This window comes from Streptomyces sp. NPDC001513 (genome assembly GCF_042894695.1).
GTDB lineage: Bacteria > Actinomycetota > Actinomycetes > Streptomycetales > Streptomycetaceae > Streptomyces.
Window position 1 is genome coordinate 402,261 of record NZ_JBIAVU010000007.1, and the last position, 55,602, is coordinate 457,862.

49 protein-coding genes and 1 tRNA gene (2 of these 50 running past the window's edge) are annotated in these 55,602 nt (G+C 74.0%); 26 read left to right on the forward strand and 24 right to left on the reverse strand.

Translation table 11 applies throughout. The features are described 5' to 3' along the window. A protein-coding gene (locus ACFYZ4_RS18315) for an FAD-dependent oxidoreductase (RefSeq protein ID WP_351287492.1) crosses the window boundary here: on the reverse strand, nucleotides 1-1,272 show its 5' portion. It extends 111 nt beyond the left edge of the window; 1,272 of the gene's 1,383 nt are visible here — the first part of the coding sequence; it begins with the start codon at nucleotides 1,270-1,272; its stop codon lies beyond the left edge, outside the window. A gap of 60 nt (nucleotides 1,273-1,332) precedes the next feature. Next, on the reverse strand, nucleotides 1,333-2,403 hold the full coding sequence (locus ACFYZ4_RS18320; RefSeq protein WP_390784346.1) for a DUF4349 domain-containing protein: 1,071 nt from the start codon (nucleotides 2,401-2,403) through the stop codon (nucleotides 1,333-1,335). A 138-nt stretch (nucleotides 2,404-2,541) separates the two neighbouring features. Between ACFYZ4_RS18320 and hemG the strand changes: the two genes are divergently transcribed. Then, the gene (gene hemG, locus ACFYZ4_RS18325) at nucleotides 2,542-4,047 is read left to right on the forward strand and encodes a protoporphyrinogen oxidase (RefSeq protein WP_390784347.1); all 1,506 of its coding nucleotides are present in this window, start codon (nucleotides 2,542-2,544) and stop codon (nucleotides 4,045-4,047) included. A 4-nt stretch (nucleotides 4,048-4,051) separates the two neighbouring features. Next, the gene (gene hemQ / locus ACFYZ4_RS18330; RefSeq protein ID WP_351287497.1) at nucleotides 4,052-4,774 is read left to right on the forward strand and encodes a hydrogen peroxide-dependent heme synthase; all 723 of its coding nucleotides are present in this window, start codon (nucleotides 4,052-4,054) and stop codon (nucleotides 4,772-4,774) included. A gap of 113 nt (nucleotides 4,775-4,887) precedes the next feature. Here the strand turns inward: hemQ and ACFYZ4_RS18335 are convergent, their stop codons facing one another. From ACFYZ4_RS18335 to ACFYZ4_RS18350, 4 genes are all read right to left on the reverse strand, one after another. Beyond that, a complete protein-coding gene (locus ACFYZ4_RS18335; protein WP_390784348.1) occupies nucleotides 4,888-6,498 on the reverse strand; it encodes an alpha/beta hydrolase in 1,611 nt (536 codons plus the stop codon). A 101-nt stretch (nucleotides 6,499-6,599) separates the two neighbouring features. Continuing rightward, nucleotides 6,600-7,634 (reverse strand): TIGR04222 domain-containing membrane protein, encoded by a 1,035-nt coding sequence (locus ACFYZ4_RS18340; protein WP_351287501.1) that lies wholly within the window; start codon nucleotides 7,632-7,634, stop codon nucleotides 6,600-6,602. After that, complete coding sequence (locus tag ACFYZ4_RS18345; RefSeq protein WP_390784349.1) at nucleotides 7,631-8,986, reverse strand: DUF692 family multinuclear iron-containing protein; 1,356 nt, start codon at nucleotides 8,984-8,986, stop codon at nucleotides 7,631-7,633. The genes ACFYZ4_RS18340 and ACFYZ4_RS18345 overlap by 4 nt, the downstream gene beginning before the upstream one ends. Before the next feature lie 133 nt (nucleotides 8,987-9,119). Beyond that, a complete protein-coding gene (locus tag ACFYZ4_RS18350; RefSeq protein WP_390784350.1) occupies nucleotides 9,120-9,872 on the reverse strand; it encodes a peptidyl-tRNA hydrolase in 753 nt (250 codons plus the stop codon). 71 nt (nucleotides 9,873-9,943) lie between these two features. Between ACFYZ4_RS18350 and ACFYZ4_RS18355 the strand changes: the two genes are divergently transcribed. Both ACFYZ4_RS18355 and ACFYZ4_RS18360 read left to right on the forward strand, forming a co-directional pair. Next, entirely contained in the window at nucleotides 9,944-10,618 is a 675-nt protein-coding gene (locus tag ACFYZ4_RS18355) for an AIM24 family protein (RefSeq protein WP_351585515.1), read from the forward strand. A 182-nt stretch (nucleotides 10,619-10,800) separates the two neighbouring features. Further along, entirely contained in the window at nucleotides 10,801-11,298 is a 498-nt protein-coding gene (locus tag ACFYZ4_RS18360; RefSeq protein WP_390784351.1) for a hypothetical protein, read from the forward strand. A gap of 46 nt (nucleotides 11,299-11,344) precedes the next feature. Here ACFYZ4_RS18360 and ACFYZ4_RS18365 read toward each other — a convergent pair whose 3' ends face one another. Genes ACFYZ4_RS18365 through ACFYZ4_RS18375 form a run of 3 tightly spaced genes read right to left on the reverse strand, consistent with a single transcriptional unit; the run spans nucleotide 11,345 to nucleotide 14,915 of the window. Further along, the gene (locus tag ACFYZ4_RS18365) at nucleotides 11,345-12,334 is read right to left on the reverse strand and encodes a TolB family protein (RefSeq protein ID WP_390784381.1); all 990 of its coding nucleotides are present in this window, start codon (nucleotides 12,332-12,334) and stop codon (nucleotides 11,345-11,347) included. Beyond that, the gene (locus ACFYZ4_RS18370) at nucleotides 12,328-13,566 is read right to left on the reverse strand and encodes an MFS transporter (protein ID WP_390784352.1); all 1,239 of its coding nucleotides are present in this window, start codon (nucleotides 13,564-13,566) and stop codon (nucleotides 12,328-12,330) included. The genes ACFYZ4_RS18365 and ACFYZ4_RS18370 overlap by 7 nt, the downstream gene beginning before the upstream one ends. After that, nucleotides 13,566-14,915 (reverse strand): discoidin domain-containing protein, encoded by a 1,350-nt coding sequence (locus ACFYZ4_RS18375; RefSeq protein ID WP_390784353.1) that lies wholly within the window; start codon nucleotides 14,913-14,915, stop codon nucleotides 13,566-13,568. Before ACFYZ4_RS18375 ends, ACFYZ4_RS18370 begins: the two co-directional genes overlap by 1 nt. Before the next feature lie 268 nt (nucleotides 14,916-15,183). On the opposite strand from ACFYZ4_RS18375, the gene ACFYZ4_RS18380 reads away from it, so the two are divergent. Further along, a complete protein-coding gene (locus ACFYZ4_RS18380) occupies nucleotides 15,184-15,375 on the forward strand; it encodes a hypothetical protein (RefSeq protein WP_390784354.1) in 192 nt (63 codons plus the stop codon). Nucleotides 15,376-15,399: 24 nt separating this feature from the next. On the opposite strand, the gene ACFYZ4_RS18385 is transcribed toward ACFYZ4_RS18380, so the two are convergent. From ACFYZ4_RS18385 to ACFYZ4_RS18395, 3 genes are all read right to left on the reverse strand, one after another. Beyond that, the gene (locus ACFYZ4_RS18385) at nucleotides 15,400-16,332 is read right to left on the reverse strand and encodes a polysaccharide deacetylase family protein (protein ID WP_351287515.1); all 933 of its coding nucleotides are present in this window, start codon (nucleotides 16,330-16,332) and stop codon (nucleotides 15,400-15,402) included. A gap of 96 nt (nucleotides 16,333-16,428) precedes the next feature. Then, nucleotides 16,429-17,781 carry an alkaline phosphatase PhoX gene (locus ACFYZ4_RS18390; protein ID WP_390784355.1) on the reverse strand — a complete coding sequence of 451 codons (1,353 nt, stop codon included), beginning with the start codon at nucleotides 17,779-17,781 and terminating at the stop codon, nucleotides 16,429-16,431. A gap of 97 nt (nucleotides 17,782-17,878) precedes the next feature. After that, a complete protein-coding gene (locus tag ACFYZ4_RS18395; RefSeq protein WP_351287519.1) occupies nucleotides 17,879-18,460 on the reverse strand; it encodes a hypothetical protein in 582 nt (193 codons plus the stop codon). A 257-nt stretch (nucleotides 18,461-18,717) separates the two neighbouring features. Between ACFYZ4_RS18395 and ACFYZ4_RS18400 the strand changes: the two genes are divergently transcribed. After that, nucleotides 18,718-20,031 carry a cytochrome P450 gene (locus ACFYZ4_RS18400; protein WP_390784356.1) on the forward strand — a complete coding sequence of 438 codons (1,314 nt, stop codon included), beginning with the start codon at nucleotides 18,718-18,720 and terminating at the stop codon, nucleotides 20,029-20,031. 27 nt (nucleotides 20,032-20,058) lie between these two features. Further along, complete coding sequence (locus ACFYZ4_RS18405) at nucleotides 20,059-21,153, forward strand: amidohydrolase family protein (protein ID WP_351287522.1); 1,095 nt, start codon at nucleotides 20,059-20,061, stop codon at nucleotides 21,151-21,153. 80 nt (nucleotides 21,154-21,233) lie between these two features. On the opposite strand, the gene ACFYZ4_RS18410 is transcribed toward ACFYZ4_RS18405, so the two are convergent. Both ACFYZ4_RS18410 and zapE read right to left on the reverse strand, forming a co-directional pair. Further along, the gene (locus tag ACFYZ4_RS18410) at nucleotides 21,234-21,659 is read right to left on the reverse strand and encodes an OsmC family protein (protein ID WP_351593257.1); all 426 of its coding nucleotides are present in this window, start codon (nucleotides 21,657-21,659) and stop codon (nucleotides 21,234-21,236) included. Nucleotides 21,660-21,732: 73 nt separating this feature from the next. Then, a complete protein-coding gene (gene zapE / locus ACFYZ4_RS18415; protein WP_390784357.1) occupies nucleotides 21,733-22,824 on the reverse strand; it encodes a cell division protein ZapE in 1,092 nt (363 codons plus the stop codon). A gap of 36 nt (nucleotides 22,825-22,860) precedes the next feature. Between zapE and ACFYZ4_RS18420 the strand changes: the two genes are divergently transcribed. The 9 genes from ACFYZ4_RS18420 to ACFYZ4_RS18460 all read left to right on the forward strand — a co-directional run bounded on the left by ACFYZ4_RS18420 (nucleotide 22,861) and on the right by ACFYZ4_RS18460 (nucleotide 32,507). Then, a complete protein-coding gene (locus ACFYZ4_RS18420) occupies nucleotides 22,861-23,643 on the forward strand; it encodes a pyrimidine reductase family protein (protein WP_351593250.1) in 783 nt (260 codons plus the stop codon). Between the two features lie 148 nt (nucleotides 23,644-23,791). After that, complete coding sequence (locus ACFYZ4_RS18425; protein WP_037806379.1) at nucleotides 23,792-24,259, forward strand: hypothetical protein; 468 nt, start codon at nucleotides 23,792-23,794, stop codon at nucleotides 24,257-24,259. 53 nt (nucleotides 24,260-24,312) lie between these two features. Beyond that, nucleotides 24,313-25,707 carry a UDP-N-acetylmuramate--L-alanine ligase gene (gene murC, locus ACFYZ4_RS18430; protein WP_351294358.1) on the forward strand — a complete coding sequence of 465 codons (1,395 nt, stop codon included), beginning with the start codon at nucleotides 24,313-24,315 and terminating at the stop codon, nucleotides 25,705-25,707. A 23-nt stretch (nucleotides 25,708-25,730) separates the two neighbouring features. Beyond that, complete coding sequence (msrB, locus tag ACFYZ4_RS18435) at nucleotides 25,731-26,144, forward strand: peptide-methionine (R)-S-oxide reductase MsrB (RefSeq protein ID WP_351294361.1); 414 nt, start codon at nucleotides 25,731-25,733, stop codon at nucleotides 26,142-26,144. A 366-nt stretch (nucleotides 26,145-26,510) separates the two neighbouring features. Continuing rightward, entirely contained in the window at nucleotides 26,511-28,880 is a 2,370-nt protein-coding gene (locus tag ACFYZ4_RS18440; RefSeq protein WP_390784358.1) for a nitrate- and nitrite sensing domain-containing protein, read from the forward strand. After that, nucleotides 28,877-29,296 (forward strand): roadblock/LC7 domain-containing protein, encoded by a 420-nt coding sequence (locus tag ACFYZ4_RS18445; RefSeq protein ID WP_351294367.1) that lies wholly within the window; start codon nucleotides 28,877-28,879, stop codon nucleotides 29,294-29,296. The genes ACFYZ4_RS18440 and ACFYZ4_RS18445 overlap by 4 nt, the downstream gene beginning before the upstream one ends. Continuing rightward, nucleotides 29,296-29,664, forward strand: a complete 369-nt coding sequence (locus tag ACFYZ4_RS18450; protein WP_351294369.1) for a DUF742 domain-containing protein — start codon at nucleotides 29,296-29,298, stop codon at nucleotides 29,662-29,664. Before ACFYZ4_RS18445 ends, ACFYZ4_RS18450 begins: the two co-directional genes overlap by 1 nt. 1 nt (nucleotide 29,665) lies before the next feature. After that, nucleotides 29,666-30,250, forward strand: coding sequence for an ATP/GTP-binding protein (locus ACFYZ4_RS18455; protein ID WP_351294371.1), 585 nt, complete (start codon nucleotides 29,666-29,668; stop codon nucleotides 30,248-30,250). Nucleotides 30,251-30,446: 196 nt separating this feature from the next. Further along, entirely contained in the window at nucleotides 30,447-32,507 is a 2,061-nt protein-coding gene (locus tag ACFYZ4_RS18460) for a phosphocholine-specific phospholipase C (RefSeq protein WP_351294373.1), read from the forward strand. Here the strand turns inward: ACFYZ4_RS18460 and ACFYZ4_RS18465 are convergent. After that, nucleotides 32,494-33,225, reverse strand: a complete 732-nt coding sequence (locus tag ACFYZ4_RS18465) for a hypothetical protein (RefSeq protein ID WP_390784359.1) — start codon at nucleotides 33,223-33,225, stop codon at nucleotides 32,494-32,496. The genes ACFYZ4_RS18460 and ACFYZ4_RS18465 overlap by 14 nt on opposite strands. A 72-nt stretch (nucleotides 33,226-33,297) precedes the next feature. On the opposite strand from ACFYZ4_RS18465, the gene ACFYZ4_RS18470 reads away from it, so the two are divergent. Continuing rightward, nucleotides 33,298-34,053 carry an alpha/beta fold hydrolase gene (locus ACFYZ4_RS18470; protein ID WP_390784360.1) on the forward strand — a complete coding sequence of 252 codons (756 nt, stop codon included), beginning with the start codon at nucleotides 33,298-33,300 and terminating at the stop codon, nucleotides 34,051-34,053. Between the two features lie 74 nt (nucleotides 34,054-34,127). Here ACFYZ4_RS18470 and ACFYZ4_RS18475 read toward each other — a convergent pair. Next, nucleotides 34,128-34,200 (reverse strand) — tRNA-His (locus ACFYZ4_RS18475). Nucleotides 34,201-34,273: 73 nt separating this feature from the next. Next, nucleotides 34,274-35,092 carry a hypothetical protein gene (locus ACFYZ4_RS18480; RefSeq protein WP_390784361.1) on the reverse strand — a complete coding sequence of 273 codons (819 nt, stop codon included), beginning with the start codon at nucleotides 35,090-35,092 and terminating at the stop codon, nucleotides 34,274-34,276. Between the two features lie 77 nt (nucleotides 35,093-35,169). On the opposite strand from ACFYZ4_RS18480, the gene ACFYZ4_RS18485 reads away from it, so the two are divergent. Continuing rightward, nucleotides 35,170-36,018, forward strand: a complete 849-nt coding sequence (locus ACFYZ4_RS18485; protein WP_351294438.1) for a LysR family transcriptional regulator — start codon at nucleotides 35,170-35,172, stop codon at nucleotides 36,016-36,018. Beyond that, the gene (locus tag ACFYZ4_RS18490; RefSeq protein WP_351294382.1) at nucleotides 36,015-37,154 is read left to right on the forward strand and encodes an aminopeptidase P family protein; all 1,140 of its coding nucleotides are present in this window, start codon (nucleotides 36,015-36,017) and stop codon (nucleotides 37,152-37,154) included. Before ACFYZ4_RS18485 ends, ACFYZ4_RS18490 begins: the two co-directional genes overlap by 4 nt. Before the next feature lie 39 nt (nucleotides 37,155-37,193). Here the strand turns inward: ACFYZ4_RS18490 and treZ are convergent, their stop codons facing one another. Beyond that, nucleotides 37,194-38,951, reverse strand: coding sequence for a malto-oligosyltrehalose trehalohydrolase (gene treZ, locus ACFYZ4_RS18495; RefSeq protein WP_390784362.1), 1,758 nt, complete (start codon nucleotides 38,949-38,951; stop codon nucleotides 37,194-37,196). A 111-nt stretch (nucleotides 38,952-39,062) separates the two neighbouring features. Here treZ and ACFYZ4_RS18500 point away from each other — a divergent pair, with 111 nt between their 5' ends. Further along, the gene (locus ACFYZ4_RS18500) at nucleotides 39,063-39,626 is read left to right on the forward strand and encodes a DUF1707 and FHA domain-containing protein (RefSeq protein WP_351294384.1); all 564 of its coding nucleotides are present in this window, start codon (nucleotides 39,063-39,065) and stop codon (nucleotides 39,624-39,626) included. Nucleotides 39,627-39,693: 67 nt separating this feature from the next. Further along, nucleotides 39,694-40,194, forward strand: a complete 501-nt coding sequence (locus ACFYZ4_RS18505) for a GNAT family N-acetyltransferase (protein WP_390784363.1) — start codon at nucleotides 39,694-39,696, stop codon at nucleotides 40,192-40,194. On the opposite strand, the gene ACFYZ4_RS18510 is transcribed toward ACFYZ4_RS18505, so the two are convergent. Continuing rightward, nucleotides 40,191-41,477 carry a M14 family zinc carboxypeptidase gene (locus tag ACFYZ4_RS18510; RefSeq protein ID WP_351294444.1) on the reverse strand — a complete coding sequence of 429 codons (1,287 nt, stop codon included), beginning with the start codon at nucleotides 41,475-41,477 and terminating at the stop codon, nucleotides 40,191-40,193. The genes ACFYZ4_RS18505 and ACFYZ4_RS18510 overlap by 4 nt on opposite strands. A gap of 51 nt (nucleotides 41,478-41,528) precedes the next feature. Next, nucleotides 41,529-42,938, reverse strand: coding sequence for a dihydrolipoyl dehydrogenase (gene lpdA / locus ACFYZ4_RS18515; RefSeq protein ID WP_390784364.1), 1,410 nt, complete (start codon nucleotides 42,936-42,938; stop codon nucleotides 41,529-41,531). An 83-nt stretch (nucleotides 42,939-43,021) separates the two neighbouring features. Between lpdA and ACFYZ4_RS18520 the strand changes: the two genes are divergently transcribed. Beyond that, nucleotides 43,022-43,930 carry a LysR family transcriptional regulator gene (locus tag ACFYZ4_RS18520; protein ID WP_390784365.1) on the forward strand — a complete coding sequence of 303 codons (909 nt, stop codon included), beginning with the start codon at nucleotides 43,022-43,024 and terminating at the stop codon, nucleotides 43,928-43,930. 48 nt (nucleotides 43,931-43,978) lie between these two features. Here the strand turns inward: ACFYZ4_RS18520 and treY are convergent, their stop codons facing one another. Next, entirely contained in the window at nucleotides 43,979-46,249 is a 2,271-nt protein-coding gene (treY, locus tag ACFYZ4_RS18525) for a malto-oligosyltrehalose synthase (protein WP_390784366.1), read from the reverse strand. An 82-nt stretch (nucleotides 46,250-46,331) separates the two neighbouring features. Between treY and ACFYZ4_RS18530 the strand changes: the two genes are divergently transcribed. Beyond that, entirely contained in the window at nucleotides 46,332-47,690 is a 1,359-nt protein-coding gene (locus ACFYZ4_RS18530) for an MFS transporter (protein ID WP_390784367.1), read from the forward strand. Here ACFYZ4_RS18530 and glgX read toward each other — a convergent pair. Then, a complete protein-coding gene (glgX, locus tag ACFYZ4_RS18535) occupies nucleotides 47,675-49,789 on the reverse strand; it encodes a glycogen debranching protein GlgX (protein WP_351294400.1) in 2,115 nt (704 codons plus the stop codon). The genes ACFYZ4_RS18530 and glgX overlap by 16 nt on opposite strands. 284 nt (nucleotides 49,790-50,073) lie before the next feature. On the opposite strand from glgX, the gene ACFYZ4_RS18540 reads away from it, so the two are divergent. Both ACFYZ4_RS18540 and ACFYZ4_RS18545 read left to right on the forward strand, forming a co-directional pair. After that, entirely contained in the window at nucleotides 50,074-51,372 is a 1,299-nt protein-coding gene (locus tag ACFYZ4_RS18540) for an SAV2148 family HEPN domain-containing protein (protein WP_351294403.1), read from the forward strand. Nucleotides 51,373-51,537: 165 nt separating this feature from the next. Further along, the gene (locus tag ACFYZ4_RS18545; protein ID WP_351294406.1) at nucleotides 51,538-52,254 is read left to right on the forward strand and encodes a 3'-5' exonuclease; all 717 of its coding nucleotides are present in this window, start codon (nucleotides 51,538-51,540) and stop codon (nucleotides 52,252-52,254) included. Between the two features lie 57 nt (nucleotides 52,255-52,311). Here the strand turns inward: ACFYZ4_RS18545 and ACFYZ4_RS18550 are convergent, their stop codons facing one another. Continuing rightward, entirely contained in the window at nucleotides 52,312-52,950 is a 639-nt protein-coding gene (locus ACFYZ4_RS18550) for a hypothetical protein (protein WP_390784368.1), read from the reverse strand. Nucleotides 52,951-52,970: 20 nt separating this feature from the next. Then, nucleotides 52,971-53,834: a phosphotransferase enzyme family protein gene (locus ACFYZ4_RS18555; RefSeq protein WP_390784369.1), complete on the reverse strand. Its 864-nt coding sequence runs from the start codon at nucleotides 53,832-53,834 to the stop codon at nucleotides 52,971-52,973. Between the two features lie 203 nt (nucleotides 53,835-54,037). On the opposite strand from ACFYZ4_RS18555, the gene ACFYZ4_RS18560 reads away from it, so the two are divergent. Continuing rightward, on the forward strand, nucleotides 54,038-55,602 hold the 5' portion of the coding sequence (locus tag ACFYZ4_RS18560; RefSeq protein WP_351294416.1) for an FUSC family protein. It continues 607 nt past the right edge of the window; the window shows 1,565 of its 2,172 coding nt (coding positions 1-1,565); its start codon is at nucleotides 54,038-54,040; its stop codon lies off the right edge, out of view.

The window sequence follows — 55,602 nt, forward strand, 5'->3', positions numbered from 1 at the left end:
GTCCACCGTCATGCCCGCCGTCAGGGCGACCGCCGCGACGTCCACCCGCTTCGCGGCCCCGGCGCCGCCGACGATCTGGACGCCCAGCAGGCGGCCCGTACGGCGTTCCGCCAGCATCTTCACCGTCATCTCCGCCGCGCCCGGGTAGTACCCCGCCGTGTTGGTGGAGGTGATCGTGGCCGTCACGAAGCGCAGGCCCGCCTCCAGGGCGTCCCGCTCGCGCAGCCCCGTACGCGCGATCTCCAGGTCGCACACCTTGCTGACCGCCGTGCCGACGACCCCGGGGAAGGTCGCGTAGCCGCCGCCCACGCCCGAGCCGATGACCTGCCCGTGCTTGTTGGCGTGCGTGCCCAGCGGGATGTGCCGGGTACGGCCCGCGACCAGGTCCAGGACCTCCACGCAGTCGCCGCCCGACCAGATGTCCTCGTGGCCCCGCACCCGCATCGAGAGGTCCGTGAGGATGCCGCCCGACGGGCCGAGCGGCAGGCCCGCGGCGCGGGCGAGGGCCGTACGGGGCTCCACGCCGATGCCGAGCACGACCACGTCCGCCTCGTACTCCTCGCCCGCGGCCGTGGCCACCGCCCGGGCCCGGCCCTGCTCGTCCGTGAGGATCTTCGTGACCTCGGCGCCGGCGACCGTACGGATCCCCATGCGGTTCATCGCGGTGTGCACCAGGCCGCCCATGTCCGGGTCCAGCGTGGCCATCGGCTGCGCGCCCCGGTGCAGCACGGTCACCTCGTAGCCCCGCTCCACCAGGGCCTCCGCCATCTCCACGCCGATGTAGCCCGCGCCGACCACGACCGCCCGGCGGCCCTCGGTGCGCCGCAGGGTGTCCATCAGGCGCTGGCCGTCGTCCAGGGTCTGGATCCCGTGGACCCCGTGCGCGCCGATGCCGGGGAGCCGGGGGCGGACGGGGCGGGCGCCCGTGGCCAGGACGAGCTTGTCGTAGCCCGTCCAGGATTCGGATCCGCTGTCCAGATCGCGGGCGCGGACCCGGGATCCGGGCAGGTCCAGCTCCACGACCTCCGTGCGGGTGCGCAGGTCGATGCCCCGCGCCCGGTGCTCCTCGGGGGTGCGGGCGATCAGGTCGTCGCGCTCGGCGACCCGGCCGCCCACCCAGTACGGGATGCCGCACGCGGAGTACGAGGTGAAGTGCCCGCGCTCGAAGGCGACGATCTCCAGCTCCTCCGGGCCCTTGAGCCTGCGGGCCTGTGACGCGGCGGACATCCCCGCCGCGTCACCGCCGACCACCACCAGTCGTTCCGTCGCCATCGTCCGTACCGCCCCTTCACCCCGACATCGGATGTGAACACGCTACGGGCGAACGCGCGTTCAGTCCTGCACGCCGGTACCCGCGTCCGCATCGGTGTCCGGAGCCGGCGTCCGGGGCGCGGGAACCTGGGCCGCGGGGGCCTGTGCCGCGGGCCGCTGCGGGAACGGGAACCGGGCCGCGGCCGTGCCCGGGGCCGTGACCCGGGCCGCCTTCGGGCGGGCCGGGCGCCGCCGCCGGTACAGCCGGACCAGCAGCGCCACGACGGCGGCCGTCAGCGCGAACGGGAGCAGCGCGCCCACCGTCACCGTCAGGTACCGCACGATCTTGGTGAAGACCTCCCAACCGCCGCTCAGGGCGCCCAGGAAGGTGGGCTCCTTCTCCTTCTTCTTCTCCGCGGCCGGCGGCTTCGGCGCGGGCTCCGAGACCTCCAGCGTGATGGTGCCCATCGAGGTCTGGTCCTTCAACGCCGCCTGCTGCGCCTGCAGCGACTCCAGGTCGGACTGGCGCCGGCTCAGCTCGCTCTCCAGCATCACCACCTCGCTCAGCGCCGTGGCCTTGCCCATCATCTCCCGCACCCGGGCCACGCTGGCCTGCTGCGACGCGACGCGGCTGCCGATGTCGGCGACCTTCTCGGTGACGTCCTGCGCGTCGACCTTGCGGTGCAGGAGCTTCCCGCTGCCCTCCATGGCGCCGAGCACCGCGTCGTAGCGATCCCCGGGCACCCGCAGGGTCACCGTCGAGGTCATCCGGCCGTCCTCGCCGCGCCGGGTGGACTCGTTGCCGACGTAGCCGCCCGCCCCGTCGGCCGCGGCGCGGGCCGCCGCGAGGGCCTTCTGGGCGTCCGTCGTCTCGATGCCGAGCGTCGCGGTACGGATCACGTTCGGGCGGACCGCGGCCGCCGGCGGGGCGTTCTTGTCGCCCGGAGCCGCGGACGCGGCCGGAGCAGCCGCCGCGCCCTTCGCCCCCTCCTGGGCCTTGCCATCCTGGGCGGGCGCCGGTGCGACCGCCGCCCGGTCGGCCGAGGACGTCTTGTCCCCGGCGTCCGCGCCGCACCCGGTGAGCGCGAGCGCCCCGGCCAGGGAGAGGGCGGCCAGGGCCGCCGCGGAACGGTGTCTGTCTGGAGCGCGCATCGTGCAAACCCCCGGTGTTCGGCTGGTGTTGCCGTTTCGACGTACAGAGTCCCGTCGCGGGTTTCACCCGCAGGGTCCCGGGCCGGTCCCGATGCGGTCACGGTCCGGCCTCGGAGATCGGTCTGAGACGATGTGTCCATGCACGAAGCGGACATGCGTACGGATCGGCCGGGCCGGCCGGGCTCCCCCGGCCACGTCGTCGTCATCGGCGGCGGCATCGCGGGCCTCGCGGCGGCCCACCGGCTGCTCGCCGAAGGCGCCCGCGTCACGCTGCTGGAGGCCGGACCGCGCCTCGGCGGCAAGCTGTACGCCGGCGAACTCGCCGGGGCCCCCGTCGACCTCGGCGCCGAATCCATGCTCGCCCGCCGCCCCGAAGGCGTGGACCTCGCCCGGGCCGTGGGCCTCGGCGAGGCCGTGCAGCCGCCCGCCACCGCCACCGCCCACCTGTGGACCCGCGGCGCGCTGCGGCCGATGCCGCGCGGGCACGTCATGGGGGTCCCGGGCGACCCGGGGGCGCTCGCCGCCTCCGGGGTGCTGTCCGCGGAGGGCCTGGCCCGCATCGAGGCCGAACGCGAACTGCCGCCCACCGAGATCGGCGAGGACGTCGCCGTCGGCGCGTACGTCGCCGCCCGGCTCGGCCACGAGGTCGTCGACCGGCTGGTGGAGCCGCTGCTCGGCGGGGTCTACGCGGGCAACGCCTACCGCATCTCCATGCGGGCCGCCGTGCCCCAGCTCTTCGAGGCCGCACGCACGCACGCGCTGCTGTCCGACGGCGTACGGGAACTGCAGCGCCGGGCCGCCGCCCAGCCCCAGCAGGCCGGTCCGGTCTTCGCCGGCATCGACGGCGGCATCGGCCGGCTCCCGCTCGCCGTGGCCGAGGCCTGCCGCGCGGCCGGAGCGCGGATCGTCACGGGCGCGCCCGTCACCGAGGTCATGCGTACGGCTGAAGGCTGGCGGATCGTGACCGGCGCCGGGCCCGCAGGGCCCGTCGAGGCGATCGAGGCCGACGGCGTGATCCTGGCCACCCCGGCCGGGCCCGCCGCCCGCCTGCTGGACGGGCTCGCGCCCACCGCCGCGGCCGAGCTGCGCGGCGTCGAATACGCCTCGATGGCCCTGGTCACCATGGCCTTCCGGCGCTCCGACCTGCCCGCCGCCGTCGCCGACGGGGGCGCCAGCGGGTTCCTCGTACCGCCCGTCGACGGCCGGACCATCAAGGCCTCCACCTTCTCCAGCAACAAGTGGGCCTGGGCCGGGGCGGATCCCGAGCTCTTCCTGCTGCGCACCTCGGTGGGCCGGTACGCCGACGAGGCCGACCTGGGGCGCGAGGACGGCGAGCTCGTCGACGTCTCCCTCGCCGACCTCGGCGAGGCCGTGGGCCTCGCCGCCCGCCCGGTCGCCTCCACCGTCACCCGCTGGGACGGCGGGCTGCCCCAGTACCCGGTCGGCCACCTCGACAGGGTCGCCCGGATCCGCGGCGCCGTCGCCGCCCTGCCGGGCCTCGCGGTGTGCGGCGCGCTCTACGACGGGGTGGGCATCCCGGCCTGTATCGGCAGCGCCGGCCGGGCCGCGGAGGCGGTGCTCGCCTCCCTCGGTACGCGGACGGCACCCCTGGCGCCGACCACTGATCAGCGCACGGGACAATAGGAACATGACTGCACCAGAGAAGATTCCCAACGCGGGGAAGAAGGCGAAGGACCTCAACGAGGTCATCCGCTACACCCTGTGGTCCGTCTTCAAGCTGAAGGACGTCCTCCCCAGTCCTGAGGCAGACCGTGCCGGTTTCGCCGACGAGGTCCAGGAGCTGTTCGACCAGCTGGCCGCCAAGGACATCACCGTCCGCGGCACCTATGACGTCTCCGGCCTGCGCGCCGACGCCGACATCATGATCTGGTGGCACGCGGAGACCGCGGACGAGCTGCAGACCGCGTACAACCTGTTCCGCCGCACCAGGCTGGGCCGCGCGCTGGAGCCGGTGTGGTCGAACATGGCCCTGCACCGCCCGGCCGAGTTCAACAAGTCGCACATCCCGGCCTTCCTCGCCGACGAGGTCGCCCGCGACTACGTCAGCGTGTACCCCTTCGTGCGCAGTTACGACTGGTACCTGCTGCCGGACGAGGACCGTCGCCGCATGCTCGCCGACCACGGCAAGATGGCCCGCGGCTACCCCGACGTCCGCGCCAACACCGTCGCCTCCTTCTCGCTGGGCGACTACGAGTGGATGCTGGCCTTCGAGGCGGACGAGCTGTACCGCATCGTCGACCTCATGCGTCACCTGCGCGCCTCCGAGGCCCGCATGCACGTCCGGGAAGAGGTGCCCTTCTACACCGGACGCCGCAAGTCCGTCGCCGATCTGGTGGCCGGGCTCGCCTGATACCTCCCCTGGGGGGAAGGACCGGAGGACGACCACACCGTCAGGTGAGTTCCTCCGGTGGATCGGGAGGCCCTGCCCCCGAAACGACGCAGCCGGAGATCCCGCCCGGAAGTTCAGACGACTGGTGGCAGCAGCGCCCTGCGGGCGCTCGCTGCCCGGTCGTCCAGCGACACCGGTGCGGGCTCCGGATGCGGCGCACACGTGACGCGCCACCCCGGGGTGGCGCCCGTCAGCAGATACCGCTCCACGTGACGGTCCACGCAGTCGTTGCGTCCGCCGACCACTCCGTGCGAGCCGGCCCCCGCCTCCGTCACCAGCCCGGCCCCGGCGCCCAGCCGCCGCTGGAGCTCCAGCGCTCCCGGGTACGGGGTCGCCCCGTCCCGCTCCGCCGCGACCACCAGCGTCCGTGGCAGCCGGACCGGCCCCTCGACCGCCACCGGCCGCTGCCGCCGGGCCACCGGCCAGGAGGCGCACGGCAGGTTCAGGAAGGCATTGGCCCAGGTCTCGAAGGGGGCCGTGCGAGCCAGCGCGGAGTTGTCGCGGTCCCAGGTCTCCCAGTCCGCGGGCCAGGGGGCGTCGTTGCACAGCACCGCCGTGTAGACGGCCGTCGCGTTCTCCGCCGCGGCCGCCCGGGCCGGGTCCGGAGCGGCCTGGGCGGCCAGTTGGGCCGGATCTCCGCGCAGGAAGGCCGCCAGGGCCGACGCCCGCTCCGGCCACACGTCGTCGTAGTACGCGGCCTGGAGGTAGGCGGCCCGGAGTTCGCCGGTGCCGACCCGCCCGCCCGCGGGCGTACGCGCCACCGCGTCCCGGACCCGCTCGTAGCTCGCCTGCACCGCCGCCGGGGTGGCGCCGAGGCGGTACGTGCCGTGGTGCCGGGCGGCCCAGGCGCGGAAGTCGTACCAGCGGCGCTCGAAGCCGGGCGCCTGGTCGAGGTTGTTGCGGTACCAGACGCGGCGCGGGTCGGGATCGACCGCCGAGTCCATGACCATCCGGCGGACGTGGCCGGGGTGGAGGGTGGCGTAGACGGCGCCGAGGTAGGTGCCGTACGAGGCGCCCAGGAAGGTCAGCCGGTCCTCGCCGAGCGCGGCGCGCAGGACGTGCAGGTCGCGGGCGTTGTTGAGGGTGGAGTAGTACGGCAGGGTCGCGCCGGCCCGCCGCGCGCAGCCGCGGGCGTAGGCCCGGGCGGCCGAGGCGCGTTGCCTCTTGTACGCGGGGGAGGGGTCGGCCGGCTCCTGGGTGGGGCCCGTGGCCCGGGCGGCGGGGTCCTGGCAGGACAGCGGGGCGGAGCGGCCGACACCGCGCGGGGCGTAGCCGACGAGGTCGTAGGCGGCGGCGATCCGCTGCCACTCGGGCAGTACGGCGACGAGCGGGAAGTGCATCCCGGAGGCTCCGGGGCCGCCGGGGTTGTGGACCAGGGCGCCCTGGCGGACGGCTCCGCGGGCGCGGGTGGCGGTGACCCGGCTGACGGTGAGGGAGATCTGCGGGCCGTCGGGGCGGGCGTAGTCGAGCGGTACGCGCAGCTCGGCGCAGCGGACCGGGCCGGGGAGCCCCTCGACGGCGGGGCAGGCGCGGAAGTCGAGGCGGGCGGTGGCGGCGCGGCGGGCGGCGAGCGCTGCTCCGGCCGACTCGGCGTCGGTGGTGGCCCCGGCGGCCGGGACCGGAGTGCACAGGGCGAGGGAGAGCGCGGCCACGGCGGCTCCGTGGCGTGCGAGTCGTGTCCGCATGACGGGCCTGCCTCTCATCGTATGAAGTGATGAGAGGCCGGACCGCGGTCGTTGTAAAGGATCACCGGCGGGTGTCGGCCGCCCTGGCCCCCGTCGGCGGATCAGGAACTGCTGGAACAGCTCGAACTCGAACTGCTGGAACAGCTGGAGCCCGAACTGCTCGAACAACTGGAACCGGAGGAGCTGCCACAGCTCGAACCGCTGCCGCCACCGCAGCCGGAGCCGCTGCCTCCGCAGCCGCTGCCTCCGCCCGAGGCCCCGCAGCCCGAACCCCCGCTTCCGCCGTCGCTCGCGGCGCACCAGACCACCGGCAGCAGCATGTCCGAGGAATCGGACGACGAGCCGTGGGTGTGGTGGGAGCGCGCGCCCGACTGCGCGGCGGCCAGCCGGGTGCCGCGGGCGGCGGGCACCAACTGCTGCCGCAGGTACGGGTCCCGCAGGCCGCGCAGCCCGAACAGGGCGGTCTGCACGTGCGGGGTCCGGTCGTTCACGTACGCGGAACGCAGCGCCCGCAGGGCCCGCAGCCCCGCCCCGGTGACCCGGCTCCTGGCCCGGACCGCGCCGATCACGCCCACCACGATGCCGATCACCAGCACGGGCAGCACCTTCACGATGAACGGCACCTGGGCGCCGCTGTCGAGGGCGAGCCCCACGAAGGTCAGCACCAGCGACACCGGGATCAGGAGTGCGCACACGAGAGCCTGGACGAAGCCCCAGCGGCGCCGGGTCCGCCCGGACCCGGGCGGGCGGATCAGCCCGCGGTCGGCCAGTACGTCCCCGATCTCCTGGACGGCCGGGTCGCACATGGCGGCGTAGCGCACCTGGTAGAGCCAGCCCGAGGGAGCCCCTGCGTGGGCCTGGAGCACGGCGCGCTCGGCCGGGTCGCCGGCCCGGGCCCCGGGACGGACCTGGACGATGCCCGGACCGCCGACCACGAGGCGGCCGTCGCCGAGCATCGAGACGAGCGCGGCGTCCACGACGGTGGCGGGCCCGCCCACCACGAAGGCGGCCTCGGACAGATCGTGGAGAGCGGCCGGGGATCCCGCCGAGGCGGGGCGGCCGCCGCGGGCCCCGCGCAGCAGCAGGAAGGAGGAGACGGCGACGGCGGTCCAGACCGCCACGGCGAGGAGGTTCATGCCGCCCTCCCCGCGAGCGCACGGGCCCAGCGGACGACCCGGCGGGGCGGCCGCACCCCGGCCCGCTCCCGCCACCAGGCGGTGAGCCGGCGCCGGGCGGCCGGATCGGCCGGCAGGTCCCGGATCAGCAGGTGTTCGGCGAAGTCCAGCGCGTCCCGCCGGTACCCGGCGGTCATCGGGCGGCCCTTGGCGTACGCGAGGAAGGCCTCGCGGTACGGGTCGCGGCCGCCCAGGAGCCCGGGCAGCTCCGGAGCCAGCCTGGCCACCACGTCGGCCCGCTTGGCGGCCAGCGCCCGGGCCTGCACCCGGATGCGCCCGCGGTCGAAGCCCTCGGGTACGGGGGTCCCGGCCACCAGCGCCGACAGCAGCGCGGCCTGCCCGAGCGCGACCCGGGTCCGGGCGGGCTCGGTGGCGACGGCGGACCCGGGCCCGGCGGCGGCCTCCGGCTCGGCCCCCGATACGGTCTCCGGCTCCGCGGCGGCCTCCGGCACGGCTGTACCCTCCCGCGCGCGCTCCGCCCGGACGCCCGTCGCGGGGCCGGCCGTCACCACCGCCCGGATCGCCTCCAGTTCGCCCGCGAGCTCGGCCTCCGGCGGGAAGTCGTCGTCCCGCTCCAGCAGCACGCCCGGCGGGTCCACCCGCGAGCGGAGCGCGGCGAGCAGGTCGAGCACCACCGGCGGCACCGGGTGCGCGTGCGTGTCGTGCCAGACGCCGCCCCGCTCGACCCCGCCCGCCACGTGCACGTACGCCAGCGCCTCCAGCGGGATCGCGTCCAGGACGGCCGCCGGGTCCTCGCCCCGGTTGACCCGGTTGGTGTGCAGGTTGGCCACGTCGATGAGCAGCCGCACACCGGTCCGCTCGACCAGCTCCGTGAGGAACTGCCCCTCGGTCAGCTCCTCGCCCGGCCACGAGAACAGCGCCGCGATGTTCTCCAGCGCCAGCGGTACGGGCAGCGCGTCCTGCGCGATCCGTACGTTCTCGCACAGCACGTCCAGCGCGTCGCGCGTGCGCGGCACCGGCAGCAGGTGCCCGGCCTCCAGCACCGGCGAGGAGGTCCGCACGAAGGCGATGTGCTCGGTGACGAGCGGCGCCCCCAGCGCCACCGCCCGCTCGCCGAGCGCCGCCAGCTTCGCGGGGTCCGGCCGGTCGGCGCCGCCGAGGCCGAGCGAGACCCCGTGCGGCACCACGCTCGTGCCGCGCTCGCGCAGCCGCAGCAGTGCCTCGGGCAGGTGGCCCGGGCAGATGTTCTCGGCCACCACCTCGACCCAGTCGAGGCCGGGCAGCCGCTCGACGGCGTCCGCGATCTCCGGCCGCCAGCCGATGCCCACCCCCAGGTGTGCCATGGGCTTCATGTCCCCTCGCCCCCTCTCAACGCATCGTGTGTCGATGTCATGGCCCCGACGGAGTCGAGCCAACCGCAGCAGGGGACGTTCAGAGCAACATTTGAGGTTCCCGCGCACGCGCAGGGTCCGCGGGGCGGCGCCGTCAGAGCCGGGCGCGCAGCGCCGGATGGTCGGCGACCACCGTCGCACTGCCCGGCGCGATCTCGGTGAACCCGGCGTCGCGGACCACCGGCAGCCCGCTCCCGCCCAGTTCCGCCCACCGCTCGCGCGGGGCCGTCCGTACGGCCAGCCGGAAGCCGGACTCCCGCCAGGCGGCGCGCTCCGCGCCGGTCAGCTCCCACCACGCCAGCTGCGCGGCGTGCCCGGCCTGGGCCATCGCCTTGCCGGCCGACATGTCGAGGCCGGGGTTGAGCCACAGCACCGGCAGCTCCGGGTCCTCGACCGCGGCCACGGGCTCCGGGTCGTCCAGATCGGTACCCGACACCTGGAGCTTCGCGAGCTCCTTGGGCCAGCCGTCCAGGGGCACCGGCGGAAAGACCCGTACCTCCGCGCTGTCACCGTGCACCGTGACACCGGGCAGGGTCTGCGCCTTGCGCCACTCCGCCCCGCGGGCCCGCCGGACCACCTTGCGGATCCGCGCGTCCTGCCAGTCGCGGACCGCCTCGGCCCACTCGCCCTCGCCCCGCGCCCGCTCGTCGGTGAGCAGCACCAGCACCGCGCGGGCGGCCGTCTCCAGGGCGTCGGTCCGGGCCGGCGGCTCGGCCTTCTCGATCCGGACCACCAGCGGCAGGACGAACTGCGGGGCCTCGTCGCGCAGGACGTGCTCCTGCCGGAAGGGGCTGTCCGCGCCGACCGCGGGCACGTCGGAGATGTCGTTCGGGTGCTGGCTGCTCATCCCGCCAAGGATGCCAGGCTCCACCTCAAGGAGGATGCCCCGGGTGGTCGCCGCGGGTGAGGATCGGCGGCATGAAGAGTGATCTTTTCGCGTCCGAGAACCTGGCCCAGGCCGCCGTCACCCCCGGCATGAGCCTGCAGAACGCCAAGTCCGTCAAGTACAACGTCAACGGTGAAATGCTGGCCCGTCAGGGCTCGATGATCGCCTTCCGCGGCAACCTCCAGTTCGAGCGCAAGGGCCAGGGCATAGGCGGCATGCTCAAGCGCGCCGTGACGGGCGAGGGGCTGGCGCTCATGTCCGTACGGGGCCAGGGCGAGGCCTGGTTCGCCCACCAGGCGGCCAACTGCTTCATCATCGACCTCGAGCCGGGCGACGCCCTCACCGTCAACGGCCGCAACGTGCTCTGCTTCGACCCGACCCTGTCCTACGAGATCAAGATGGTGAAGGGCGCCGGCATGACCGGCGGCGGCCTCTTCAACAGCGTCTTCACCGGCACCGGCAAGCTCGCCGTGATCTGCGACGGCAACCCGATCATCATCCCGGTCACCGCCCAGGCCCCGGTCTACGTCGACACGGACGCGGTCGTCGGCTGGAGCGCCCAGCTGGAGACCGGCCTGCACCGCTCCCAGTCGGTCGGCTCGATGATCCGCGGCGGCTCCGGCGAGGCCGTCCAGCTGATGCTGCGCGGCGAGGGCTTCGTCATCGTCCGCCCGAGCGAGGTCACCGAGACGGCGGCGGCGCACTGAACCGACTCGGCGGCCGCGGGGCAGATGGGTGCCCGGCCGCCGCCATTCGAAGGCGCTCGCTGTTCCAAAGAGTGACGATTCATGACTTTCCGTGACCAATTGGTCGGTGCGGGGATGCCCCTACCCGTAGAAGGGGCCACTCCGCACGCAGCGGAGGGCCTCCCCTCCAGGAAAGGAATCACATGAGGAAGCTGGCTTGGGCTGCGCGGGGCATGTCGGCCGTATCGGGAGCGGTCCTGCTCGGGACGCTCATGGTCCCGTCCGCGGTGGCCGACGACGGCCCGGGGAGCACCATGGATCCCAGTAGTTCCATGGCGGCGGGCAAGAAGTGCGGCGCACGCGACGTCAGCTCTGCCGCTCCGGACTTCGGCGCCTTGACCGGTGTGGTCTTCCGTGTCGCGAGCGACGCGCAAGGGAACTCGTTCCTCAACGACAGCCGGACCCCGGGCGTGTGGATCAACCTCGGTGCTCTCGCCAACGCGCCGACGTGCGTCATCGGCACCGCGGCCTCAGTCACCGAGGCCTCGGTGGGTCGCCTCGTCGTCACGCTGCTGACCCAGAACGGGGCACAGCATGAGGCCGTGTGCACCACCAGCGGCACGGCGTTCACGCCGTCGAACATCGTGACGGCGTGCGGCACCGGGTTCTCGCTCCTGCCGAACACCCCCGTCAGGCGGTAGGTCAGGACTCCGAGGGGTGTCGTGCCATCTGTCGGCACGACACCCCTCAGTGCATGTCGGCGGGTGACGAACCGCCCGGGACAAGGAGATGGGGCTCGCCCGTGCCGTCCGCCCGGGCCGACCAGATGTCGCTCGCGCGGCCCTCCTGTCCCGGCAGGGAGTAGGCGAGGGTCGAGTCGTCCAGCCAGGCGGCCTGGTCGTCGACGCCGCGGGGTTCGGCCGACGGGTGCTCGCGCATCGTCGCGAGGTCGAGGACGTACAGCCGCCAGGGCGCCCGGGGGTCGTCGGAGACCTTCTTCTTGAAGGCGACGCGCGTGCCGTCCGGTGACAGCGAGGGGCATTCGGCGTTCTCCCGCAGTGCCTTCACCGACCAGGCGCGCAGGTCCCCCTCGACCAGGTGGGTGGCGCCCCGGGTGGAGACGGTGGCGTAGAAGCGGTTGTCGTCGGAGGCGAAGGTGACGCCCCAGTAGTTGACGTCGGAGTCGTGGTGGCGGGCCCCGCCGAGGGTCAGCGGGATCTGCTCGATCGACTTGACCAGATAGCCGGTGCGCAGGTCCAGGATCGCCGTCCGGGTGGAGAACGCGGTGGTGGCGTAGGAGTCGCCGGTCGTGAAGGTCGTCCAGGACAGGAGCTGCCCCGAGGCGGAGACGCGGGCCCGGTTGGGGATGCCGGGCACGGTCACCCGGCGGATCTCGCGCAGCCGCCGGTCGAGTACGAGGGCATCGGTGCGGGGCGGGACCCCGGGCAGCCTGCGCAGGCACAGGGCGTGCTCGCCGGCGGCGTGGAAGCGGTCGCAGGACGGGCCGCCCGTCACCCGCGGCAGGCTCGGGCCGCCCTGGCGCGCGACCCGTCCGCCGGCCGAGTCCCGGAAGTAGAGGCCGGGTTCCGCGAGGGTGAAGGAGGCGTCGGCCCGCTCCCCGGGCGGGCGTTCCCGGTGCCGCGCGTGCAGGACGTAGCCCAGCGAGCCTCCCGCCAGTAACAGGACGGCGGCGATGACGAAGGCCAGGCGCAGCCGTCGGGACGGGGGGTTCACGATGCCTCCGTGGTGGTCGGGGGAGCGGCGGGCAGGATGCGCGAGGCGGCCACGAGGGCCCCGGCCAGCGCGAGGAGGGCCGCCCACAGGGCGGGCCGCTGTCCCCAGAGGGTCCAGGCCGCCCCGAATCCGGCGGCGGCGAGCAGCCGGGCCAGTGCCTGGCCGGTCTGCAGCAGGGCGAGTCCGCCCGCCCGGCCCTGCGCGGGCAGCGCCGGCGCGGCCAGTGCCATGAGGACGCCGTCCGTGCCGGCGTAGAAGATCCCCAGCAGGGCCAGGACGGTGACGACGCTCGGCCAGGAGACCGGCGCCAGCAGCACGGCGTACGCGCAGAGCAGGGCGCCGTGCCCGAGCAGGAAGGCAGGCCGTCGTCCGGACCGGTCGGCGAACCGACCCGCGGGGACGGCGAGCAGGAGGTAGACGGCGGCGGCGCCGAGCGGCAGCAGCGCGAACAGGGCGGGCGGCAGGTCGAGGGCGCGCAGCAGCAGCAGGTAGAGGAAGGCGTCGCCGATGGTGGTGGCGCCGAGCAGGGCCGCGGCGTACAGGACGCGGCGGAAGACGGGGTTGCGCAGGGCCGCGGTCCTGGGCGGGCGCGCGGGTGCGGGCACGGTCGTGTCCGCGGCCGGGACGTACAGGACGAGCAGGAGCACTCCGAGCAGGCCCGTGCAGAAACTGACGGCGAACACCGCGTCGTAGGCGTCGGCGGTCGCCCACAGCACGGCGAACGCGGCGAGCGGGCCGAGCAGCGCGCCCGTGGTGTCCATGGCGCGGTGAACGCCGAAGGACCGGCCGAGGCTCTCCGGGGGCCCGCTGAGCGAGATGAGGGCGTCGCGCGGGGCGGTACGGATGCCCTTGCCGAGGCGGTCGGCGGCGAGCGCGGCGGCGATCCCACCCGTGGTGCCCCCGGCGAGCAGCAGTCCGAGCCGGGAGAGCGCGGACAGCAGGTAGCCGGCGCCGGCGACCCGCTTGTGGTGGCCGCGGCGGTCGGCGAGCCGTCCGCCGAGCAGCCGGACGAGGGCGGTGGCTCCGCTGAACATGCCGTCCAGGAAGCCGAACTGGAGGGGGGTCAGGCCCACGCCGAGGACGAGGTAGAGCGGCATGACCGCCGTGACCATCTCGGAGGAGATGTCGGTGACGAGGCTGACCGTGCCGAGCGCGAGGACGGCGGCGGGGACGCGCCGCCCGACCCCCAGGGGGCGGGGCGGCGCGTCCGGGCGGCCGTTGGCGGCCAGGTACATCAGTGGCAGCTGTACTTCGGGCTCGTGTCCTTGACCTGGCCGTCGGTGGCCACGTAGGTCCACCCGTAGCCGGAGGCGGTGAAGTCCAGCTTCACCACGCCGTACGGTCCGCTGATCCGCTTCTGGCTGTTGGGCTGGACCTCCTCGATCGGGTAGGGCTCGGCGCCGCCCATCCCGCCGACGATCTCCACGATCCCGTCGGCGGTCGCCCGGCCCTCGGGGTCCTGCGGGGCGAACCGCTCGTAGTGGTGGTCGTGCCCGTTCAGGACCAGGTCGGCCCGGGCGGCGTAGAGGATCTTCCACACCGGCTTGGAGACGGGGTCGTTGCCGTGCCCGCCGGAGGAGTACAGCGGGTGGTGCCAGTAGGCGGCGACGCACGGCCTGGTGTTGGCGGCGAGGTCGGCCTTCAGCCAGTCGGTCTGGGCGGCCTGGTCGAAGGAGTTGGAGTCGAGGGCGACGAAGTGCCAGTTGCCCTCGTCGAAGCTGTACCAGCTCTTGCCCTGCGGGTAGGCGATGCTCCCGAAGTACGACTTGTAGCCGGCGAGCGGGCCGGCCGGGTCGTACGTCTCGTGGTTGCCCGGGACCGGGCGGGTCTTGGCCTTGAAGGTGCCCCAGCTCTTGTCGTAGTAGGCGCGGTAGTCGGAGAGCCGGGCGTCGTCGTACTGGTTGTCGCCCATCGTCAGGTAGAACTTCGGGTCGATCCGCTGGGCGAGCGCGGCGGTCTTGGGGTGTGCGCAGCCGCTGTCGGACGCGGTGCACTGCGCGGCGATGTCACCGGCGGCGACGACCGTGAAGGAGCCGCCCGGCGGCGGCCCGTCCCCAGCGGTGCCGTACACCTCGGCCTCGAAGAGCGAGTAGCCGTACGAGGTGCCGCGCGCGGTGCCCTGGACGCGCAGGTAGCGACCCTTGCCGGACAGGCCGGTCCAGTCGTCGGTGCCGCCGTTGCCGGCGCTCTCGGTGGCGAGCGTGGTCCAGGCGGCGCCGTCGGCGGAGACCTCGACGCGGTACGCCTTGGCGTAGGCGGCCTCCCAGGTGAGCCGTACCCGCGAGACGGTGGCCCCGGCGCCGAGGTCGACCCGGATCCACTGCGGGTCCTTGCCCTCGACGCTGGCCCAGCGGGTGGCCGGGTCGCCGTCGAAGGCGTTCTTCGCGCCCAGCGAAGAGGTCTCGGTGGAGGACGCGGTGGCGGGCTTCCCGCGGGATATGAGGGGGTCGGCGGCGGCCCCGGCGCGGTCGGGCCAGGCCAGGAGGAGCCCGCAGACGAGTGCGAGTGCGGTGACGCCGGAGAGGAGGAGGGTGCGGAGTCCGGCGGGTAACAGAGGCTGCCGGTCGGAGGTGTTCGGGCGCATACCTGGAACTCCCTGCTTCGAGGGGGCGGCGAGAGCTGGGCACTGGCGCGGGCGGCGCGGTCCCCCGCCCGCGGGCGGGCAGGGGGCGGCACCGCGGCGGCCGGGTCAGAGCTCTCGCTGAGCGCGTCATGCCCGTGGGGGTGGGCACCGCGCCGAGCCGCCGCCCGGGACCTTAACAGGAAGGAAAGTTTCCTACCAGTGTGCCGGCAGCAGTTCTCCCAAGGCTGTTCGCCGCCGGGTTCCCACCCGGCGCCGGTAGGCTCGTCGCATGGACCAGCCGAATGGGACGCCGTCGTACTGCCCCGCCCCCGCCGCCCCGGCCGGGCGGGTGGACGGGCCGCCGTACGCGGACTGCCTGGAGTGCGGCAAGCCCACCGAGTACGGGATCGCGACGCCGGGCGTGGTGCTCTGCCCGGTCTGCGAGTGGCAGGACGCGCAGCGCACCGCCTGTTCCGGCTGACGGGCCCGGCCGTCCCCGGCCCGGTCACTTCCCGATGAGCTCGGAGACCTTCACGAAGCGGTAGCCGCGCTTGCGCAGCTCCGGGACGATCTTCCGAATGGCTTCCTCGGTGACCGGGGCGGCGCTGCGCGTGCAGTGCATGACCACCACCGAGCCGGGCTTCACCCCGTTGAGCACCTGTTCGGCCACCGCGTCGGGGTCCTTCGCGAAGGCGTCCCCGCTGACCACGTCCCACTGGACGGCCGTGACCTTGGCCGTGGACAGGGCCCGCAGCGCCTGGTCGTCGTAACAGCCGCCCGGGAAGCGGAAGTAGGGGACCGTGTTGACGGCCCCCGCCTGCCGGAAGGCGGCGAAGGCCCGGTCCACGTCGGCGCGGGCGGCGGCGCCGTCGAGCGCCGGCAGCCCGTAGCAGGGGGACTTGAAGGCGTGGTGGCTGTACGAGTGGTTGGCGATCTCGAAGTTCGGGTCGGTGCCGATGGACTTGGCCTGGTCCGGGTACTCCTCGGCCCACCGGCCCGTCATGAAGATCGTCGAGGGCACCTTGAGCGTGCGCAGGGTCGAGATCAGCTGCGGGTTGTCGAAGTGCTCGCCGTCCGCGGCGCGCGGCCCCTGGTCGGAGGTCATGTCGGCGTCGAAGGTCAGCGCCACGGTCTTGTCCGTCTGCTGCTTCGCCCGCTCGAAGACCGGGGTCAGGCCGTTCGGGCCGGGGGCCAGGGTCGGGGCCTTGGCGGGCGCGCCGGCCTGTGGGGCGCCCGCCTGTGGGGCGCCGGCCTGCGGGGTGGGGGGCGCGCTGTTCGGGGCGGACGCGGTGGGCGCGCCGGAGGCCGAGGCGGCGGGAGTGCCCAGGCGGGCTTCGCGGCCGGCGTCCGGCGCGGAGCCGCCCCCACAGCCGGCGAGGGCGGCACCCAGCACCGCCGTGACAGCCGTGGCGGCTACTTTTCGTGCGGAAATGGTCACGTACGCAAACTATATGACTATCCAACAACAGGACTGCGCGACAGGCGGTCGCGCAGCCGTGCGGTCATTCCGTCATGCAGTCATACGAATCGGGGGTCAGCGCCACGGGCCCGTCACCGCGAAGGTGGTGCCCGGGGTGTACGCGTTGACGTACATCGTCCGCCCGTCGGGGGAGAAGGTGACCCCGGCGAACTCCCCCCACTCCGGGGCCCCCGGCTGCCCGATGTCCTGGGCGTTGCGGGCCACCGGATAGACCTCGCCGCCCGCCGTCACGCCGAAGACGTACTGGGCGCCGCCGCCGTCCTCGCACACCATCAGGCCGCCGTCCGGGGCCAGGCAGATGTTGTCGGGGGAGTCCCCGGGCAGCGCGATGTCGGCGGCCGGCCCGAAGAGCACGTCCAGCCGCAGCCGGGCCCGGCGCGGATCGTAGAACCACACCTGACCGTGGTGGTCGGCGGACGCGCCCTCGCCCGTGCGGGCGAAGCTGGACACGAAGTGGACGCCGTCGCCGCCCCAGTAGCAGCCCTCCAGCTTCTGCGCGTGGGTGATCCCGCCCCGCCCGAAGTCCTGGAGCCGGATCGGGTCCGAGGCCGCGGAGGGATCCGGTACGGGCACCCACTCCACCGGGAACTCCGCCCCGGGTCGGTCCACCACCGCGAGGTCCGCGATCCCCGGCACCCGCAGGGCCTCCAGGGCGCCTCCCGCCCGCAGCGAGCCGAGCCCCCCGAGCGGCCGCGCCGGCAGGAAGCGGTAGAAGAGCCCGAACGGCTTGACGAAGGCGTCCTCGGTCTCGTAGACGACCCCGCGGTACGGGTCCACGGCGACGGCCTCGTGCGCGAAGCGGCCCATCGCGGTGAGCGGGACCGCGCCCGAGCGGTGCGGGTCGGCGGGGTCCACCTCGAAGACGTAGCCGTGGTCGCGGGCGTAGCCGGAGGTGCCCGCGCGGTCCTCGGTCTCCTCGCAGCTCAGCCAGGTGTTCCAGGGGGTGCGGCCGCCCGCGCAGTTGACGGCGGTGCCGGCGAGGGCGACCCGCTCGCCGGTGACCGCCCCGGCGGCGTCGAGTTCCAGGGCCGTGCAGCCGCCCAGGGCCTCGGGGTCGTACGTCAGCCCCGGGACGGCGGGGACGCGCAGGGCGGCGGTGGTGCGGTTCTCGTGGTTGCGGACCAGCCGCATCCGGCCGCCGCCTGCGTCGAAGGCGGCCATGCCGTCGCAGTTGGCCGGGACGGTGCCCTCGCCGGAGCGCAGCGGACCGCCCGCCCGCGAGAGCACCCGGTAGCCGAACCCCGCGGGCAGGTCGAGCAGTCCGCGCGGGTCGGGGAGCAACGGCCCGTACCCGCGCCCGGCGCGGGCGGCCAGGGCGGCGGGGGAGCCGCCGGCGAACAGCGCCCCGAGCGTCCCGCTGAAGGCGATCGCGCCGGCGGCGAGCAGGCTGCGTCGGGTGACGGACATCGGCGGCTCCGGGCGGTGTGCGGCAGCGGTGTTCGGGAAGGGCGTCGGGGGTGGCATCGGGGCGGGTGTCAGGGAGGGGGAGGGGGCAGGGAGGGTGTCAGGGGCGGGTGGTGCCCGGAAGGCAGGTCACCGCCGGGTTGAAGGTCTGGAACAGGCCGCCGGGGTTGTCCTTCCAGAGCCACAGCTGCAGGGCGTAGTGGACCGGCTGGCCGGGGAAGTTGCCGGGCTTGGGGCCCTTGAAGGGGACGCCGAACAGCGTGGGGCGGTCGTCGTCCGTGGTGAGCTTCTGGTCGCGGTCGTAGACCAGCCACTGGACTCCGACGAGGCGTTTGCCGCCGCGCCCGTCGTCCTCGTAGTACAGCGCGGCGGGCTTCGCGGGGTCGAGGGAGTTGTCGTACGCGTGGTTGAAGTGCGGGTAGCCGAGCGCGCCCGTTCCCCCCGCCTTGTCGAAGACGCAGTACTTGTCGGGCTTGTAGCCGGCCGCCACCCCGTTGGCGTGCACCTGGTACCTGGCGGTCGCCTTGTACACGAGGGCCCGGTCGGCCACGGCCCGTCCGGCGCCACCGTCGGCGCCCGCGCCGGGACGGGGCGGAGCGCCGGACGCGGCGGGGGCGGCGGCGACGGCCGCCAGGGCGAGCGAGGCGGCTGCGGTGAGGGCCAGGGCGAGACTGCGGGCCATGCGCGGGCTCCTTGCGACGGGCTGGCGAGAGACTCCGTACCCCTTCCCCGGGCCGTCGCGCCCGCCACACAAACGGCCCCGGACGGCCGACCGCCGATCGGCTGAGGGCCCGCCGGACCCTGCACGCGGACGAACTCGTACCCGGCCCCGCGGGCCTCACCCGAACGGGAACGGCGCCGTTTCGCGGCCCACCCGCACGGGGAACCGGTGTGTCCGCAGAAGGCGAGTGCGAGCGAGTGCGACGGAGGGTGCGGAACATGGCGCAGCAGGATGCGGCACCGAACGGCGGCGGAGAGCTGCAGGACATCGTCTCGGCCGTGTCCAGGGGCGCGCCGGAGTACCGGCAGTGCCCCCACCCGATGTACGCCGCCCTGCGCGAGCAGGCCCCGGTGTGCCTGCTGACTCCGCCGCACGGGGTCGACACGTACCTGATCACGCGCCACGACGACGCCCGCGACGCGCTGTCCGACCCGCGCTTCAGCAAGAACATGCGCGGGGCCATCGACACCTACCACGCCGTGTACGGCAGCTTCTTCGACGCGCTCGACGACAACGTGCTCTTCTCGGACCCGCCGCGGCACACCCGGCTGCGCCGCATCCTGCGCAGCGCCTTCACCCCCCGGCGGGTGGAGCAGATGCGCCCGCGGATCACCGAGATCGCCGAGGGCATCCTCGCCGAGTGCCGGAAGGCCGGCACGGTCGACCTGATGGCCGCGTTCGCGTTCCCGCTGCCCATCGCGGTCCTGTGCGAACTGATGGGCATCCCGCAGGAGGACCGCCCGGAGATCCTGGAGCAGTTCGCCGTGGTGACGCGCTCCCGGTTCGATCCGAGCAGGAGGGCGGAGCTGAAGGCGGCCGAGGAGCGGCTGCAGCACCGGCTGGAGCGGCTCATCTCCGACACCCGCGCGCACCCGTCGGACTCCTTCCTCAGCGACCTCCTCCAGGCGGAGGAACGGCTGGAGGACCCCGAACTGGTCGCCTCGCTGTGGGTGCTGTTCTTCGCGGGCCACAAGACCACCGCGTACCAGATCGGGAACTCCGTCCTCAACCTGCTGCTCCGCCCCGACCAGGCGGCGAAGCTCCGCGAGGACCCCCGGCTGATCCCGGGGGCGGTCGAGGAGATGCTGCGCTTCGAGGGCTCGGTGGAGACGTCGACCTTCCGGTACGCGGCGCAGGACGCCCGGATCCGGGACACGCTGATCCCCGAGGGCTCCCTGGTGCAGATCGCGATCTCCTCGGCCAACCGGGACCCGGAGAAGTTCGACTCCCCGGACGAGCTGGACGTGACGCGCGAGGGACTCCAGGGGACGCACCTGGGCTTCGGGCACGGCACCCACTACTGCCTGGGGGCCCCGCTGGCGCGGCTCGAACTCGAGATCGCGTTCGCCTGCCTGCTGCGGGAGTTCCCGGACATGGAGCTCGCGGACGCGGAGGAGACCAAGGGGGCGTGGCTCAAGGGGCCGGTGGCGGCGTTCCGGGGGCTCGAACACCTCCGGATCGTCCTGGAGCCCTCGCGCCCGGACGGGGATCCCGGCGAGCCGACCCTGGCCTCCGTGGCCTCCGGAAAGTAACCCAGACCCGATGGGCGGTGGATCGTCATGACGGATTCCGTGAGTACTCCCGCGCTGCGCCTCCTGGGCACGCCGGCGGACGAACTGCGCATCGCCGCGGTGGGCACCAGTGAGGTCATCCGGGTCGGGCGGGGTCCCTCCGCACCCGGCCCGGACGCGGCGCGCGCGGTCCATTCGAAGATCGACATGCATCACCACTACTGCGCGCCGCAATGGCGCGAGTGGGCCGTGCACCACGGGCTGATCACGCAGGAACAGCTGCCCCCGTGGACGCGGCTCGGCATCGGGGACGCGATCCGGTTCATGGACGGGGCGGGCATCACGACCGCCGTCCTCAAGCCGATGCTGCCGGCGCGCTACCGGTCCTCGGCGCAGCTGCGCGAGGCCGTCAACATCACGCTGCAGTCGATGGCCGAGGTGGCGGCCTCGCACCCGGGCAGGTTCTCGTACTACGTGCCCCTGTTCCTGGACGACCCGGAGGCCTCGTCGTGGGCCGTGCGCCGCGGCCTCGGGCAGCTCGGCGCCGTCGGCGTGAACGTGACGGCCAACTACGGGGGCGTCTACCTCGGGGATCCCGCCTACGACCGGCTGTTCCACGAGCTGAACGAGTTCTCCGCCGTGGTGGACACCCATCCGCACAACCTGCCCGGCTGCCCGCCCGGTGCGTCGAGCCTCCCCGGCATTCCGAACTTCATGTGCGACTTCCTGCTGGACACCACGCGGGCCGCCGTGAACATGATCAGCAGGCGGACGCTGGACCGCTTCCCGGACATCTCCGTCGTCCTGCCGCACGCGGGCGGCTTCCTCCCGTACATCGCCACGCGGCTGGAGGCCCTCGGACGGTTCTGCGAACCGCGCGTGGAACCCGCGGCCGTCCGCGACCACCTGAGCCGCTTCTACTACGACACCGCGGGCCCCATGGCGCCCGCGGCGACCCTGCTGGAGCACGTGCCGGCCGATCACGTCCTCTTCGGCACGGACTGGCCCGCCGCGCCCGCCGACACGGTCACGGACCTGGCGCTGCCCGCTCTGGAAGCGGACCCGGCCTTCACTCCGGAGCAGCTGCAGGGCATCTACCACGGCAACGCGATGCGCCTCATCCCGCAGCTGGCGAACGCCTGACGGAGAGCGCCTGACGGAGAACGCCTGACGGGGGTGCGGGCCGCGCCGTGCGGCCCGCACCCCCGGCGGAGCGGGAGGGATCAGACGAGCTCGGCGCTCAGGGTGATCGTCGTACCGGTCAGGGCCTGGCTGACCGGGCAGTTCTTCTTGGCGTCCTCGGCCGCGGCGGCGAAGCCCTCCGCGTCCAGGCCGGGGACCTCCGCACGGACCGTCAGGTGGATGCCCGTGATGCCCTCGCCCGGCTGGAAGGTCACATCGGCCTTGGTCTCCAGGCGGGTGGGCGGGGTGCCGGCGCCGTCCAGGCCGTGCGAGAGGGCCATCGAGTAGCAGCTGGAGTGCGCGGCGGCGATCAGCTCTTCCGGGCTGGTCTTGCCGTTCGCGGCCTCGGCGCGCGAGGGCCAGGAGACCTCGAACGAGCCCTGGCCCGAGGAGTCGAGGGTGACCGTGCCGGCGCCCTTGAGCAGGTTGCCTTCCCAGACGGTGTGCGCGGTACGCGTGGTGGCCATGGTGGATCCCTTCGGAGAAAGTTGGGAACTGCCGCACCGTCCCGGATGACGGGTCGGTCCGGCGTCCCCAAACCTACTGGGACACCAGGGGTTTCGCGTCGCGCGCCAGCGCGGTGAGCCGCGATATGGCGCGGAAGTACTTCTTCCGATAGCCGCCGTTCAGCATGTCCTCGCTGAAGAGCCGGTCGAAGGGGACCCCGGAGGCCAGGACCGGGATCTCGCGGTCGTACAGCCGGTCGGCCAGGACCACCAGCCGCAGCGCCGTCGACTGGTCGGGCACCGGGCCCACGTCGGTCAGGCAGACGGCCGTGATCCCGTCGGTCAGCGCGCCGTAGCGGCTGGGGTGCACCCGGGCCAGGTGCTCCAGCAGGCCGGGGAAGTCGTCCAGGCTCGCGCCCTCGGTCGCGTACGCGGCCTTGGCGACCTGCTCGTCGGAGAACGGGGCGGGCGCGTCCGGCAGGCCGCGGTGGCGGTAGTCCTGGCCGTCGATCCGCAGCGGCCGGAAGTGCGCCGACAGCCCCTGGATCTCGCGCAGGAAGTCGGCGGAGGCGAAACGGCCCTCGCCGAGCTTGCCGGGCAGCGTGTTGGAGGTGGCGGCCAGCGCCACGCCCTGCTCGACGAGGCGGCTGAGCAGCGAGGACACCAGCACGGTGTCGCCCGGGTCGTCCAGCTCGAACTCGTCGATGCACAGCAGCCGGTGCCCGCCCAGGGTCTGCACGGTCTGCTGGAAGCCGAGCGCGCCGACCAGGTTGGTCAGCTCCACGAAGGTGCCGAAGGCCTTGAGCGCGGGCTCGGCCGGGGTGGCGTGCCACAGGGAGGCGAGCAGGTGGGTCTTGCCGACGCCGTACCCGCCGTCGAGGTAGACCCCGCGCGGGCCGGAGGGGGCCGCGGGCTTCCTGGCGAACCAGCGCCTCTTGCCGGAGCCGCTCGCGTGCGCCCCGCCCAGACCGGCTGCGAAGCCGCTCAGCACGGTGACGGCCTCGGACTGGCTCGGCTGGGTCGGGTCCGGGTTGTACGTGTCGAAGCGGACCGAGTCGAAGCGCGGCGGCGGCACCATCTCGGCCACCAGCCGTTCGGCGGGCACCCGCGGCTCGCGCGCACACAGGGCCTGGGGTCCCGCGTCGGCTATCGGAGGCCGGCCGGAGGTGGAGAGTGATGTCGACACAGCCCTTAACTCTACGGGGCGTGGCACACTGCCCGGATGCGACGCCTGCTCCCTGTGACCGATCAGACACCAGCCTCGCCCCAGGACCGGGCCGACCGGGAGTGGTCGCTCGACGAGCTCGCGGACGCCTACGCGTACCCCGCCCTGGGGCCGGACGGGCACTGGCTCCGGGCGAACATGGTCTCCACCCTGGACGGGGCGGCCCAGCACGACGGCCGTTCGCAGCCGATCTCCGGCGAGACCGACATGCGGATCTTCGGCACCCTGCGGGCGCTGGCCGATGTGGTGGTCGTCGGGGCGGAAACGGTTCGCCAGGAGGGCTACCGCCCGGCCCGGGCCCGGGAGGCCTTCGCCGCCCGCCGGGCGGCCGCCGGACAGGGCCCGGCCCCCGCGATCGCCGTGGTCACCGCGCGCATGGACCTGGACTTCTCGCTCCCCCTGTTCACCTCCCCGCTGGCGCCCACCCTGGTGGTCACCGGCGCCGGCGCGCCCGCCGACCGGGTGGCCGAGGCGGTCAAGGCCGGGGCCGAGGTCGTGGTGGCCGGCGACGGCGCGGCGGTGGACCCGGCCCGCGCGGTACGGGAGCTGGCCGGGCGGGGGCTGCGCCGCCAGCTCACCGAGGGCGGTCCCCGGCTGCTGGGCCAGTTCGTGGCCGCCGACGCCCTGGACGAGCTGTGCCTGACGATCTCGCCGATGCTCGCGGCCGGTGACGCCCAGCGGATCGCCGGGGGACCCTCCGTCACGGTTCCGCACCGGCTCGCGCCCGCCTCCGTACTGGAAGAGGCCGGGTTCCTCTTCACGAGCTACCGTCGGATCTGACAAGGGGCGGAATTTGGCGTTCCGCTTTGCTTCCGCTGGGCACATAACTGGGCAGACATACCTGCGCAAGGCCCCGTGCGACAGCGGGGCAGGATGGTTTCCGCAGGGGCCGGCCAGCCGGCCTCGGCCCATGAAGGAGAGGGCGTCCGTGTTCACGAGCGTATTGATGATCGAGCAGCCGCTGACCACGGTGGACGTGGACTTCGTCACCACCCTGCACGGGGACGACCCGGTCTCCTTCGTCGTCCTCATGCGCCCCCGGGGCGACCAGGACCGCCTGCTGCGCGCCATCGACGACGTCGCGCTCGGTGAGCTCCCCGAGGCCATCCACGAGGGCGACGAACCCGAGGGCGAAGCCGCCCGCGGCCCGGCCGCGCACGCCCTCGCACACTCCCTGAACGCCCTGCGGCAGAAGGGCGCCAACGCCACCGGGCAGATCATCGGGGACCACCCGCTCGACAAGCTGAAGGCCGTCGTGGACGAGACCGGCGCCGACGAGGTGATCGTCCTGACCGCCCCGCACTTCGTGGAGGAGTTCTTCCACCGGGACTGGGCCTCGCGGGCCCGGCACAAGGTCGGCGTTCCGGTGCTCAAGCTCTTCGCCCACAACGAATAGGCTGGGCCCGTCAGAGCTCGACAGCACCACCCCTCGATCCTGGAGCGACCTGAATGAAGCCCGGCCTGCCGACCGCCATGGAACGGCCCCACTTCATCGGCATCGGCGGCGCCGGGATGTCCGGCATCGCGAAGATCCTGGCCCAGCGCGGAGCGCAGGTCGCCGGCAGCGACTCCCGAGACTCCGAGACCGCCCAGGCCCTGCGCGCCCACGGCGCCACCGTCCACATCGGGCACGCGGCCGGCCACCTCGCCGCCGACTCCACCTGCGTGGTCGTCTCCAGCGCCATCCGCGCCGACAACCCGGAGCTCGCCCGCGCCGCCGAGCTCGGCATCCCCGTCGTGCACCGCTCCGACGCCCTCGCCGCCCTGATGGACGGGCTGCGCCCGATCGCCGTCGCCGGCACGCACGGCAAGACCACCACCACCTCGATGCTGGCGGTCTCCCTCTCGGCCCTGGGCCTGGACCCCTCCTACGCCATCGGCGGCGACCTGGACGCCCCCGGCTCCAACGCCCACCACGGCGAGGGCGACATCTTCGTGGCCGAGGCGGACGAAAGCGACCGCACCTTCCACAAGTACAGCCCGCAGGTCGCGATCATCCTCAACGCGGAGCTCGACCACCACGCGAACTACGCGTCGATCGAGGAGATCTACGAGTCCTTCGAGACCTTCGTCGGCAAGGTCGTGCCCGGCGGCACCCTGGTCGTCGCCCACGGCCAGGAGGGCGCCGCCGAGATCGCCCGCCGCGTCGCGGGCCGGGAGGGCCTCACCGTCGTCACGTACGGCGAGGAGGAGGACGCCGACGTCCGGATCACCAAGATCACCCCGCGCGGCCTGACCAGCGAGGTCACCGTGGTCCTGGACGGCCGGATGCTCACCTTCACCGTCTCCGTGCCCGGCCGCCACTACGCGCACAACGCGGTCGCCGCCCTCGCCGCCGGCGTGGCCCTCGGCATCCCGGCCCACAACCTGGCCTCCGCCCTCGGCAAGTACACGGGCGTCAAGCGCCGCCTCCAGCTCAAGGGCGAGGCCGCCGGCGTCCAGGTCATCGACTCCTACGCGCACCACCCCACCGAGATGACCGCCGACCTGGAGGCCATCCGCGGAGCCGCCGGGGACTCCCGGATCCTGGTCGTCTTCCAGCCGCACCTCTTCTCCCGCACCCAGGAGCTGGGCAAGGAGATGGGCCAGGCGCTGACCTTGGCCGACGCCTCCGTGGTCCTGGACATCTACCCGGCCCGCGAGGACCCGATCCCCGGCATCACCAGCGAGCTGATCATCGCGGCCGCCCGGTCCGCGGGCGCCGACGTCACCGCCGAGCACGACAAGGCGGCCGTCGCCGACGTCATCGCGGGAATGGCCAAGCCCGGCGATCTCGTTCTCACCATGGGCGCGGGAGACGTCACGGACCTCGGTCCGGCCATCCTCGCCCGGCTGTCGAGCTGAAGGTACGAGGGAGCGGGAGAGTCATGTCCTACGAGGTAGAGAAGACGGACGAGCAGTGGCAGGCGGAGCTGACCCCGTCCGAGTACCAGGTGCTGCGCCTCGCGGGCACCGAGCCGGCCTTCCGCGGTGAGTACACCGACACCAAGACGGAGGGCGTCTACTCCTGCCGCGGCTGCGGGTCCGAGCTGTTCCGCTCCACGGAGAAGTTCGAGTCGCACTGCGGCTGGCCGTCCTTCTTCGACCCGAAGGACACCGACGCGGTCGAGCTGATCGCCGACGTCTCGCACGGCATGGTCCGTACCGAGGTCCGCTGCGCGAAGTGCGGCTCCCACCTGGGCCACGTCTTCGAGGGCGAGGGGTACCCCACCCCCACCGACCAGCGGTACTGCATCAACAGCATCTCCCTGCGCCTGACCCCCTCCTCCGACGAGGGCTGACGCCGCGGGACCCCGGCGGGCCCCCACCGACCCCTTGCGGGCCGGCGGGGGCCCGTTCGCGTTCCGGTTGCCGGTCCGCCCGCGGCGGGCGGGGCGCTCGCGCGGCTGGCCGGAACGGGTCCGTCTTGGTGTCGAGGACATCGCAGTTCGATTCCGATCCGGTCTCTGGCCTGCGGTGATCCGAAGGTGATAGCACGGTTGGCCGGTGAAGACACCTATCCGTTTTCTGCATGTGTCTGGTTATGATCGGCACCCTCACATCCCGCCGCAGCCGGACCGGTTGTGGCCGTCCCCTCCCCAGGACCGTGCCGTCCGGCTGCTCGGCAACCCCCGACATCCCCCTGCCGCCCCCGCTCCCGAGGACCGATGTCTCCCATAGAACCCGAAGGCGTACGAGGGCAGTCGACGACGCGTCGGTGGCGCAACGTGCGCCTGCGCACCCTGCTCATCTGGCTGGCGGTCGTCCCCACCCTGGCGATGGGCACTCAGGTCACCGTGACCGCCCAGCGGTTGCTGGCCCAGTCGGAACAGCTGCGGGCCGACGTGGAGGCCGCCGAGCGGATCGGCGCACCGCTCTACACGCTCATGGTCGACATGCAGGCGGAGCGGACGGCGACCGCCGCCCAATGGGCGGGCAACGACGGGGCCGAGGGCGAACTGCGCGCCCGCCGCGGGGCCACGGACCTCGCTGCCACCGAGTTCCGCCGGCTGGCCGACGATCCGTCGAGGTCCTTCGCGGAAGTGAGCCGGCAGCTCGACAAACTGGCCGCCTACCGCCAGCGCGCGGACACCCGCAGCGGCGCCGCCGACAGCACGCTGGCCTACTACTCCGAGGTGATCGGCAAGGTCATCCAGGTGTACCAGCAGGAGTTCAGCCACGCGGAGGACGCCGAACTCGCCCAGGCGAGCCGGCCCGTGGTGGCGATGCTCCAGGCCACCGAGATGGTGGCGCGCGAGGACACCGTCCTGGCCCTGGCCGGGCCCTCCGGTGAGCTGAGCTTCGCCGGCTACGACCAGTTCGTCAGCTCCCTGGGCGCCCAGCGGTACCTGCACGAGGCGTTGATCGTGCCGCACCTCACCGAGCGGGACGAGCGGTTCTACGAGCGGGTCATCGGCTCCGCGGACTGGCAGACGAAGACGCGCATCGAGAACGCGGTCCTCTCCGGGCACAAGGACACCGTCTCCGGCATCAGGGTGCCCGCCGAGGTCGCCGGCTGGTCGTCCGCGCACGCCAACTTCTCCGTGCAGATGACCACGCTCAACATCGACCTGGCGCGCTCGGTGCTCGCCCGCGGCGAGGCCAAGGCCGCGGAGCTGCAGACCGAGGTGGCCTGGCTGATCGGGGGAAGCGGCGGCGGGCTGCTGGCCGTCGTGATCGTGGTCGTGTTCACCACCCGGTCGGTGCTCCGCCGGCTGAACGAGCTGCACGTACGCACGGTGACCGTGGCCGACGAGACCCTTCCCGACGTCGTGGCCCGGCTCCAGCGCGGACAGAGCGTGGACCCGGCGGCCCTGCCGGCCGTGAGCGGGGACCGGGACGAGGTCGGACGCATCAGCGACGCCTTCGCCCGCGCCGTCGCCGTGTCGGTCGACGGACACCGGCAGCTCGCCGCCGAACGCCACGGGTTCGGCCTGTTCGCCTCCGGCATCGCCTCGCGCACCGGAAACCTGGTCAGCCGCCAGCTGAGCCTCACCGAGGACCTCCAGGACACCTTCGGCCACGACGAGGCGCTGCTCGCCCAGTTGATGCGGTCCGACCAGCTGACGGTCGGCATGCGGCGGCAGATCGAGAACCTCCTCATCCTGGCGGGCGGCGAGGTCCCCGACCCGCACACCGAGCCCATGCGCGTCGCCGACCTGCTGCGCGAAGCCGCCGCGGAGGTCGAGGACTTCCGGCGCATCGAGCGGCAGGCCCTGGACGAGACCAGCGTGGAACCCGGCGCGATCAGCCAGATCAGCCACCTGCTGGCCGAGCTGCTGGACAACGCCACCCGCTTCTCCCCGCCGAAGGCCAAGGTGGTCATCCGTGCCGAACTGGTCGCGGACGGACTGTCGGTCGAGATCGAGGACCGCGGACCGCGGGTGAGCCCCGAGCGCTACGAGGAGATGAACGGGCGCCTGCACCAGGCCCCGCCGTACTCCGTCCTGGCACAGAACGCGCACCGGCTCGGCCTCTTCGTCGTCGGCCACCTCGCCGACCAGCTCGGGGCGACCGTCACCCTGCGCCGCTCGGTGTACGGGGGGACCTGCGCGGTGGTGATCCTCCCCGGGGAACTGCTGCTGGAGACCGAGGCGGAGAGCCTGCCCGAGCCCGCCCGGCGCGAACCCGCACCGCGGGCCCTGGCCGTGCCCGCGGCGGAGCCCGAGCCCCAGGCCGAGTCCGAGCCGGAGCCGGCCGTCGAGCCGGAGCCGGCGGTCGAGCCGGAGCCGGCGGTCGAGCCGGAGCCGGTCCTGCTCACGGGCGCCGGCCTGCCCAGCCGCCGTACGAAGGCGCCCGCTGCCGCTGCCGCGCCCGCGCTCGCGGTCCGGCCGGTTCCGGCGGACGCCCCCGCACGGCCGGCCCTCCCCGAGCGGGTCCCGCAGACCCACATCGCAGACCAGCTGCGCGCGCCCCGCGCGCCGGAAACACCCGTGCGGCCGGACACCGAGACACCCGAAGAGGTGGCCGACGCCTGGGCGGACTACGAACAGGGGACCCAGACAGTGGAAGCAGAGCTCCGACGGGATCAGCCATGACCATCTCATCGAACACCACCGCATCCAACGACGCGATCTACAGCGTCCTGGACAACAACCTGAGCAGGATCGCGGGCATCCAGGGCGCCGTGCTCCTGTCCAACGACGGCATCCGGCTCAGCGCCTACCTGCTGGACCAGCCCCAGGCCGAGCGCATGGCGGCCGCGGCCTCCGGCATCGCCTCCACGATGAAGGCGATATCGCGGGAGATCGACGGCGGCGGCGTGATCCGCCAGCTCGTCGAGATGGACGACAGGTACCTCTGCATCGTCGGGTGCGGGGAGGGCAGCACGCTCATCGTGGTGACCTCCCGCAAGGCCCGCCTCGGCGAGCTGGGCGGCGAGGCCGTACGCACGGCCCAGGCCCTCGGCGAGTGGCTGGGCACCCCCGACCGCGGTCAGGTGCCGTCCGCGTAATGCCGCAGGACGAGTCGCAGCCCGCGAGCCGCCGCCGTACGCGGCTGTACGCCCTGACCGACGGACGTACGGCCGCTTCGCAGACCGTCCTCACCATGGACACCACCATCACGGCGGCGGTCGCCGACGACGCGCTCGGCGGGCTGCCCACCGAGTGGCAGGAGATCCTCGCCATGTGCGCGCCGCCGGGCGGGCGGGCGGTCGCCGAGATAGCGGCGCGGATGCACATCCGGCTCACCCCGATGACGGTGCTCCTCGGGGAACTCGCCGACCGCGGGCTGATCGACCACCGGCCGCCCCTGGCGGCCACCGACACCACCGACGTCAACCTGCTCATGAGAATCAGGGACAACCTTGCCCGGATATGACATGCCCGCCTCCGGGGAAACCGACCCGGTCAAGATCCTCGTCGCCGGCGGGTTCGGGGTCGGCAAGACGACCCTGGTGGAGACGATCTCCGAGATCGAGCCGCTGCGTACGGAAGAGCGGCTGACGGCCGCGGGCGTCGGGGTCGACGACCTCGACGGCATCGAGTCCAAGACGGTCACCACCGTGGCGATGGACTTCGGCCGGCTCACCCTCACCGACGCCGGGGTCGTCCTGTACCTCTTCGGCACGCCCGGCCAGGAACGCTTCTGGTTCATGTGGGACGACCTGCTGAACGGGGCCCTCGGGGCGATCGTGCTGGTCGACACGCGGCGCCTCGACCGCAGCTTCCCGGCCGTCGACTTCTTCGAGAGCCGCGGACTGCCCTTCGTGGTCGGCGCGAACTGCTTCCACGGCGAACAGCCGTACACCGCACAGGAGATCGCGGCGGCCCTGCACCTGCGCGATCCGCGGACACCCGTCCTCATGCTCGACGCCCGCTCCCGCGAGGACGTCCGCGCCTCCCTGCTCGCGCTGCTCGACCGGCTCATCGTCAAGGCCCAGGCGCCGGCGGCCGCCGGCAGCTGAGGGCGGGCGCGGGGCTGTTGTGTTGCGGGGAGTTCCCCTACCCTCCCACCAGCGCGGCCGCGGCGGTCGGAGGAACGCCGTCCGTTCTCCAGGTGTACGGCACCGCGTCACGAGGGGATCCCCGGCCGGTACCCCGGGGCCGCTGTCCTTGGGGCGCCCCTCGACTCCCCCCCTCACCCGCAGAGGTCGTCACGCCATGGCAGAACTCAACCGTCGCAGGTTCCTGCAGATAGCCGGCGGCACCGCCGCCCTCACGATGCTGAACGACAGCATCGCGCGGGCCGCCGCCATCCCGGCGCAGGGCACCACCGGCACGATCCAGGACATCGAGCACGTCGTCGTCCTGATGCAGGAGAACCGGTCCTTCGACCACTACTTCGGCGCGATGAAGGGTGTCCGGGGCTTCGGCGACCCGCGCCCCGTCCTCCAGGACAACGGCAAGTCCGTCTTCTTCCAGTCCAACGGGACCAAGGACGTCCTGCCCTTCAACCCGCAGGTCGCGGACCTCGGGATGCAGTTCCTGGAGGGGCTGAACCACGACTGGGCCGGCGGCCACCAGGCGTACAACAACGGCAAGTACGACAAGTGGATCCCGGCCAAGACGGCCACCACCATGTCGTACATGACCCGGAACGACATCCCGTTCCACTACGCCCTCGCCGACGCCTTCACGGTGTGCGACGCCTACCACTGCTCCTTCATCGGCGCCACGGACCCGAACCGCTACTACCTGTGGACGGGTTACACGGGCAACGACGGCGTGGGCGGCGGCCCGGTCCTCGGCAACCAGGAGGCCGGGTACGGCTGGAAGACGTACCCCGAGCGACTGGAGTCCGCCGGTGTCTCCTGGAAGGTCTACCAGGACGTCGGCGACGGCCTGAACGCGGCCGGCTCCTGGGGCTGGATCAACGACGCCTTCCGCGGCAACTACGGCGACAACTCGCTGCTGTACTTCAACACCTATCGCAACGCCCAGCCCGGCAGCGCCCTGTACGAGAAGGCGCGCACCGGCACCAACGTCAAGGCGGGCGAAGGCTACTTCGACCGGCTGCGCGCGGACGTGGTGAACGGCACCCTACCCTCCGTCTCCTGGATCGCGGCCCCCGAGGCCTTCAGCGAGCACGCCAACTGGCCGACGAACTTCGGCGCCTGGTACATCTCGCAGGTCCTGGACGCGCTGACGGCGAACCCCGCGGTGTGGGCGAAGACCGCCCTCTTCATCACCTACGACGAGAACGACGGCTTCTTCGACCACGTGGTCCCGCCGTACCCGCCCACCTCCTCGGCCTGGGGCCTGTCCACGGCCGACGTGTCCAAGGACCTGTACGCCGGTGGCGGCGGCTACGCGGCCGGACCGTACGGCCTCGGCCCCCGCGTGCCGATGATCGTGGTCTCCCCGTGGAGCAAGGGCGGCTACGTCTGCTCCGAGACCTTCGACCACACCTCCGTGATCCGCTTCATGGAGAAGCGCTTCGGGGTGCAGGAGCCCAACATCTCCCCGTGGCGCCGCGCCGTCTGCGGCGACCTCACCTCGGCCTTCGACTTCACCCGCGCCGACGCCGCGCCCGCCGCCCTGCCCTCCACGGCCGGGTACGTCCCGCCGGACAAGAACCGCCACCCGTCCTACCACCCGACCCCGCCGGCCACGGGCACCCTGCCGAAGCAGGAGGCCGGCTCCAAGCCGACCCGCGCCCTGGGCTACAGCCCGTACGTGGACGGCGCCCGCACCACCTCCACGGGCAAGTTCACCCTCACCTTCTCCTCCGGCCCCACCCTCGGCGCCCACTTCCACAGCACCTCGGGCAACCGTACGGACGGCCCCTGGCCCTACACGGTCGAGGCGGGCAAGACCCTCTCGGACACCTGGTCCACGAGCAGTTCGACCGGCAACCAGATCAACCTGTCGGTGTGGGGTCCCAACGGCTTCCTGCGCACCTGGAAGGGCCCGGCGAAGAAGACCGGCCCCGAGGTCACGGCCCGCCACGTCGCCGGCACCGGCGACCTGGCCCTGACGCTGACCAACTCCGGTACGGCGGCCGTCAACCTCACGGTGACCAACGCCTACGGCGGCGCCGCGCAGGTCGTCCGGGTCCCGGCCGGCGGCACCGCCGCGCACACGGTGGCCCTCGGCGCCACGGGCCGCTGGTACGACGTGAACGTCGTCTCCGACGCCGACGCCACCTTCCTGCGCCGCTTCGCGGGCCACGTGGAGACGGGCGCCCCGGGCGTCTCCGACCCGGCGATCAAGACCGTCTGACGCGGTCCTCCGGCGTGCGCAGCAGCCGCCGTTCCAGGACCGGGAGGTCCTCGGGGCGGTGGCTGCGGGCGTACCGGAGCAGGAGGTCGCGGGCGGTGTCCGGGACCCGGCGCCGCTTCGGGTGCCGGGTGGTGAACTCCTCGCTCGCGAAGAACCGCACGGCGCCCGCCAGGCCGGTGCGGTCCGTCTCCCGTACCGCCCAGGCGAGTTCCTCCGTGGGCCTTCCGGCCAGCAGCAGGCCGGGGGCCCGTTCCGCGAGGAGCCGGGCCGCGTCGCGCGGCTCCTCCCGTACGGCGCCCAGCCAGCCGAACACCATGCGGGGCGGGACCCCGTGCGGCGGGGGCGGCTCCTCCTCGCCCGCGGCCAGGGAGCGGGCGAACTCCCGCAGGCCCTCGGGCGCCGCCGCGGCCCACCGGGCGCGGTGCCGGGCCGGGATCCCGTCGGGGGAGAACGGGTCGAACAGCGTCCGGAGCGGACCGGCCGGCGCGGCGGACCCGATGCGCTCACCGCCGGCCTCGTACAGCGAGAGCCCGCCGTCCCCGTGGCACATGCACTCGAAGTCGTCGTGCGCCGCGTGCCGCGGCCACAGGGCGAGCACCTCCGCGATCTCGGCCCGGTCGAGGACCTCGTACTCCTTCGGGTGGTGCGGGTGCGGGTGGTCGGTGCCGGTCCGGGAGGCCGTGACGGCGATGCGCACCGTGCGCGATGTCGGCTTCACGGTGTGATCGTAGACCCGGTGGGCAGAACGTACGGGTCCGTTTACGTCGCCCCCGTCACCGAGGGAGAACGCATGGCCATCGCCCACCGCAGGATCGGTACCGGACCCCTTCGCGTCATCGTGCTGCACGACTGGTTCGGGACCTCTGCCAACTGGGGCTCCGTGCTGGACCACCTGGACCCCGAGGGGTTCTCGTACGCCTTCCTCGACTACCGCGGCTACGGCGAACGCCGGGACGTGACGGGCCGTCACACCCTCGGCGAGATCGCCGACGACGTCCTGGAACTCGCCGACCAGCTCGGCTGGTCCACCTTCTCCCTGCTCGGCCACTCCATGGGCGGCAAGGCGGCCCAGCAGGTCCTCGTGCGCGCCCCCGAGCGGATCGAGAAGCTCGTCGGGATCAACCCGGTCCCGGCCGCCCCGTACGAGATGGACGACACCACCCGCACCCTCTTCTTCGGCGCCGCGGAGAGCCCCGAGAACCGGCGCACCATCCTCGACCTCGTCACCGGCAACCGGGCGAGCCGGCGCTGGATCGACCGGATGGTCGCCCACTCCCTGGAGATCTCCCGCCCGGAGGCCTTCGCCGACTACCTCGCGAGCTGGCAGTCCCTCGACCTGTCCGACGCCGTCAAGGGCAACACGGTGCCGGTGCTCGTCCTGGTCGGCGAGTACGACCTCGCGCTCACCGCCGACGTGATGCGCGCCACCTGGCAGGTCTGGTACCCGAACTGCCGCATCCGCACCCTCCCCGGGGCCGGCCACTACCCGCCGCACGAGACCCCCGTGGCCTTCGTCACCGAGGTCGAGGCCTACCTGCGCGACTAGCCGCGGCCGCGCGCCGGGCACCGAACGCAAAAAATCCCCGGGGTACGAGGAGACCTCGTACCCCGGGGGATCAGGGTGAGTGACGGGACTTGAACCCGCGGCCACCTGGACCACAACCAGGTGCTCTACCAACTGAGCTACACCCACCACGAAGGGCGGCGGACCACCCGTCGACGTGCATGCACAGCATAGCCGATCTGCGGGGTGGTCCCGCGACGGGTTATCCGGCCGAGCGGCTGGTGGCCAGGGTGTCGGCGAGCCGGGCCGTGACCCCGTCCCGGCGGCCGGCGGCGTGCGCGACGGCCGCCGCGGCGAGGGCCCGGACGATCGGGTGCGGCCGCGAGCCGTCCCCGTACAGCTCCGGCTGGAACAGCGTGGCCAGGAAGAACGGGTGCCCGGGCAGCTCGGCGATGCGGGCCTGGCCCTCCTCGTCGTGCCCCGACAGCCGCAGCCCGTGGGCGGTGAGCACCGGCAGGTGCCGGGGCGCGGGTCCGTAGGAGCAGTGGTAGCGCTCCATCGACCGCTCCGCGCCGAGCGCGGCCTCGGCGAGCGAGCCCGGCTCGGCCCGTACGAGACCCTCGTGCCCGACGAGCGAACAGGCGAGCGGCGCGATCAGCGGGTCCGCCGCCCCAGGGTCGTTCTCGGCGTGCGCCACGGAGGTCAGCCCGCAGACCGTCCGGGCGTACTCCAGCAGCGTGTGCTGGAAGCCGCCGCAGGTCCCGAGGAAGGGGATGCCCTCCTCGCGGGCCACCCGGATCGCGGCCAGCGCCCCGGCCTCGCTCGCGTACGGGCTCCCGGGCAGCACCCACACCGCGTCGAAGCGGGCCAGTGTCCCGGCGGCCGCCTCCGCCTCCGCGTCACCGGTGGGGATCCAGTAGGCGTCGAGGACGAGTCCGTCGCGGGAGGCCAGGGCGTCCAGGAGGAGGGGGATCCGGGTGTGGGACTTCACGTGCGGGGAGCGGTCGCCGACGAGCGCGATCCGGGCCGCCGGTGTGGTCTGCGGGGTCTGTGTGGTTTGTGCGGTCTGTGCGGTGGTCATGTGGATCATCCTGCGGCCGGCTCCCCGTTCAGCGCCAACGATTGTTCCTGCACCCTCCATCAGTGATCCTGATGACCATGGACCCGCACCTGCTCCGCACCTTCGTCGCAGTGGCCCGCCTCGCCTCCTTCTCCGCCGCCGCACGCGAGCTCGGCTACACCCAGTCCGCCGTCTCCCAGCACATCGCCGCCCTCGAAGGAGACCTCCGGGCCGAGCTGCTCACCCGCCGGCCGGTCGCGCCGACCGCGGCCGGGACACGGCTGCTGGAGCACGCCGGACCCCTGCTCCTGCGGCTCGACGCCGCCCGCGCCGACGTGCTCCGGCTGACCGCCGCCCCGCCCGGCCGGGTCACCCTCGCCGCCTCCCCGCTCGCCGTCGGGCCCCGGCTGCTCGCGGCCCTGCCCGCCACCGGGGTCACCCTGCGGGTGCTGCCCCCGGCCGAGGTGCCCGCGGCCGTCGCCACCGGGGGCTGCGACCTCGGCCTCGTCGACGGCCCGGCCGCGCCCAGCGACCCGCTGCGGCTGCCCGACGTGGCCCCCCTCACCGTGACCGGCGTGGCCGAGGAGGAACTGGCCGTGCTGCTGCCCGCCGGACACCCCTTCGCCGGGCGGGCCGCCGTCCGGCTGGACGACCTCGCCGACGCGCGCTGGCTCGACGCCCCCGGCGTGGGGCTGCCGCTCACCGCCGCCCGCGCCTCCGTCCGCTACGACGGCACCGACCTGCACGCCCTCTGCGCCCTCGCCGCGGCCGGGCACGGCCTCGCGCTGCTTCCGCGCCGGGTCGCCGAGGCCGCCGGCGCGGGGGTCGCCGTACCGCTGTCCACCCCGCGCCTGGTGCACCGTACGGAACTCCTCACGCCCGGCACGCCGACGGGCGGCGCGGCCGCTGCCCTCGCCGCCCGGCTCACGGCAGGATCACCCGTATGACACGTGACGCCGCATTCAAGGACCCGGAACCCTTCACGGCCGACGACTACGCCGCCCGGATGGCCGCCGCCGCGCGGACCGCCGCCGACGCCGGACTGGCCGGCCTGCTGATCGCCCCCGGGCCCGACCTCACGCACCTCACCGGCTACCGGCCCACCGCCGAGACCGAGCGGCTGACCCTGCTCGTGCTGGCCGCCGGACAGGACCCGGTGCTCGTCGTCCCCGCACTGGAGGCCCCCGACGCGGCCAAGGCCGCGGGCGCCGCCGCGCTGACCCTGCGGGACTGGGCCGACGGGAAGAACCCGTACGCCGTGACCGCCCCGCTGCTGGATCCGGCCGGCCGGTTCGGGGTGAGCGACAACACCTGGGCCCTCCACCTCCTCGGGCTCCAGCGGGAGTTGCCGCGGACCTCGCACGCGCCGCTCACCGACTGCCTGCCCATGCTGCGCGCCGTGAAGGACGAACGGGAACTGGAGCGCCTCGCCGCGGCGGGGGCCGCCGCCGACGCCGCGTACGCGCAGATCGTCCACCTGCCCTTCGCCGACCGCCGGGAGACGGACGTCGCCGCCGACCTGGCCGCCCTGCTGCGCGCCCACGGCCACTCCCAGGTCGACTTCACCGTCGTCGGCTCCGGCCCCAACGGGGCCAACCCGCACCACGAGGCCGGCGACCGGGTCATCCGCCGCGGCGACATGGTGGTCCTCGACTTCGGCGGCCTGCGGTTCGGCTACGGCTCCGACATCTCCCGCACCGTGCACGTGGGCGAGCCCACCGCCGAGGAGCAGCGGGTCCACGACATCGTCCGCGAGGCCCAGCAGGCCGGCGTGGCGGCGGTCCGCCCCGGGGTCTCCTGCCAGGAGGTGGACCGGGCGGCCCGCGCGGTGATCACCGAGTTCGGGTACGGGGACCGCTTCATCCACCGCACCGGCCACGGCATCGGCGTCACCACCCACGAGCCCCCGTACATGGTCGAGGGCGAGGAGCAGCCCCTGGTCCCCGGCATGTGCTTCTCCGTGGAGCCGGGCGTCTACCTGCCCGGCCGGTTCGGCGTCCGCATCGAGGACATCGTGACCGTCACCGAGGAGGGCGGGCGCCGCCTCAACAACGCCCCGCGCGAGCTGGCCGTCGTCGAGTAGCCCGCACGGCGGGCCGCGGCGACCGTGGAGGCCGCGGCCTCACGGCCCCAGCACGACCGCCGATTCGCCGGGTACGTGGATCCGGCCGTCGGGGCCCGGGTGTTCGAGGGGCTCCCAGGCCGCCAGCACCCGCACCCCGTTGCGGCCCAGCGCGATCGTCACCGGCTCCGGGGAGAGGTTCACGGCCACCCGTACGTCACCCCGCCGGAAGGTGATCCAGCGGCGCTCCTCGTCGTGGGCGACCCGGACCGACGCCAGGTCCGGGTCGCGCAGGTCCGGGTGGCCGCGGCGGAGCGCGACCAGGGTGCGGTACCAGTCCAGCAGGCGGCCGTGGGCGGCCTGTTCGGGCTCCGACCAGTCCAGGCAGGAGCGGTCGCGGGTCGCCGGGTCCTGCGGGTCGGGGATCTCTTCGGCCTTCCAGCCGTGCGCCGCGAACTCCCGGCGCCTGCCGGTCCGTACGGCCTCGGCCAGCTCCGGGTCGGGGTGGTCGGTGAAGTACTGCCAGGGAGTGCGCGCCCCCCACTCCTCGCCCATGAACAGCATCGGCACGAACGGCCCGGTCAGCGCCACCGTCGCCGCGCACGCCAGCAGCCCGGGGGAGAGGGAGGCGGCGAGCCGGTCGCCGAGCGCCCGGTTGCCGATCTGGTCGTGGGTCTGCGTGTAGCCGAGGAAGCGGTGCGCGGGGGTCCGGCGGCGGTCCACCGGGCGGCCGTGGGTGCGACCGCGGAAGGAGGACCAGGTCCCGTCGTGGAAGAAGGCCCGGGTCAGGGTCTTGGCGAGGGCGGCCAGCGGCGCCTCGGCGAAGTCCCCGTAGTACGCCTGGGATTCACCGGTCAGCGCACAGTGCAGGGCGTGGTGGAAGTCGTCGTTCCACTGGGCGTGCAGGCCCAGCCCGCCGGCCGCGCGCGGGGTGGTGGTGCGCGGGTCGCACTGGTCGGACTCGGCGATCAGGAACAGCGGCCGGCCGCTGTCCGCGGCCAGCGCGTCGACGGCCCCGGACAGTTCCTCCAGGAAGGTCAGCGCCCGCCCGTCGGCCAGCGCGTGCACGGCGTCGAGCCGCAGTCCGTCGATCCCGTAGTCGCGCAGCCAGGCCAGCGCGCTGCCCACGAGGTACGCGCGCACCTCGTCGGAGCCGGGCATGTCCAGGTTCACCGCCGCCCCCCACGGGGTGTGGTGGGCGTCGGTGAAGTACGGGCCGAAGGCGGGCAGGTGGTTGCCGGACGGGCCGAGGTGGTTGTGGACCACGTCCAGCACCACGCCCAGCCCCGCGGCGTGGGCCGCCTCCACGAACCGGACCAGCCCGGCCGGGCCGCCGTACGGCTCGTGCACCGACCAGGGCGCGACCCCGTCGTAGCCCCAGCCGTGCCGGCCGGGGAAGGAGCAGACCGGCATCAGCTCCACGTGCGTGACGCCGAGGGCGGTGAGGTGTCCGAGGCGGGCGGCGGCCGCGTCGAAGGTGCCCTCGGGCGTGAAGGTGCCGATGTGCAGCTCGTACAGGACCGCGTCCTGGAGCCGGGTGTGCGGCGGCGGGAGCGGCGGGGCCACGGCCTGGACCAGCGCCTCGAAGTCGACCACCGCGGACAGCCCGTCGGGGCCGTCCGGCAGCCGCCGGCCGCGCGGATCGGGCCGCGGGACGGTGTCGCCGTCCAGCAGGAACCCGTAGCGGCTGCCCTCGCCGGCCGGGGCCTCCACGGTCCACCAGCCGGACCGTTCCGGATCGCGCTCCATCGCGTACGTGGCGTCGTCGAGTCGCATGGCGACATGACCTGTCAGCGGTGCCCACACCTCGAAGTGCAACGGACGGTCCCCTCGTCAGCGGCGGTGGCCGGCATGCGTATCCTGCCCATCATTCCGGGCGTGGCGGGGGAGTTCTGGACACTCCGGCCCCGACGGGCCGACAATCACCCTGTGACGTCGAGTTTCGAGATCCCCGCCTTCCCCGCGCCGCGGCTGTCCGACGCCGAGCGCGACCGGGCGCTGGGCCAGCTCAGAGAGGGCGCTGCCCTCGGCAAGCTGTCCCACGACACCTTCCTGCGCCGGATGGAACTCGCCCTGGTCGCCCGCCGCTCCGAGGACCTTGCCGTCCTCACGGCCGACCTCCAGGCAAGGGAAGCCGCCGAAGGCCCGTGGACCCGTCGGCTGTTCGGCTGGGTCGGCCGGGTCTCGGCCGTGTCCGTCGGCATCCGGCACGCCTGGGCCGCCGAGAAACTGCCCAAGCTGCTGCTCCCGCATCCGAGCGCGGCCGTCCTGCGGATCGGCCGCGATCCCGGCAACGGACTGCGGCTCAGCCATGAGACCGTCTCCCGGGCCCACGCGGAACTGAGCCTGCGCGACGGGCTGTGGGTGCTCAAGGACCTCGGGTCCACCAACGGGACCTCGGTCAACGGGCAGCGGGTGACCGGCTCCGCGGTGGTCCGCGCCGGGGACCAGATCAGCTTCGGGAAGATGACCTTCCGGCTCTCGGCGAGCTAGCCCGTCCCCTCCGCCCGTCGGCGCCCCGCGCGTCCGCCCGTACGGGCCACCGCGCAGGATGACGGGCATGGAACACACGTCTGTCATCCGCCGTGCCCGCGTCGGGGACCTCCCCCGCCTGACCGAGCTCGTCCACGAGCACATCGCCTACGAGAAGTCGGCGCCGCGGCCGCCGGGCCTCGCCGAGCGGCTCGGCCCGCAGCTGTTCGCCGAGGACGCCCGGCTGTGGGTGCTGCTCGCCGAGACCCCGGACGGTACGGTCGCCGGATACGCGGCCTGCTCCGCCGAGTTCGCCTTCTGGGACGCCCGGCACTACCTGCACATGGACTGCCTCTACCTGGCGCAGGAGGCCCGCGGCCACGGGCTCGGCGCCGCCCTGATGGAGGGGGTGCGGGACCTGGCCCGCGAGCTCGGCCTCGACCAGGTCCAGTGGCAGACCCCCGACTGGAACGAGGGCGCGATCCGCTTCTACGACCGGCTCGGCGCCGCCGGCTTCCCGAAGCGCCGGTACGCCCTGTCCGTGGAGCCCGTGGAGCCCGTGGAGCCCGTGGAACAGGCCCAGGCCTAAGGGGAGCGGTCGGCCGCCACGAGGCGCTCGTAGGTGGCCAGGACGGTCCGGGACTGGTGTTCCACCTGGGTGGCCACCGGGACCCAGCGGGCCCCGAAGCGGGCCGCGAAGTCCTCGCACCACCCCGTGACCAGCCGGTCCAGCCCGGGCGCCGCCGGATGCCCCTGCGCGCGCAGCACCCGCAACAGCATCGCGGCGGCGCGCAGCGACAGCCGGCGCCCGAAGGCGTCGATGCTGGCGATGTACGCCGCGGTGGCCTCCGTGGGAGCCCCGTCGCCCGTCCACTCGTCGGAGATCCGGGGGATCAGCGCGAGCGTCCAGTCCACGGCGCGCAGCAGCGGAGCCGTGGCCCGGTCCTCGTACGGCGGCGGGCCCGACCGGATCAGGTCCCGTACCCCGGCGACGAGCGCGGCGTCCCCCGTGAGCCGCCCGGCGAGCATCCGCAGGGCGCCGCGCGGGTCGGCGTGCGGGGCCGGATCGTCCACCAGGTCGGAGGCCCACATGGGGACTTCGACGATCGCGGTGGTGCCGGCGTACCGGTGGGCGTGGTACCAGGTGCTGAGCCGCGTGTCCTCCGGGTGGAAGGCCCCGGCGGCCTCGCTCCCCGGCTGCGGGATCACGAAGATCCCGGGACCGGGGGAGGGCCAGCCGGCGGCGTCCGAGGCCCCGTTCTCCACCGGGATGTGCAGCTCGGCGGCCGATTTGGCGAACGGCTCGGCGAGGCCGGGTATGTCCCGGGTGAGCTGGACCCAGGAGCCGCCGAGATCGGTGGCGTGCAGCGAGACCTGGAGCACGGGCCGCAGCTCGTCGATGAGCGCGGTCAGGGCCAGGGTCTCGGGCGGCAGCCGGTCCGGGGGCAGTAAAGACGGCGCCCACTCGGGCTGTTCGGGGCCGGGCGGCCGGAAGAAGCTCCGGTGGTAGTCCAGGAGCGAGTACGGGCGGGGCGTGCGGTGCAGGTCCGCGCCGTCCGGGTCGGCGCACAGCAGGAAGTGCCAGCCGCAGCCGGCCCGCGGCGCGGGCTCGTGCAGGACGCGCCGGGCGAGCGAGAGGGCGGTGGCACCGCCGACGGGCTCGTTGGCGTGCGCCCCGGCGACGACGAGGACGTTGCGGGTGCGGGTGTTCGGGCCGACGGCCGCCACGGACAGGACCCAGAGCGGCTGCCCGGCCCGGGAGGTGCCGGCCTGGCGGAGCCGGACCTCGCCGGGGTGTTCGTCCGCCAGTGCGCGGGCGGCCAGCCCGAGTTCGTGCGGAGTGGGGTAGCGCATGTCACGGAGGAGAGTCACAAGTGATGCCATGCCCGCCGGGCTGGGCCCGTACCCGCGCGGAGCCCGGGCCTACTGCTGGTGCAGGCCGCGGCCCGCCAGGGACAGGAAGGCCTCGCCGACGGCCTCCGAGAGCGTCGGGTGGGCATGGATGTGGCGGGCCACGTCGGACGGCTCGGCGTCCCAGCCCACGATCAGCTGGCTCTCCGCGATCATCTCCGACACGTGCGGCCCGACCAGGTGCACGCCGAGCACCCGCCCGTGCCGCTCCGCGACCACCTTCACCGTGCCGCCCTGCCCGTGCACCATGCCCTTCGCCACGGCCGTCAGCGGCATCGTGTTCACCACCACGTCGTACGCCGCCTCGCGCGCCTGCGCCTCCGTCAGCCCGACGGCGGCGGTCTGCGGCGCCGAGTACGTCACCCGCGGCACCGCCGCGTAGTCCACCGGTGCGCTCGCCACCCCGGCCAGCGTCTCGGCGACCAGCAGCCCCTCCGCGAAGGAGGCGTGCGCCAGCCCGAGCGAGGGCGGCGGCAGCAGGTCGCCCACCACGTGGACGCCCGGGACGGCGGTCTCCAGCCGGGACCAGTCGGCCGGCGCCACGAACCCCCGTTCGTCGGTTGCCAGTCCGGCCGCCGCGAGGTCCAGCCCGTCGGTGACCGGGACCCGCCCGACCGCCACCAGCAGCCGCTCCGCCGTCAGCTCGCGCAGCTCCCCGCGCGCGGTGCGCACCGTGGCGCTGACGGTTCCGTCCGCCACGGTGGCGCCCTCCAGTCGGGCCCCGGTCTGCACGTCGATGCCGCGCTTCTTCAGGCCCCGTGCCAGGTGCCGGGACACGTCCGCGTCCTCCAGCGGCACCAGCCGGTCCGCAGCCTCGACCAGGGTCACCTCGGCGCCCATGGAACGGTGGAAGGAGGCGTACTCCACGCCGATCGCCCCGCCGCCCAGCACCAGGACCGAAGCCGGCAGCCCGGGGGCGAACAGGGCGTCGTCGCTGGTCACCACCGTGGCCCCGTCGGGCTCCAGACCGGGCAGGACCCGCGGCCGGGAGCCGGTGGCCAGGACGATCCCGCGGGTCGCGGTGAACTCCCGCCCGTCCTCGGTCCGGACGGAGCGCGGGCCGGTCAACCGCGCGCCGCTGCGCACCACATGAACCCCGGCGTGCTCCAAGTGACCCTCCACGCCCTTGTGGTTGCGGGAGACGATGTCGTCCCGGGTGGCGGTCAGCGCCGACCAGTCGACCGACTCCACGCTCGCCCGGACCCCCCAGCGCTCGCGCGCCTCGGCTATGCCGTCGACGAGTTCGGCGGCGTGCAGCATGGCCTTGCTGGGGATGCAGCCGCGGTGCAGGCAGGTCCCGCCGACCTTGTCGCGTTCCGCGAGCAGGACGGTCAGGCCGAGGGCCGAGGCGCGCAGGGCGGTGCTGTAGCCGCCGGTGCCGCCGCCGATCACGATCACGTCCACGATGCTGTCGTTGGTCATGTGCCCAGCCTGGACCTCCCGTTGCGCCACGTCCAAGGAAATGATCTTCTGGGTCCCATGCACGCTCTTTATGCTTCCGGCTCATGAGCCTGCGCCAGATGGAGTACTTCCTCGCCGTCGTCGAGGAGTCCTCGTTCACCCGTGCCGCGGACGCCCTGCACGTCACCCAGCCCGCCCTGTCCCACCAGGTCAAGGCCCTGGAGCGGTCCGTCGGCGGCGCCCTGCTGGAGCGCCTGCCGCGCGGGGTCCGGCTCACCCCCATGGGCCGTGCCTTCCTCCCGCACGCGCAGCTCGCCGTCCGCAGCGCCCGCCAGGCCGAGCGGGCGGCCCGCGCCGCCGCCGGAGTGGCGGGCGGCGAACTGCACATCGCGACCGTGCACGCCCTGGCCGTCGGCCTGCTCCCGGGCATCGCCGCCCGCTGGCGGGCGCTGCATCCGGGGGTGTCGCTGGTGCTGCGGGAGTACGGCTCCACCGATGCGCTGGAGGAGCAGCTGGAGCGGGGCGTCGCCGACCTCGCGGTGGGTCCGGAGCCCGCGCAGTGGCTGGGGCCGCTGCTGCGGATCGGACGGGAGGAGCTGGTCATCGTCGTCCCCTTCGACGATCCGCTGGCCGGGCGGGGAGCCGTCCGTCTGGCCGAGCTCGCCGACCGCGACTGGATCCGCTGCGCGATGGAACCGCTGTCCGACGGCGTCCTCGTACTGGACCGGGCGTGCGGGGCGGTCGGCTTCACCCCGCGCACGGTGCTGCGTACGGAGCACACCTCGACGGCCGTACGGATGGCGGCCGCCGGGGTGGGCGTCGTCATGGCGCCGGCCCACATGGTCCGGGGCGCCGTCGGCGAGGACTGCGTACTGCTCTCCCTCGATCCGCCGTGGCACCGGCCCCTGGCGGTCTTCTCCCGGGTCCCGCTGACCGGTGCGGCCGAGGCCTTCGCGGAGCTGTTCGGGGCCCGCGCCCCGGCCGTTCCGGCCGCGGGCGCACGGCCGGACTGAGCGGGCGGACGCCTCCCGCACAATCCCGGCCGGCGCGTCCGCAGCGGATCACCGGCGGACCCAGACACCCACTGGGCGGCCTTCCAGCAGGTCGGCCATCTCGACCGAACCGCTGTGCTGCGTACGGGAGTCCGTGTCGGGCTGCGGCGGGAGGACGGGGGTCCACGCGCCGGGCGGCAGGGGCAGCCGCGTGCCGCGCCAGCCGCCGGACGCGGCCAGCCGGTGGGACAGCCGGGTCGCCGCCACCAGCAGGCCGGGGGCCCGGGTGAACGCCACCAGATGGCCGGCCGCCGGGCCCCGGGCCGGGACGGGCGCGTAGCCCCGGAAGAGCTCCGGCCGGTCCCGGCGCAGCCGCAGCAGGGCGGCCGTCAGGGCCAGCTTCTCCTCGGCCGGGCCCTGCGGGGCGGCCCCCGTGTCCAGCCGTGCCAGTTCCCGGTGGGGGAAGCGGGCCGGGCGCCGGTTGTCGGGGTCGACGAGGGCGCGGTACTCGGTCTCGGCGCCCTGGTAGACCTCCGGGACCCCGGGCATCGCCAGGTGCAGCAGCGTCATGCCGAGGAGGTTGGCGCGGGCCGCCTCCGCCAGCTCCACGGGGAGGTCGAGGGGGGCCCGGACGTATCCCGGCACCTGCGCCTCGTAGTCCTCGTCCGGCTCCGTCCAGCTGGTGCGCAGGGCGGCCTCGCGGACCGCCTTCAGCAGCGCCTCGGACAGCCGGGGCACGGCGTCGGGGACCGGGCCGAGCCCGAGTGCGGTCTGCCGGGCCACCCAGGCCAGGTGGGGGTCGGGGCCGTCGGGCCGGCCCATCAGCTCCGGTGCCTGCGACAGGGCCGCGATCCGGGCCCGGACGTCCGCGCTGCGTTTCGTGTCGTGCGTGGACAGCACCGTCCCGGCCGCCGGCCACTCCCGGGCCTGGGCGGCGCAGTACGCGTGGAACTCGGCGGCCGACACCGGTGGTTGACCCGGCTCCCCGCCGACCTCCGTCGCCGACAGCAGCGGTGCGTACCGGTAGAAGGCGCGGTCCTCCAGGGACTTGGCGCGCAGCGCCGCCGAGGTCTGCGCGAAGCGGGCCGCGAAGGCCGGTTCCCGCAGCAGCAGTTCCCGTACGCAGGCCACCGCGCCGGGACCGGCCACCGCGGCCGCCTGCTCCAGCGCCTGCGGCGGCAGCTCCGGCTCGCCGGGGTAGGGCCGGTAGACGGGAAAGGCGATCAGCAACTCCCGTACCGCTTCGCCCAGTTCCGGGCCGGACTGGCGTTCCAGCGCCCGCAGTTCGGCGGCCAGGTCACCGGTCAGCACCTCCCGTGCGCACGCCCGCGCCGCCTCCGGCCACCGCGGCAGCCCGGTGGACCGCCCGTACCCGTCCGCCAGCTCCGCGGCGCCCGCCGGGTCGGTGAACACCCCGTCCACCCGGTGCAGCGCGTCGTACCCGGTGGTGCCCGCCACCGGCCACGCGGGCGGCAGCCGCTCGTGGCGGGCGAGGATCTTCTCGACGACCACCCAGCACCCGTCCCCGGCCGCCGCGCGCAGCCGCCGCAGGTACTCCTCCGGGTCCGCCAGGCCGTCCACGTGGTCGATCCGCAGCCCTTGCACGACCCCGTCACGGAGCAGCTCCAGCACCTTCGCGTGGGTGGCGGTGAAGACCTCCGGGTCCTCCACGCGGACCCCGATCAGTTCCGAAATGGTGAAGAAGCGCCGGTAGTTGAGTGCGGTCCGGGCCTCCCGCCACCACGCCGGCCGGTACCACTGCGCGGCCAGCAGCTCGGGCAGCGCCAGCCCCTCGGTGCCCGCCCGCAGCGGGAACTCCTGCTCGCCGTAGCGCAGTACGCCGCCCTCGGGCGTCAGCTCGCAGGAGTCCGCGGGCCCGGCGAGCACCGGCAGCAGCACCTGCCCGCCCCCGGCCTCCCAGTCGATGTCGAACCAGCGGGCGTACGGCGAGCCGGGCCCGTCCCGCAGCACCTCCCACAGGGGCTGGTTCAGCCGCAGCGGCGTCGGCACCGCCATGTGGTTGGGCACGATGTCGAGGACCAGGCCGAGTCCGTGCGCGCGGGCGGCCCGGGCCAGGGCGCGCAGGCCCGGCTCGCCGCCGAGCTCGGCCCGCACGCGGGAGTGGTCGGTGACGTCGTACCCGTGCGGGGAGCCGGGCACCGCCTCCAGCACGGGGGAGAGGTGCAGGTGCGACACGCCGAGCGAGGCGAGGTACGGTACGGCTGCCTCGGCCGCCGCGAAGGGGAACTCCGGACGCAGCTGGAGACGGTAGGTCGACGCCGGAGTGACAGGTGTCGGAACATCAGATTCCGATTCAGTGACCGGTTGCGGCTGGCTCATGAGAACGTACGTACCCAACCTGCCGGATTCCGTGCCATGACCCAATGCATCCGAGTGACTGCACCGGGTTAATGTCGATCAAGTGGTTGGAACAGTCAACACCTATCGAAAAGTCATCGCCCTGACCGGGCCCCTACTCCCGCTCGTCTCTTTCCTCGCCCGACTGCCCGTCGCGATGTCCCAGTTCGGCAGCTTCCTGCTGGTCGCCCAGACCAGCGGCTCCCTCGCCACCGCCGGCGTGGTCGGAGGCGCCCTCTCCCTCGGCCAGGTCCTCTTCGGACCCGTCCTCGGCTGGCTCGCCGACCGGCACGGGCAGCGGCCCGTCGTGCTGGCCGCCGCCGCCGTCAACGCGGTGGCCACCGCCGCCCTGGTCGCGGGCGCCCTCACCCACCTGGCCACCGTGCCGCTCGCCGCGATCGGCGCCCTCACCGGGGCCTCCGTACCGCTGATCGGGCCGCTCGCCCGCACCCGCTCCGTGGCGCTGGCCCACCGCGCCGGGGCCGACGAGAGCGTCGTGGGCGCCGTCCACGCGCTCGAAGGCACCCTGGACGAGGTCTCGTTCGTCTTCGGGCCCGCCCTGGTCGGCATGGCCGCGCTCCTCGCGCACCCGGCGGTCGCCCTCGGCGGCGCGGCGGGCCTCGTCGTCGTCTTCGGCACCGTCTACGCCCTGCACCCGACCGCCGCCGTCACGGCCGGGTCCCCGGCACGCGGACGCGGTACGGGCAGCCGGGTCCGGCCGCCCGGCGTGGTCTACGCCGTACGCGGCTCCCTCGCCCTCCAGGGCGCGATGTTCGGCGCCTGCCAGGCCGGCATCACCGCCCTGACCATCCGGCTGGGCGTCCCCGACCAGGCCGCCGTCGTCTACTCCGCGATGGGCGTCGTCAGCGCCGCCGTGGGCCTCTCGCTCGGCGCGCTGCCCGCCCGCTTCGGACTGCGGCTGCGCTGGCGGGTGGCGACCGGAGCGGCCCTGGTGCTCTCGGCGCCCCTGCTGGTCACCGACAGCCTGTGGCCCCTGTACGCCGTCGTCACCGTCCTCGGGGCGGCCTACGCGCCCCACCTGATCACCGCCTTCGCGCTCACCGAGCGGGCCGTGGAACCGGCCCGGCTCTCCACGTCCATGGCCTTCGCCGCCAGCTGCCTGGTGGCCGGGCAGGCCACCGCGCTCGTCGTCTGCGGGCGCCTCGCCGAGCGGTACGGCCCCACCGGGGCCTTCGCCGTCGCCGTCGGGGCCGCCGCCCTCTGCCTGGCCCTCGCCCTCGTCACCCGGGTGCCCGCCGCCCGGACGCACCCCGCCGCCTTCGTCCCCGGCCAGCGGACCGCCTCGCCGGTGTCCGGCCCTCAGGCGTCCGGCCCTCAGGCGTCCGGCCCTCAGGCGTCCGGCCCTCAGGCGTCCGGCCCTCCGGTGCCGGGTGAGAACGGCACCGCCTACGCCGGACGCTGAAGCACCACCAGACACCGACCCGTCAGCGCCACCCGGTCGCCGGCCGCGTACTGCGGCCCGGTACCGGGTGGCAGCACGTCCGCCCGCGCCGTGTCCACCACCAGGTGCCACTGCGCGCCGTGCCCCGCCGGAATCGTGAAGTCCTGCGGATCCGCGCCCGAGTTGAACATCAGCAGGAACGAGTCGTCGGTGATCCGCTCCCCGCGCGTGCCCGGCTCGGAGATCGCCTCCCCGTTGAGGAAGACGGTCAGCGCCCGCGCGTGCTGCGCCTGCCAGTCGCGCGCCCGCATCACCTCGCCGTGCGGGGTGAACCAGGCGATGTCGGAGAGCTCGTCGTGCGTGCCCTCCACCGGCCGGCCGTGGAAGAACCGGCGCCGCCGGAAGACCGGGTGGTCCCGGCGCAGCCACACCATCCGCCGGGTGAACTCCAGCAGCGACGGCGACGGTTTGCCCGGCTCCGGCCAGCGCACCCACGACAGCTCGTTGTCCTGGCAGTACGCGTTGTTGTTGCCGCCCTGGCTGCGGCCGAACTCGTCGCCGTGGCTGAGCATCGGCACGCCCTGCGACAGCATCAGGGTGGCCGTGAAGTTGCGCATCTGGCGCTCGCGCAGCTCCGCGATCTCCGGATCCTCGGTCGGCCCCTCCACCCCGCAGTTCCAGGACCGGTTGTGGGTCTCGCCGTCCCGATTGCCCTCCCGGTTGGCCTCGTTGTGCTTCTCGTTGTACGAGACCAGGTCGTTCAGGGTGAAACCGTCGTGGCAGGTGGTGAAGTTGATCGAGGCCAGCGGGCGCCGCCCGTCGTCCTGGTACAGGTCCGAGGAGCCGGTCAGCCGCCCGGCGAACTCCGCGAGCGTGCGCGGCTGCCCGCGCCACAGGTCCCGTACGGTGTCCCGGTACTTGCCGTTCCACTCGGTCCACAGCGGCGGGAAGTTGCCCACCTGGTAGCCGCCCTCGCCGAGGTCCCAGGGCTCCGCGATCAGCTTCACCTGGCTGACCACCGGATCCTGCTGGACCAGGTCGAAGAACGACGACAGCCGGTCCACCTCGTGGAACTGGCGGGCCAGCGTCGCCGCCAGGTCGAAGCGGAAGCCGTCCACGTGCATCTCGGTGACCCAGTAGCGCAGCGAGTCCATGATCAGCTGGAGCACGTGCGGGGAGCGCATCAGCAGCGAGTTGCCCGTGCCGGTGGTGTCCATGTAGTGCCGCGGATCGTCCGCCAGCCGGTAGTACGAGGCGTTGTCGAGCCCGCGGAAGGACAGCGTCGGACCCAGGTGGTTGCCCTCCGCGGTGTGGTTGTAGACCACGTCGAGGATCACCTCGATCCCCGCCTCGTGCAGGGCCCGGACCGCCGACTTGAACTCCAGCACCTGCTGGCCGCGGTCGCCCGAGGCGTAGCCGTTGTGCGGGGCGAAGAAGCCGATCGTGTTGTAGCCCCAGTAGTTGCTCAGCCCGTCGTTGACCAGCCGGTGGTCGTTGACGAACTGGTGCACCGGCATCAGCTCCAGCGCCGTCACGCCGAGCTTGGCGAGGTGGCCGATGACCGCCGGGTGCGCGAGCGCCCCGTAGGTGCCCCGGAGCTCCTCGGGCAGGTCCGGATGGCGCATCGTCAGGCCCTTGACGTGGGCCTCGTACAGCACGGTGTGGTGGTACTCGTGGCGCGGCGGCCGGTCGTTGGCCCAGTCGAAGTACGGGTTCACCACGACCGAGCTCATGGTGTGCGGGGCGGAGTCCAGGTCGTTGCGCGAGTCGGGCCGGCCGAAGTGGTAGCCGTACACCGCCTCGCCCCACGTCACGCGGCCGCTGATGGCCCGCGCGTACGGGTCCAGCAGCAGCTTCGCCGCGTTGCAGCGCCGCCCGCGCTCGGGCTCGTACGGGCCGTGGACGCGGAAACCGTAACGCTGACCCGGCATGACGCCGGGCAGGTACGCGTGGCGGACGAAGGCGTCCGTCTCGCGCAGTTCCACGGCGGACTCCGAACCGTCGTCGTGGAGGAGGCACAGCTCGATCCGTCGGGCGGCCTCGGAGTAGACCGCGAAGTTGGTGCCGGCGCCGTCGTAAGTGGCGCCGAGCGGATACGCCTGTCCCGGCCAGACCTGCATAGATAACGACTCTTCCCGCGTTGTCGGATGTCCCGGCTGATCCGGCGTGGACCACGTCACTGTTCCGATCTTCCCCGAAAGAGGGCGCCCACGCGCGGACTTGGGAGGGGTCCTACCGGGTGACCCGCAGAGCTGATAGGCGGGTCAGCGGACTGTCTGCGCATCCGATAATGGGTCAACGGGCGACCGGTGGGGGGACCATCGGGCTGCACCGGGCCGCGCGCGCGGAGTACCCTTCCGTGATCACTGGAGACGGGCGTCCAGACGCAGAAGGCGGTGCACGGGTGAGCTCGGGAGGTCTGGAGCTGCCCCCTGGTGACAGCAGTCACGAGGGTGGCCCGGCGGACGCCCCAGGAGGTGTCCCCGGCGGGGCACCGGCGGGGATCGCGGCCGGAGCGGTCTCCCTGGCGGGCGGACCGGCGGAGGCCGGGGGTGCCGGGGGCGCCGGGGGTCCTGGATCCGCCGGCGCCGAACTCGACTGGAGCGCGGAGGCCTGGAGCGAGGTCCGCACCCGGGCCCAGCGGGCCGGCCGTGCGTACATCTGGCTGAATCTCATCGAACAGCGGCTGCGCTCGGTGGTCGGGGCGGTGCTCCGGCCGATCTACGAGCCGGTGCACGGCGGGGACGACTGGGTGGTCGCGGCCGCCGGGCCCGCCGGGCAGGAGTGGGTGCAGCGGGCCGTGGCCGTCCGCGAGGTCAGCCGGCGCAAGGGCTACCTGCTCGACTCGGCCGACGACAACGTGCTGAGCTTCCTGACCCTGCCCCAGCTGCGGGAGCTGATGGTCCAGCACTGGCCGTGCTTCGAGCCGTACTTCGACGACCGGCGCGAGATCGAGCTGGCCCTGGACGAGCTGGAGGTCACCCGCAACGTCGTCTCCCGCAACCGGGCGCTGTCACGGCCCGTGCTGGAACAGGCGGAACGGGCCTCCGCGCGGCTGCTGGAGGTCCTCGGCGGCGGCGCCGGCAGCCCCTCGGCGGACCGGCTGCCGATCGACGCCGTCGAGGACCTGGTGGGCGACCGCTACGCGGACGTCATCTCGGTCCACCCGGACCGGGTGCGGCTGCAGCGGCAGCTCCCGGCGGAGGACCTCTTCGGGGGAGCGCGGCGGCTCGACGCCATCGGCATAGGGCTCAACCTGCTGGTCCAGAACTTCTCGGGCCGAAGACTCGTCCGGCTCACGGAGGCCGGCTGCCGGGTGCGCCTGCTGTTCCTGAACCCGGCGAGCAGCGCGGTCAAGCGGCGCGAGCGGGAGCTGGGGCTGCGCAAGGGCGAGCTGAGCCGTTCGGTGGAGATGAACATCCTGCACGTCCGCCGGGTCCGGGCGGGCCTGCGGGACCCCTCGCGCTTCGAGATCCACGTCTTCGACGAGACCCCGCGCTTCACCGCCTACCTGGTGGAGGGGAACTCCTCGGGCATCGCGGTGGTCCAGTCGTACCTGCGGCGGGCGCGCGGGATGGAATCGCCCGTCCTGGTCCTGCGGGGCGGCGGGCGCGGCGTCCCGAAGGACGCGGACCACGGGCTGTTCACGACGTACCGGGAGGAGTTCGAGTCGATGTGGGAGGACTCCCGCCCCGTGTCGTGAGGACGCCGGACACCCCTTGAGGGGGGTGTCGTCGGGCTTGTCAGTGCCCCGTGGCAGGCTGAAAGCCGTTGACCGAAGGCGTACGGGGGAGGGGCACGGCATGGGGGATCTGGAGAGGACCGGCGCGGGGCCGGGGGAGCCGGGGGAATCGCGGGGGTCCCTGCGATGAGCTGGATCAGCGGACCGATGGTGGCCTTCGACCTGGAGACGACCGGGACCGACATCGAGTCCGACCGCATCGTCACCGCCGCGGTCGTGGCCATGGAGCCGGACGGCCGGGTCGCCCGGACCCGCACGTGGCTGCTCGACCCCGGCGTGGCCATCCCCGAGCAGGCGGCGGCGATCCACGGCATCTCCACGGAGCACGCCCGCACCGAGGGCGAGCCGGCCGCCCCGGCGATCGCGGAGATCACGCAGACGCTCGCCGACGGGCTGAGCTCCGGCACCCCGCTGGTGGTGATGAACGCCCGCTACGACCTGTCCCTGCTGGACCGCGAGTGCCGCCGGCACGGGATCGCCTCGCTGGCCGACCGGCTGCGGGGCAGGCCCGCGCCCGTCATCGACCCCCTGGTCCTCGACAAGCACGCGGACCGGTACCGGAAGGGCAGGCGGACCCTGCAAGCCCTCTGCGAGCACTACGGCGTGACGCTCGACGACGCGCACAACGCGGCCGCCGACGCCCTCGCGGCGGCGCGCGCGGCACGCCGGGTGGGCGCGAAGCACTCCTCCATAGGCTCGATCGAGCTGGCGGACCTCCACGACCTCCAGATCCGCGCGGCCGCCCAGCAGGCCGAGTCGCTCCAGAGCTATCTCCGCCGCACCTCGGACCCCGAGGCGATAGTCGAGCCGGCGTGGCCGGTGGTCCCGCGCAGGGAAAGCTAGTCCGTCTCCGGCCGTCGCGCCGCCGGAGGCCTCACGCGACCGCGACCGCGAACCCGTTCACGCGGGCACGTCCGGCCAGGAGTCGTCGTACTCGATGTGGATCTCCCGTGTGCGGGTGTCGCCGCAGTGGAGGCGGGCGCAGTAGTGGCCGTGGCGCGTGGCGTCGCGGACGTGTGCCGGGCCGTGCCGGGCGACCTCGCGGAAGTGGCCGGCGGTCTCGCGGAACACCTTCGCGCTGCCCGTCATGAACAGCGTCTCGGCATGGAGGTGCTGGTGGAAGCGGTCGCGGTTCTCGGCGTGGCGCAGGGCCTCGTAGTCGATCTCCGGTTCCGATGCGGGGGCGCTGACGCTCCGGCGGCGGCCCGGGCCGAGCCGGCCCCGCAGTTCCTTCCAGCGTGACGGTGCGAACTGGAGCGAGTGGTGCAGCAGGACGAGGTCGAGCGGCCGTGACCCCGGCTCCGGGGAGCCGGCGCCGGCGGGCCGCAGCGGCACGTGGATCAGCGAGCGCGGCGAGGTCGCGGCCAGGCTCCACAGCCCGGCCAGGAGCCGCGCGGCCTCCTGGTCGACGTAGGCGTTGAGGTACGGGCCCTCGTCCAGCAGCAGGGCGCGCCGCGGCGGCAGCGCCGGGCGGACGACCTGGAACTCCTGCGGGCCGAGGCGGGCCTGATGGACGGTGACGGGTATCTGCACGTGCATGGTCACTTGCTACCCGGGTCCTAGAAGGAATGCCAGCGCGTTTCGGGGTCGCCGTCCCTGAGGGAGGTCACGCGGCGGCGGAACTCGGCCCGTGCCCCCGGGTTGCCCGGGGCGTGCTGGGAGACCCAGGCGCAGCTCGCCGTCTCGCGGGCCCCGCGCAGGACCGCGCAGCCCGGCCAGTCGCGGACGTCCCACCCGTACGCCGACACGAACGCCTCGTACTCCTCGGCGGGCAGGCCGTACCGGTCGCGAGAGAGGGCCATCACCACCAGGTCGTGCTCGCGCAGATCGGCCGAGACGGTCTCCAGGTCGACGAGGGCCGGGCCGTCCGGGCCCACGTGGACGTTGCGGGGCAGGGCGTCGCCGTGGACCGGGCCCGGCGGGAGGTGCGGGGTCAGGGCCGCCACCTCGTCGGCGTAGGCGTCGCGGCGGGCCCGCAGGTACGCCGCGTCGGCAGGGTCGATCGCGTCGCCCGCCAGCCGCAGCCAGCGCTCCACCCCGCCCAGCAGGTCCCGGCCGGGCAGGGCGAATGGCGGCGCGGGCAGGGCGTGGACGGCCCGCAGCAGCACCGCCAGGTCCTCGGCACCCGCGGGCCGGACCGCGTCCGGGAGCCGGTGCCACACGGTCAGCGGATGCCCGTCCACGAGCCGCGGCTCCGGCTCGGCCGCGCGGACCGCCGGGACCCCGGCCGCCGCGAACCAGTCGGCCACCGCGAGCTCCCGCCGGGCCCGCTCCAGCAGCGCCGCCTCCCGGCCCACCTTCACCACGAGGTCGCCGACGGCGAAGACGGCGTTCTCGCCGAAGGCGAGGAGGGCCGGCTCCCGGGTCGCCCCGCGCGTGAGGCCCGCCGCCGTCAGTACCCGCCTGGCCTGCGCTTCGTCCATGCCGTTGGTTCCCGCTCCCTGTCGTTGCCGCACCGGTTGCCGGTTGCCGGTTGCCGGTTGCCGGTTGCCGGTTGCCGGTTCCGATTCCGGCTCGGCTCCGGCTCCGGCTCAGCGGCGTGATCATGACGTATCCGAGTTCTACCACCGCCCACCGTCGGCCCCCGCGGGTGGTGGCTTCGGGAGGGCGGCCCGATGCTGGAGGCATGGGCGCCGACCGTGACGCAGGCGCCGCCCGCGGCCCCAGCGGCGTGGCGCGGCGCGCCATCCGCACCACGCTCGCCGCGTGTGCCGGGTTCTTCCTGTTCCTGTACGGGCTGGACCTGTCCGTCGCGGCGACGTACGCCCTGTTCGCCGTCGTGTCGATGGCGGCCCTCTCGCACATCCCCGGCACCGGCCCCCAGCGGGCGGTCGTCATCGCCCGCACGGCGCCGCTGGCCTGGGTGCTGGTCACCATCGGCACCTACCTCGCGGTGCACACCTGGAGCGCCGTGGCCGGCATGCTGGTCATCGGCTTCTGCCTCGCTTTCGTGGCCGTGGCCGGGCCCCGGGCGTCGGGCGCCGCGCCCGGCCTGCAGCTGCTCTACATCCTCCCGTGCTTCCCGCCCTACGCCCCCGACACCCTCGGCGAGCGCCTGCTGGGGACGACCGTCGGCCTCGCGCTGCTGATCCTCGCCGAGCTGTTCGTCCTCCCCGAGCCGCGCGCCACCTCCTACCGGTCGCTGGCCGCCGCGGCCGCCGACACCGCCGCCCGCTGCACCGACGAGCTGCGCCGTGCCCCGTACACCCTGTCCGCCGCCGGGGCGGAGGCGGCCCGGGCGGCCGGCGAGGCGCTGCGGCCCTTCCGGGTCCCCGAGGCCGAGCGTCCCGCCGGGCCGGGCCTGCGGGACCGCGGGCTCGCGCATGCGGGCCTGGCCGCCCGTACGCTCCTGAACCGCCTGGTGAACCTGCCCCCGCCGCCCCCGGACCGCCCGCCTCCGGAACAGCCGCGCGGGGTGTCCGCCGCGGTCGGCGCGGCCGCCGTCGAGAGCGCGGCCCTGCTGCGCGGCACCGGCGACTCCATCGACGCGGCTCGCGCCCTGCGGCACGTACGGGCAGAGGCCGTCGCGGTGGACGAGCGGCCGGCGAGCGAGGCACTGGGCGTGCGCAGGGCGGCGCTGCTGGAGGTGGCGGACGCCGCCGTCGCCTTCACGACGGCGGCCGAACTCGCGGTACGGGGCCTGCGCGCACGGCTGCCGGCCGAGACCGACGCGGGCCGCTTCTGGTACGCCGGCCGGCGCGCGCCCCATCTGTGGTGGCACCGGCTGGCCGCACACGCCGGGCCGCGGTCCGTGCACTTCCAGAACGCGGTACGGCTCAGCCTCGCGCTCGCCGCCGCCCGCACGATCGCGGGCATCGACTCCCTGCCCCACGGCTTCTGGGCGATGCTCGCCGTGCTCAGCCTGACCCGGACCACGGTCTCCCAGACCCGGGCGACCGTGCGCCTGGCCCTCACCGGCACGCTGCTCGGCGCCTTCACGGCGGGCGTCCTGCTGGCCCTGATCGGCGTGCACAGCACCGTCTACGCGATCGCCCTGCCGTTCGTCATGTTCGTGGCCTTCCGGGTCGGGCCGGTACGGGGCGTGGGCTGGGCCCAGGGCATGTTCACCCTCGTCGTGTCCTTCGTCTTCGCCCAGCTGGCGCCGGTGACCTGGCAGCTGGCCGAGGTCAGGATGCTCGACGTGGTCATCGGCAGCCTGATCGGCGTCGTGTTCGGGCTGCTCGCCTGGCC

Excerpts from the sequence above, each read along its gene's own strand:
- ACFYZ4_RS18375 (WP_390784353.1), bottom strand. The coding sequence starts at position 14,915 with ATGCGCCCGAACACCTCCGACCGGCAGCCTCTGTTACCCGCCGGACTC.
- ACFYZ4_RS18455 (WP_351294371.1), top strand. The coding sequence starts at position 29,666 with ATGCCCGCCTCCGGGGAAACCGACCCGGTCAAGATCCTCGTCGCCGGC.
- ACFYZ4_RS18390 (WP_390784355.1), bottom strand. The coding sequence starts at position 17,781 with ATGTCCGTCACCCGACGCAGCCTGCTCGCCGCCGGCGCGATCGCCTTC.
- ACFYZ4_RS18335 (WP_390784348.1), bottom strand. The coding sequence starts at position 6,498 with ATGCGGACACGACTCGCACGCCACGGAGCCGCCGTGGCCGCGCTCTCC.
- ACFYZ4_RS18370 (WP_390784352.1), bottom strand. The coding sequence starts at position 13,566 with ATGTACCTGGCCGCCAACGGCCGCCCGGACGCGCCGCCCCGCCCCCTG.
- ACFYZ4_RS18555 (WP_390784369.1), bottom strand. The coding sequence starts at position 53,834 with ATGGACGAAGCGCAGGCCAGGCGGGTACTGACGGCGGCGGGCCTCACG.
- lpdA (WP_390784364.1), bottom strand. The coding sequence starts at position 42,938 with ATGACCAACGACAGCATCGTGGACGTGATCGTGATCGGCGGCGGCACC.
- ACFYZ4_RS18520 (WP_390784365.1), top strand. The coding sequence starts at position 43,022 with ATGAGCCTGCGCCAGATGGAGTACTTCCTCGCCGTCGTCGAGGAGTCC.
- msrB (WP_351294361.1), top strand. The coding sequence starts at position 25,731 with ATGTCCTACGAGGTAGAGAAGACGGACGAGCAGTGGCAGGCGGAGCTG.
- ACFYZ4_RS18440 (WP_390784358.1), top strand. The coding sequence starts at position 26,511 with ATGTCTCCCATAGAACCCGAAGGCGTACGAGGGCAGTCGACGACGCGT.
- ACFYZ4_RS18550 (WP_390784368.1), bottom strand. The coding sequence starts at position 52,950 with ATGCACGTGCAGATACCCGTCACCGTCCATCAGGCCCGCCTCGGCCCG.
- treY (WP_390784366.1), bottom strand. The coding sequence starts at position 46,249 with ATGAGCCAGCCGCAACCGGTCACTGAATCGGAATCTGATGTTCCGACA.
- hemQ (WP_351287497.1), top strand. The coding sequence starts at position 4,052 with ATGACTGCACCAGAGAAGATTCCCAACGCGGGGAAGAAGGCGAAGGAC.
- hemG (WP_390784347.1), top strand. The coding sequence starts at position 2,542 with ATGCACGAAGCGGACATGCGTACGGATCGGCCGGGCCGGCCGGGCTCC.
- ACFYZ4_RS18410 (WP_351593257.1), bottom strand. The coding sequence starts at position 21,659 with ATGGCCACCACGCGTACCGCGCACACCGTCTGGGAAGGCAACCTGCTC.
- ACFYZ4_RS18420 (WP_351593250.1), top strand. The coding sequence starts at position 22,861 with ATGCGACGCCTGCTCCCTGTGACCGATCAGACACCAGCCTCGCCCCAG.
- ACFYZ4_RS18470 (WP_390784360.1), top strand. The coding sequence starts at position 33,298 with ATGGCCATCGCCCACCGCAGGATCGGTACCGGACCCCTTCGCGTCATC.
- ACFYZ4_RS18490 (WP_351294382.1), top strand. The coding sequence starts at position 36,015 with ATGACACGTGACGCCGCATTCAAGGACCCGGAACCCTTCACGGCCGAC.
- ACFYZ4_RS18340 (WP_351287501.1), bottom strand. The coding sequence starts at position 7,634 with ATGAACCTCCTCGCCGTGGCGGTCTGGACCGCCGTCGCCGTCTCCTCC.
- ACFYZ4_RS18360 (WP_390784351.1), top strand. The coding sequence starts at position 10,801 with ATGAGGAAGCTGGCTTGGGCTGCGCGGGGCATGTCGGCCGTATCGGGA.
- ACFYZ4_RS18545 (WP_351294406.1), top strand. The coding sequence starts at position 51,538 with ATGAGCTGGATCAGCGGACCGATGGTGGCCTTCGACCTGGAGACGACC.
- ACFYZ4_RS18345 (WP_390784349.1), bottom strand. The coding sequence starts at position 8,986 with ATGAAGCCCATGGCACACCTGGGGGTGGGCATCGGCTGGCGGCCGGAG.
- ACFYZ4_RS18405 (WP_351287522.1), top strand. The coding sequence starts at position 20,059 with ATGACGGATTCCGTGAGTACTCCCGCGCTGCGCCTCCTGGGCACGCCG.
- ACFYZ4_RS18400 (WP_390784356.1), top strand. The coding sequence starts at position 18,718 with ATGGCGCAGCAGGATGCGGCACCGAACGGCGGCGGAGAGCTGCAGGAC.
- murC (WP_351294358.1), top strand. The coding sequence starts at position 24,313 with ATGAAGCCCGGCCTGCCGACCGCCATGGAACGGCCCCACTTCATCGGC.
- ACFYZ4_RS18460 (WP_351294373.1), top strand. The coding sequence starts at position 30,447 with ATGGCAGAACTCAACCGTCGCAGGTTCCTGCAGATAGCCGGCGGCACC.
- ACFYZ4_RS18355 (WP_351585515.1), top strand. The coding sequence starts at position 9,944 with ATGAAGAGTGATCTTTTCGCGTCCGAGAACCTGGCCCAGGCCGCCGTC.
- ACFYZ4_RS18480 (WP_390784361.1), bottom strand. The coding sequence starts at position 35,092 with ATGACCACCGCACAGACCGCACAAACCACACAGACCCCGCAGACCACA.
- ACFYZ4_RS18505 (WP_390784363.1), top strand. The coding sequence starts at position 39,694 with ATGGAACACACGTCTGTCATCCGCCGTGCCCGCGTCGGGGACCTCCCC.
- glgX (WP_351294400.1), bottom strand. The coding sequence starts at position 49,789 with ATGCAGGTCTGGCCGGGACAGGCGTATCCGCTCGGCGCCACTTACGAC.
- ACFYZ4_RS18485 (WP_351294438.1), top strand. The coding sequence starts at position 35,170 with ATGGACCCGCACCTGCTCCGCACCTTCGTCGCAGTGGCCCGCCTCGCC.
- ACFYZ4_RS18450 (WP_351294369.1), top strand. The coding sequence starts at position 29,296 with ATGCCGCAGGACGAGTCGCAGCCCGCGAGCCGCCGCCGTACGCGGCTG.
- ACFYZ4_RS18445 (WP_351294367.1), top strand. The coding sequence starts at position 28,877 with ATGACCATCTCATCGAACACCACCGCATCCAACGACGCGATCTACAGC.
- ACFYZ4_RS18350 (WP_390784350.1), bottom strand. The coding sequence starts at position 9,872 with ATGAGCAGCCAGCACCCGAACGACATCTCCGACGTGCCCGCGGTCGGC.
- ACFYZ4_RS18395 (WP_351287519.1), bottom strand. The coding sequence starts at position 18,460 with ATGGCCCGCAGTCTCGCCCTGGCCCTCACCGCAGCCGCCTCGCTCGCC.
- ACFYZ4_RS18320 (WP_390784346.1), bottom strand. The coding sequence starts at position 2,403 with ATGCGCGCTCCAGACAGACACCGTTCCGCGGCGGCCCTGGCCGCCCTC.
- ACFYZ4_RS18380 (WP_390784354.1), top strand. The coding sequence starts at position 15,184 with ATGGACCAGCCGAATGGGACGCCGTCGTACTGCCCCGCCCCCGCCGCC.